The following is a 57,671-nucleotide window of genomic DNA, read 5'->3' as shown; positions in this document are numbered from 1 at the left end:
CCTTTTGCAGATCATTTTCTAATTCAGCTTTTTTTTGTTCTTTTACTTTTTCATTTATTTTTAACATCTTTTGATGTTTCAACACTTGAATTATATAATCTTCAATTTCCTGATTAGATACTTCACTATTCAATGGCATCATTTCGATATCCGCAACAACCCTGCGGAGCTGTTGATCCGGTAAATAAAGCAAAAACGAACTTGTATCCGGTTCATTCCCTTCTTCATAAAAGCCAAGAAGATAGGTGAGAATAGCCTGATGCTCATCTATATTAAAGGTATGATTAGCTAATAAATCTCTGACTTTATATGCTATTTCCACATCCCTTAACATATGACTAAGAAGTCGTCTTTCTGCTGTTTGATGTGCGGGTAATATTTTTTTTTCTTGCTTTACTAATACTTTATGATTAGTGCTTTGCCCCATGAATGAATTTTTTTTCTTATTTGCATAAAATGCTTGAAGTTGTTGCTGCTTTAACGCATCCATTGAAATCGAAAATTCTTCCGCTAATTGGCGTAAATAATGATCTCTTTCAACCGCGTTTTCAAGCTTTGAAATCTCATTTATTATTATTTCTATATACTTGAGCTTTTCTCCTTCATTTTGAAGCTTTTTTCCGATGCGATGATATTGCATTTTAAACGCCATAAACGTCATGCTTGCCCCTATTACATCTTGACGAAATTTTTCCGCACTGTTTTTTTGGATGTAGTCATCAGGGTCTAAACCGTCTGGCATTCTTGCAATACGAATATTAAAATGATGTTCAACGAGCATTTGCCCTGCTTTGTATGCAGCCTCCGTTCCAGCGGAATCGGAATCGTAGCAAATAATAATATTATCTGTTAATCTCCGTATTTGCTGAACATGCTGCTCTGTTAAAGCAGTTCCCATTGTGGCTATCCCATTATAAATAGATGCCCTATCCGCTGAAATGCAATCGGCAAATCCCTCAAATAAAATAGCTTGTTGCTGCTTCTTTATAAAGCTTCTCGCTTGATGAAGATTATATAAAACAGAGCTTTTATTAAAGAGTTCCGTTTCAGGGCTGTTTAAATACTTCGGCTGCTCTTCTTTATCTAAAACCCTGCCTGAAAATGCGATCGTTTGACCTTTAGAATTCATTATCGGAAACATAATTCTGTTTCGAAATCGGTCAAAATAAGTATCGTCACTTTCTTTTTTTATGATCAAACCAGCTTTTTCCATAAGGGGTAATGGGAAACCCCTTTTTTGAAATAGTTTTACGGTGAAATCCCAGCTTGGCAAAGCATAGCCTATTTGAAATTTCTCCATACTTTCCCTTGTAAAGCCTCTTTGAATAAGATATTCAAATGCTTCTTGACCCTCTTTTGTATTTACCAATAAATGATGATAAAATTTTTGTAACAAAGCATGAGCTTCCAGCATTTTCTGATGGTCGCTAGTGTGGTTCCCTTCAGAACGCTGATCAATTTTCGGGTCAATACTTAATTCAATGTTCGCTTTTTGAGCTAATTTAATAACTGCCTCTTGGAAACCTATCCCATCAATATCCATGATAAAAGTGAAAACATTACCACCAGCCCCACACCCAAAACAATGAAATATTTGTTTGTCAGATGAGACAGAGAAAGATGGAGTATTCTCGCCATGAAAAGGACATAAACCGAAGTAGTTTCTCCCTTGCTTTTTCAAATGAACATATTCACCAATCACATCTACTATGTCTATGGACCCGCGAATTTCATTAATTTTTTCCTCAGGAATTATTCCCGTCACGAAAACATCCCCAATTGCCTTTATTTTTTTATCTCTTCATTTACATTTTTCGACAAAATTCGCACAAATGTAGAAGTAAAGAGCAGTCAGTTTAGAGACTTAAACACTTAGGAGTAGACTTTGAACGCTTAAATACCAAATCATCGGATTACTTTCTTCGTTATTAGTATCTATTCTACATCGCTCCACAGAATCCTTCTTTCTTTAACTAATCATTTTTAAGAATTTTACGGACCTTGTCGAATAACTTTAAGAAAATAATCTTGACATATCTCAATAGTTAGTTTATTCCTTATTTCGTGACTCTAAACCTATTTTAAATACATTTTTATCACAATTTTTTATTATAGTATATTTTTATGCATTTGACCATATATTTTTATTTTCATGGTGGTAAAAAAATAAAAAAAATGAAAAACACATCATCCTAAAGATCATGTGTTATTCCGTACCTCGAATGTAATTCATGATGATATTGGCGGTTTCTTCGACCGCTTTATTTGTAACATCAATAACTTTACAACCGATTTTTGAAGCTATTTGATCAAAATAATCAATTTCTGATTTAATTCGATCAATATTTGCATAGCTTGCTTGATCATTGAGACCAAGGGATATTAACCGTTCTTTTCGAATATGATTTAATTTATCCGGACTAATTTTTAAACCGATACATTTTTCCGGTGGCACTTGAAATAATTCCTCAGGCGGATCCACTTCTGGTACCAAAGGAACGTTTGCTACTTTAAACCTTTTATGTGCCAAATACTGAGATAGTGGTGTTTTAGAGGTGCGGGAAACACCAATAAGTACGATGTCAGCGCGAAGAATTCCCCTAGGATCACGGCCATCATCATATTTTACTGCGAACTCGATTGCTTCCACTTTTTTGAAATACTGTTCATCTAATTTTCGTACCAGCCCTGGTTCGCATAATGGTTTTTTTCCGTAAAGGTCTTCTAGTTTATCAAGTAATGGACCAATGATATCTATGGTATAAATCCGATCCTGTTCGGATTTTTCTTTTATATATTGTCGCATTTCCGGTTTAACTAATGTATATACAATAATGCCATGATTCATTTTTGCAAGTGAAAGTACTTCCTCTATATGCTGAAAATCTTCCACGTAAGGAAACCTTTTTATTTCTGCATCATTTCCATTAAATTGACTTATAGCTGCTTTCGTTACTAATTCTGCCGTTTCTCCCACCGAATCAGATATAATATAAATGGTTGGTTTTATCATTTATTTCACCAAACTCCTTTTTAATAATAAAGCTTTTTCCGAATTAATTGTTGTTTTTCGTACAAAAAAAACTTCTTTTCGTACTTACAATTGATAATTATAAATTTTACTTATAGTAAATAACAACAAATTTACGAAAATGCCTTACTTATAAATCTCCATCTACGAGAGCTACAAATGCTTTCGTTATATTGGTTTTGGTTATACGGCCAGTAACTTCTAAGCCTTGGTCGGTTACTTTTACAACCGGCAAAGAATCAATTTGCTTATCTATCAACTTTTTTGCTACATCGATCAGCATATCATCTTTTTCACAGTATGTTATATTTGGCATTCGGGTCATTATAATATTCACTGGCAATGCGGAAAGTTCTTGTTTTCCTATACTCGCTCTAAGCAAATCTTTCCTGGAAAGGACCCCAACTAAATGAGAATTTTCATCTACCACATATAAAGTACCTACATCCTCCAAAAATACGGAAACGATAGCATCGTAAACAGAAATATTTTCATTTACCACTACAGGCAAGGATTGATAATCTCGGACAAAAATTTTATTTAAATTTTCAGTCAAAAGCTGCGCCCCTGTTTTTCCTGTATAAAAATATCCCACTCTGGGACGAGCATCCAAATAGCCAGCCATGGTCAAAATAGCTAAATCAGGTCTTAATGTCGCTCTTGTTAACTTTAGCCGATCTGCTATATGCTCCCCTGTTATCGGGCCATTGTCCTTTACAATTTGTAATATTTGTTGTTGCCTTTTATTAAGTTCTATTGTTTACACCCCCAATTCAAAAAAGCATTTAGATGTGTTATACTTTTATAACAATTATTATATACTAATTTTAAAATATGAAAAGAAAATTGCAAGGGCAAATACGTAAGCAGAAAGACGAACATTTTTTCAAAAATTTATTTATACTGTTAAATGCCCCAGACAAAAATAAAGGCTCTCTATTTCAAAACGAAATAAAGAACCATTATTTTTGCTTGCATCATTAAAGAATGTCTTTAAATTTATCGATTTGATCTAAAAATTTTTTTGATTTTAACTGCAAGCCGGAGTATTCATCGTAATACATCGTTATCGTTCTCCGAAGCTCCTTTTTTGTTTCTGGCTTCACAGAAATGGAACCTAATCTGTTAATATCAATATAATAAAAAAGTCTTAAAAGTCTAATACTGCTTTGTGAAACAGGCAAGAGATATGGATCCTTTTCAAAACATCGATGACAAATGAGACCGTTTTCCCGAATAGAAAAAGCAAAATTACCATTTTTACTGCCGCAAATCGCACACTGATTCATCACAGGATATAATCCTAAGACATTTAGCATTTTCATTTCGAATATATTTGTAATAATATCTATGTCCACATCTTCGTTTATGTAATTTAATGTTTGATATAAAAGCTCAAACAAAAATGGATTTTTCTGTCTTTCTTCAACACTTTTGTCTAAAAGATCGACAATATACGAAGCATATGCGGTTTGAAAAATATCTTCTCGTATTGACCTCATCGAAGAAATCATTTCTCCTTGTTGAAGCGTCCCAAGTCCATTACCTGTTTGAACGAGAAAATATCCATAAGTAAAAAGTTGGGAAACAGCAGAGAGGCGACTGTTCGGCTTTTTTGCGCCTCTTGCCATCATCCCAAGTTTCCCAAATTCACGTGTATATACATTTATAATTTTATTCGATTCACCATAATCATGTGTTCTTATTACTATACCTTCACATTTTTGAAGCATTATATCCACCTTCCAAAGCAATCTTTTTGCTTCATTCAGGTGATAACAGAAAAGAAATATTTTCAGGAGATTGGATTATAATCAATTCCTGAGATTTCATGATCTGTTTTCATAGGTTCATCTTGTCCTTCTTTTTCCAGTTCCTTAAAAAGCAAATAGGTATCAATACTACCAGTTTCGGTAAAAAATTTCCATGTAAACTCTAGCATATAACCCCCGCCTTTCATGTTGTGAAAACTCATGAAATCATTTTTGTAAAGCATATATTTAGCTTCACCGAGATTTCCTGAAATCATGTGACGTAAAAATTGCTAACAAATTTGGATGCATAATTCATCACTCTAACACAACTTAAGGCTAACCTTAATATTCATCTTCCCTAAAGCCAAAATCCCGCAGTTGATTAATTTTATTTCTCCAATCTTTTTGAACCTTTACCCATAGTTCGAGAAAAACCTTCGATCCAAGTAAATGTTCAATATCAACTCGAGCTCGTTTTCCCACTTCTTTCAGCATACTGCCCTGTTTCCCTATAATAATCCCTTTTTGAGAAGATCGTTCTACTACAATGGTAGCCATAATATGAACAACATCGGAATCTGATTTTTTTTCCATTTTATCCATAACAACTGCAATGGAATGCGGAACCTCTTCTCTAGTTAAATGCAATACCTTTTCCCGTATTAACTCAGAAACAATAAATCTTTCTGGGTGGTCTGTAATCTGGTCTGCTGGATAATATTGCGGGCCTGCAGGTAAGTACTTTTTTATTTCCGCCAGTAATTTTTCCGTATTATTACCTTGCAATGCAGAAATCGGTATTACTTCCTTAAAATCAAAAAGGTCCTTATACTGTTCAATAATTGATAATAATTCTTCAGGATGAATCTGGTCAATTTTATTAATGACAAGGAATACCGGTGTCTTAACTTCTTTTAATTTTTCTATGATAAATTCATCACCACGTCCTAAGCCTTCGACTGCATTTATCATAAATAATATAAGGTCGACTTCTCTTAATGTATTGGTCGCAACCTTCATCATAAAATCGCCAAGTTTATGTTTCGGTTTATGAATGCCTGGAGTATCTATAAAGATCATTTGAGAATCATCTGTAGTATAAACACCTTGGACTTTATTTCTAGTTGTTTGAGGCTTATCACTCATAATGGCAATTTTCTGCCCAATTACCCTATTTAAAAACGTAGACTTTCCAACATTAGGGCGTCCAATTATGGAGATAAAACCTGATTTGAATTCGTTTTCTGCAATTTGTTTATTACTCATTTAAATCCTCCGGAGAAAATGCACCAGGCAATAATTCTTCTACTGTCAACTCTTTCCTATCACCTTTTAAATTGGTAAGGATAACCTTCATGTCTTTAGGACAAAGCTCTGAGATAACTTGGCGACAAGCTCCACATGGTGGTACTGGCCGGTTAGTATCTGCTGTTACAACTAATGCAGCAAAGGATGTATCGCCTTCTGAATAGGCTTTAAACAGGGCTGTTCTTTCAGCACAATTGGCAACACTATACGCTGCATTCTCAATATTGCATCCTTGATAAACCTTTCCGTCGTTCGTGAGCAACGCTGCACCCACAGCAAACTTTGAATATGGCACATATGCTTTATCCCTTGCTTGCTTTGCTTCCTCAATTAAATGCTCTAAATTCATATTACTTCCCCTTCAAATCTTATTTTACCACAAAAATGTCATGAATTATAGAATATTTTTGATTTGATTGAAAATATCAAAAAATCTGACTAAAATAAGTTTACCCACCAAAATGTTGGATAAACTTATTTTAACTCAAATAAAAATCGGATTCAAATTCTGCTATGGTAAAAACTGTTACATTCACCTGTTATTATTACTGTATGAGCATTTTATATAAATGTGCAAGTTTCGGTATGAAAATGATACACGCAATAATAACAGACATAATGGAATAGACTAAAACTGCTCCTGCCGCTAAATCCTTTGCCTGTTTTGCCAAAGGGTGATATTCCGATGTTGTTAAATCCACTACCCTTTCTATTGCCGAATTAATTAACTCTAATGTAAAAACACCGAAAATAGAAAGAATAACAAATAGCCATTCCACCGAGGAAATTCGCATTAGGATACTTAATACTGTTACTAAAATCGCCGCTACCGTATGTATCCTAAAGTTTCTTTCTTGTCCCAAACCATGGACAATTCCACTGAAAGCATAGGAAAATGTTTTTGACAAAGGAGACTTATTTTTATCGTTTAAGTCCATATTCATCTAATATGTCCTTTTGAAGTCCAAACATTTCTTTCTCATCTTCTGGTGTCATATGATCATATCCAAGCAGATGCAAAAATCCATGAAGGGCCAAAAATCCTAATTCACGCGTAAAAGCATGACCATAGTCATTTGCTTGTTCATGTGCTTTAGAAACAGAAATAATAATATCCCCAAGTACCCTAGGCATTTCGACACCACTAATTTCTATTTCCCCTTCTCCCAACTCTTCCATCGCAAAAGAAATAACATCAGTGGGCAGATCCTTTTCCCGATACTCCCTATTTATTTCTTGGATTCTCTCGTTCGATACAAAAGTAATCGAAACTTCACTTTCATTTTCAATTTCTAATTTATTTGCTGCAAAGTTTAAAAGGCTTTCTACTAAATCAAAATCTTCTTTTTTTAATTCATTTGTTTCATCCATAAAGTCAATGGATAAAGACATAATATCCACCTCTAAATATTCAATTTTATTAATTAAAAATACCACCCAAAAAGGGCTCCCTTTTATTTATTATGTAAAAAAATTAACAAATAAGTTATTTTACAAGTTTAAACTTTATATAGTACAAGGCACTTTCAGCTAATGGATTTCTACCGCTGCTCCTTGCGAAAGTATCGACTCGTCTCTCGCCGTGTTTCATTTATCTCGCCTGTGAATTCTCTATATCCTACACTGCCTAAGCAAGAGTTTTCAGCTTTTCTTATTCGGGATACTCAATTCGGGAGTGAAATATACCATTTAATGTTTCACAAAATGTTTTCTTTATAACTTCAAGCTCTTTTAAGGTAATATCACATTCATTAAGCTGACCATCTTGTAAGCGGTCCTGAACAATGTTATGAATTAACTCTTTTATTTGTTCTGGTGATGGGTGTGCCATGGAACGAACGGCAGCTTCTACACTATCCGCTATGCTGATGATAGCAATTTCTTTCGTCTGAGGCTTCGGCCCAGGATATCGAAACGATTCTTTATCCACATTTTGATTTTCTTCTTTTGCCTTTACATAAAAATATTTCAGCAAAGTTGTACCATGATGTTGTTCCGCAATATCAATAATTTCCTTAGGAAATTTATGTTTTCTTAGCATTTTTCCTCCGTCAATTGCGTGCGCAATAATGATATCCCTGCTCACTTCCGGAGACAAGTGATTGTGGGGATTTTCCATGTTAATTTGATTTTCAATAAAAAATTGCGGGCGTTTGGTTTTGCCAATATCATGATAATAGCATCCGACTCTTGCCAGCAAGCCATTTGCCCCGACAGCTTCACATGCTGCTTCCGCTAAATTCGCCACCATCACACTATGATGATATGTACCAGGTGCCTCCGTTAAAATTTTCTTTAATAAAGGGTGGTTCGGATTTGATAGTTCAATTAATTTAATCGTCGACAGTATGCCAAAACCTGCCTCGAAAAATGGCACGAGCCCAATGGTAAATACTGCAGACAGTAATCCTGAAGCAATAGAAAACACCACAAAATAAATGTATTCCATTTTTGAATACTGTCCATTTCCTAATAGGATTAATGCAAATATCATCATCAGGTTGATAACGGAAACAAATAATCCAGCTTGTAAAATATTGGAGCGGCGGTTTCGATTGGATAAAAATAAAATACCTGCAGTACCACTAAACAAAATATAAACAGCTATTTCAATATTAATCGTCCCTGCCAGTTCGTCTCTAAATATAATACTTCCACATGCAGCTAACAAAATCGTTACAATAAATGCAAACCGTTCATTTAACATGATTCGAATTAACATTGGTGCCAAGGCTGCCGGATAAATATAACCTAAATTAGGTAAATCTGTACTATCAATAAACCCCACAATTCTCATTAATAATAGGGATATAAAAAAAACGAAACTTACAAGGATTAAATATATCTGTTTCTTATCTTCAGGATACGAAGTATTGTGTATATAAAGATAAATTGGCGCAATCATTAATAAGACAAACAGTGCTAATCCGTAAAAGGGCTTAACTGTTGGATTACTTTTCAATAAACCAAGTATTTGTAGCTGATGGTAGATATCCCTGTCGATAAGATGTCCTTCTTGAACAATAATTTGCCCCTGTAAAATTTTTACTGGCTCAACATTTTCCATCGCCTGTTTTTGTCTTGCCTCGGTTAACTGAGGATCATAAATATCATTCGGAACAATAGCATATTTGCCAAGCTCCACTGCTGCTTCACGCAAATCTCTGTTTAAATTAGATTGGTTAATTTTATCTGCTATTTTTAATCTTACTTGGGATACCTGATCATCTCTTATTTTTTCATCCATCATTGTTTCTACTTGTTGGATAACAATATCTCTAGCCTGCTCCAAATCAAAGTGATTGGTTTTAAGTAAAGTGTAAAAAATATCATCTGGAATTCTCTTTGTTACGTCTTCATTCACATTTTTCGATAAATCCGATTTTAATATTTGTAATTTTTCTGCATCGGATTTTTTTGCGGGTTTATCCTTTGATTTGTCTTGTAGTTCCGGTTGATAATTTACATCATTAACAAAGTCAAAAATGGAGTTTATCAGTGATACCCTGTTTTGTAAAGTTTCTTTTTTAAATGTATAAACCCTTCCAACCTCGTCTGCAGCCTTTTGCCGTTCTTCATTGGTTTTCGCTTCATCTTCTATCGTTTTAGGAGAACGAACTGTTTTATCGGCAATGGAAAATAACTCCATATTATACGTTTGAGGCTTCACATTGTAGTAAAGGACTCCATAAATCAATATAGATAAAATCAGTAAAGTAATGATTGTAAATACTTTATAACTTAGTAGAGTACGAATTTTTCCAATGTAGTCTTGAATATTCACCTAGTTCTCCCACCACCTTCAAATAGCATAAAACATGACAATAACGACAGATTAAAGTCTTCCTAAAGAAATATCTTTTTTAAAGAGATAACTTCCCTAATTATGTAAAATGATATCAGTTTTTGTACGGAAATGCACTTTATTTTATAAAAAAACCTGAACAGATTGTTCAGGTTAAGAAGAATGTTGATCATATGCTTCAATGATCTTTGCCACAAGCGGGTGGCGAACAATATCACTTTGTTCAAGATAAACAAACGAGATTTTTGGAATGCTTTTTAAAATTTTTTCCGCCTCCACTAATCCTGATTGTGCACCTTTCGGTAAATCAACTTGAGTTCTATCGCCGGTTATGACCATTTTAGAATTAAATCCGAGTCTGGTTAAGAACATTTTCATTTGAGCGTGTGTCGTATTTTGCGCTTCGTCTAATATAACAAATGCATCATCTAAGGTTCTGCCTCTCATGTACGCAAGAGGGGCAATTTCAATTGTTTCCCTTTCTATTAGACGTCCCGTATGCTCACTCCCTAAAACGTCGTGTAAAGCATCGTATAAGGGGCGTAAATAAGGGTCTACTTTTTCTTTTAAATCACCTGGTAAAAAACCTAGGCTTTCCCCAGCTTCAACTGCAGGTCTAGTTAAAATAATTTTTTTCACCATTCCATTCTTCAATGCATGAACAGCCATTACAACTGCTAAGTATGTTTTTCCTGTTCCTGCTGGTCCAATCCCGAAAACTAAATCATGTTTTTTAATTGCAGTAATATATTGTTTTTGTCCTAAGGTTTTAATACGGATTGATTTACCCCTAGCATTTTTCGTTATTTCTTCATCATATATTTCTTCAAAAAATTCTAATGTTCCCTGGTTTTCCATTTGAATAGCATATAAAACATCTCTGGAACTAATATTTATCCCTTTTCTAATGATATATAGTAAACGTTCTAATATTTTATTTACTCGTTCAACATCCTCTGTATTACCAGAGATATGGACAGATTCACCTCTTGTAATAATAGATACCTTATAGGAATCCTCCAATAATTTTAAATGTTTATCAGATATTCCAAATAAAGAAATGGCTTCATTTGGGTTTTGTAATTGTATCTTCGCTGTAATGATTTCTATTGACATTCTCAGTCTCCTTGAACGATTGGTTTTGCCTCCGCTATGTCTTCAATAACTTGGAAATAGATTGATAATTTTACTTTACCATTCTCCACTTGTTCATGCAAAACATATTCATCCACGATTTTTGCATCATTTGGAATTTTTGTTTTTAAATCATTTACCGCAAGTTCCTTTGCTGCACTTATTGCTTGCGCTTTTGTATAATCTCTTTGTGCCAATTCCTTTTCACGTACTGTTTTTTGTACATAATCAATAGGAAGCCGCCATTTCAAAAACTTAATAGGATGTACATTCTTTTCTGTTTCATATGCTTTATATTTTATCTTGCCAAATCCCCAAAAAGGAATACTAAAAGAGCCAATTTTTAAAGAATATTTTTTTTGCTCAAGACCTGTAAATACTTGAAATTCCGATTGTAACGGAAGCTCGACATCCGTCTTGTACCATGTTTTTCCATAAACCTTACCTATAGCTGCTACAGGTTTCTGATCTTCCTCTCTCCCGATTAAGCCAGATACAAGCAATTGCCCTTTATTGACAAACTGATTTACTTTCACAACGGGAATACCTGCTTCAACAAACATATCTACAATAACAGCTTTTTGATTAGCTACCAAATGTCTTGGACTCAAAGTTTTTTTGGTCTTAGGTGTGTTTTTTTCCACTACTTGCAGATGGAAGGTTGTCCCATGTAAATCCACGCCAACCCATGTAATGTTTGGAACTTTATTCGTCAACTCATGTTGGATGGATTCAAGGCTATCCATATTAAATTGTAATTTCCCAACCTGAATTCCCATTTTATTTAACTCTTTTTTGATTTGGTGCTCGGTTTGCGGGCTAGCGCCTTTTATTTGTATTCCCCAGACGACATTCGAAAGCAGCGTGATAACGATAAAAAACAAAATAAGTCCTATTAAGAAACCAGCATTTTTTAATGTTCGTTTCCAGAGAAAAGGCATACCTTGTCCACTTAAAAAAGATATACGGCAATCATTTTTTCTTGCCTGATGTCTGAGCTTATGAAGATCCTGCAGCCGAATATAAAAAGTAATCGCATTTGTTCCTTGTCGCTTTACATTCCATATCATTAGACGGGCACGGGTGAGCTGATTAATAAACCGCTCTACCCCTTTCCCCTCCACCTTTACATGAATTGTCCCACCTAGAAATGTAACCCAATGATTTTTCAACTTTGTCACTCCTATTCTTTCAAATAACTGACAGCATCTATTTTTCCTTCCAGCAAAATTTCTTCCGGTAAAATGGTCTTAATAACAAACGATTTTCCCTTAATAAGCAATTGACCTTGTTTGAGAAGCAGCCTTACTTCCTGATCAGAGAAGGTAAGAAGTCCGCGGTGATTTTCTATGTAAATATGAATTTGGCCAATCATGGTAATTCGCGGCAGGTCCATCATGACATCTTGCGGAAGCTGCATGGTGTTAGTCATCAGATTTTGCAGAAGTCGGCTCCATTTTTTTGCCATAGAAAAGAACCCCCTTTCATATCATATTTATGAAAATAAATAAGGATTCAGCACCTTTTTTCGTATTTATTTAGAAAAGCGGAGGCACCGCAGTACTTGGATACAGATTTAGTAGTCAGAGGTGAGAAAAAGGGAATACAGCGAGGTAATTTACGAGCTATTGCACTTATCCGCAATGTACTTTCTTTGCAAAAAAAATCCGTACCATCATACAATGGCACGGATTTTTTTCAGTTTCTTTTATATGGTTTTTTTGCACGCGGTGGACCGAGTATCTCTGCTAAAATGATTCCTTTTACTAAATCATCACCGTCACTTATCAATGACAGGTGCTCCCTTTTTTTAATATTGTCGACTTGATGATTTATTTGTTCAAGCTTTTTTTCATAATACTCTTCCTGAATCTTCAAACGGTCGGCTTGAATTTCAGCATCCAGTTCTTCATCCCGATATACGAAATCATCGTTATTCATTTTTGGAGCAGGATCAGACACCATTTCGGGTGAAAGTTTTTTTATATTTTCTTCAATTGTTTTTTGCATCTCTCCAAAAAGAGATCTCGGGTTCGGAATTGGTTTATTGCTTTTAGATTTTTCAAGCTTCTTTTTATTGGCCATTGCTCCAATAATACCAACGATTATGGCTATAATAATCGCTTCCAAAGGAAATACCACCTTCCTGCGATCCTTTATTCAGGCTTATTTGGATCTTTCTTTTCACCAGTCATTTTTCCAATGGATCCTCTCATATCTGTATCTGACTCGATATTTTTAAAGTTCATATAGTCCATTACACCAATATTCCCTGATCTTAATGCCTCGGCCATCGCTAATGGAACCTCGGCTTCCGCTTCTACCACTTTAGCCCGCATTTCTTGCACTTTAGCTTTCATTTCTTGTTCGGATGCGACAGCCATTGCACGGCGTTCTTCCGCTTTTGCTTGTGCGATCTTTTTATCAGCCTCTGCTTGTTCTGTTTGAAGCTCAGCACCGATGTTTTTACCGATATCCACATCCGCTATATCAATGGAAAGAATTTCAAATGCTGTCCCAGCATCAAGCCCCTTAGTTAAGACAGTTTGTGAAATTAAGTCCGGATTTTCGAGTACCTTTTTATGATCTTCAGAAGAACCAATTGTACTTACAATACCTTCTCCAACACGGGCGATAACCGTTTCTTCTCCCGCTCCCCCGACTAGCCTTTCAATATTTGCACGAACCGTTATTCTGGCTTTCGCTTTCACTTCAATACCATTCATAGCAACACCAGCAATAAATGGAGTTTCAATAACTTTGGGATTAACACTCATTTGTACTGCTTCTAATACATTACGTCCAGCTAAATCAATAGCGGCACAACGTTCAAAAGATAATTCTATATTTGCCCTATGAGCTGCAATTAAAGCGTTTACGACCCTATCAACATTACCTCCAGCAAGATAATGGCTTTCTAATTGATTTATGCCAACTTCAATACCTGCTTTTCTTGCTTTGATAAGCGGATTAATAACCCTGCTGGGAATAACTCTTCGCAGCCTCATTCCAACTAAGGTGAAGATACCAATTCGAACTCCTGCTGCAAGTGCCGAAATCCAAAGCATTACAGGCACAAATGTTAATAAAATTCCGATAATAATTACCGCTGCAATAATTCCAACTATTAATAAAACTGTTCCAGCTTCTAATACCAATCTAATTCCTCCTCTTCTATTCTATCATTTCATTCTGATTTAATCTGACAATAATTCTAACACCCTCAACCTTTATTACCTTGACATCAGTGCCTGAGGAAATAAAGCCTCCTTCTGTCACCACATCTAATCGCTCTCCATTAATTTCAATAGTCCCAGCAGGTCTTAGTGGAGTGATCGTTTTACCAATTTTACCGAGTAAATCGGTTCTATTAATATTGGATACATATCCTTTCTCTGTGCTGACAGCATCTGACAAAACAATTTTTTTAAATAATTTCATTCTTCGTCCAAACACCTTTATCATAATTATCATGGCAATAATGGTGATAAGCAGTGCAATCATAATCGAAATCCCTGTATAAAGAAGATTTCCACCTGCCATTAACAAGGAACCTATAATTGCTAAAACTCCTAAAAATCCGGCAATTGCCCCTGGTAAAAATAGTTCTGCAATAATTAATACAACTCCCAAGACAAATAAAATGAGAGAATTAAAACTAGCATCACCTGTTACAATATGGCTAAAATAAAATAGAACAAGTGCTATAATTCCAACAATTCCATACAATCCAAATTTAGGTGTATACAATTCCATTACGAATCCTAAACTTGCCAAGCATAATAAAATAGTTACCACAATTGGATTGGTTAAGAAGTTGGCGAAATTTTCTATTGGACTATTTGGAGCAGCAATTATTCCTTGATTCATTGCAGCATGAACAGGAAAATTCAAAATCAACATTATGCTCCAAAAACCGATAAACACCAAAAATTTTTTTCCCAAGTAATCACCCCCCCATTTTATTTAATTTACGAATAAATGACTAAGAAGGTTTCAAGAAAAATTAAATTTTTGTTACTGCAGAACTATGAAGAAAAGCGCAAGCAGCTTATCCGCTAGCCGGTAATCCGCATGCGCTTCCTAGAGACTACATTAGTTAAATCCATTATTTAATAACATTTTTATACCTTCTTTTTATCCCTAAATAAAAAAGGCCGAAAAGTATCCTTCTCGACCTTTTTTATCATTTAAGATAATTGCTGCTGTACTTTTTTGTTTACGGCTGATCCATCTGCCTTACCTTTTACTTTAGGCATAATGGCACTCATGACTTTACCAATGTCAGCTTTTGAAGTTGCATTTACTTCTCGAATTGTTTCTTCCACAATGGAAGTTAATTCCTCATCCGTTAGCTGTTTTGGCATATATATATTCACAAAAGTCAATTCCGTTTGAATTTTTTCAACTAGATCTTCACGACCTGCATCTTTAAATTCCTGGAGGGAGTCTTTACGTTGTTTTACTTCGCGAGAAAGGATTGTCAACTCTTCTTCTTCGGTTAAATTTTCCTTTTTAAGCTTAATTGCTTCGTTTTGTAATGAAGCTTTAAGCATACGAATGACAGAGAGTTTTTCTTTTTCTTTGTTTTTCATAGCTTGTTTCATATCTTCATTTAAACGCTCGAGAAGACCCATATTTTCACCCTCTATTAGAACTTACGTTTTCTAGCAGCTTCAGACTTTTTCTTACGTCTTACGCTTGGTTTTTCATAAAATTCGCGCTTTCTATATTCTTGCAAAGTTCCCGTTTTAGAAACTGAGCGTTTGAAGCGGCGAAGAGCATCTTCAAGCGATTCGTTTTTACGAACAACTGTTTTTGACATCTCTCTTTCCCTCCCTCCGAACACACTACGGTTACATGTTAACGCATGTAAAAAACCATGTACCTTGCAATTATAATATAACCTTCCTATTAGGTCAACATTCTTCATGCAAACTATAAGAGATACCATGGAAAAATTAAAAAGTTTTTCTATTCTTTTCAACTTGTAATCATCTCTTTTTTTTGCCTGCATATCATTATTTAGAGGTGAGTGGACATGTTATATCTTATCTTATTTATATGTCTGGTTGGTGTCTTCATCCTTGGCATTACTTGGCTACGGATAGGGTTATTTAACTTATCAGGCAAAGCGATGGAGCAATGGCTGAAAAAAGTAACAAATACTCCTTTTAAAGGTATGCTTGTTGGAATCATTATGACACCAATTCTTCAAAGCAGCGGGGCTGTGATGGTTATTACAGTAGGATTAGTTTCTGCCCGAGTACTGGCATTTCCACAAACGATTGGAATTATTTTAGGGACAAACATTGGTACCACCTTTACATTAGAATTTCTATCATTTAATCTATCCGTTCTAGTTATTCCATTTTTCATTCTTGGAATTATGTGTTTGTTTTTCAGGAGAACAAAATGGAAAAGCTTAAGTTATGTATTCATTGGTTTCGCGTTCATATTTTCCGCAATGAGGGCTTTTGAACGATTGGCTATCCCATTTACTCAATTACCTTCTACACAAAAATTATTGATGTTATTAAGCGATCATTTCCTTTATGCCTTTATAGTAGGAATAATCCTGACAGCATGTATCCAATCCAGCACTGTTATGACGGGGATTGCGATGAGCTTTTTAAGTGCCCATATTTTCACACTCGAAACGGGAATTGCGATTATGCTTGGAGCAAATATTGGCACGTGTATTACCGGTCTTCTAGCAAGTGTCGGAGCTGGTGAAGAAGCTAGATTGACGGCTTACGCACATATTTGGCTTAATGTTGGCGGTGCATTTCTCTGCTTGCCATTTTTAAGTCAACTATCGTTTATTTGTAAAGAACTTTCTTCCAATCCGGAAACACAACTTGCCCATGCGAGTGTTATTTTTAATTTATTTTCATCGATTCTTGTATTGCCAATTGCTACTAAATTCGGACAATTTATCGTGAAAGTACACGGAAAAAAAACGATATGGAATTAAAAATCGAGGCGAAAAGCCTCGTTTTTTAATTAATAGTCAGATTCACTCGATAAACCTTTTACAATTTTCACTCCCGAACTAGCACCTATTCTAGTCGCTCCCGCTTTAATCAATGCTTCCGCATCTTGTGCACTTCTTACGCCGCCTGAAGCCTTTACTCCGATATCTGGTCCAACTGTTTTTCTCATTAATGCAATATCTTCAGGAGTCGCTCCTCCCGTAGAAAATCCGGTTGAGGTTTTTACAAAATCTGCTCCCGCTTTAACGGCAATTTCGCAAGCATGAACTTTTTCATCATTTGTTAATAAGCATGTTTCGATAATTACCTTTGTTAAGGCTTTTCCTTTTGCAGCATCTGTCACCGCTTTAATATCCTTTTCTACTAACTCATAATCACCGCTTTTTAACGCACTAATATTAATGACCATGTCTACTTCACCTGCGCCATTTTCAATGGCATTCTTTGTTTCAAATGCTTTAGTCTCAGGTGTATTGGAACCCAGCGGAAAGCCAATTACGGTACAAACCAACACATTCGAGTCTTTCAGTATTTCCGCACAATACTTTACCCATGTCGGGTTAACACAAACGGAAGCAAAGGAATATTCTTTTGCTTCAAGACATAGAGTATGTATTTGTTCTTTTGTTGCATCTGCCTTTAATAATGTATGATCAATCATTTTTGCAATATTATTCATTAAAGTTTCCTCCAAACCGTTTTGTTCATTACAAATTTTACTATACCATTATCTTTTCATGTATTCGAGCACTATAAGTTTTGCCCAAAAAGCAAATAAATTCATATCTAAAAAATTTCCAAAAAAAAAAAACCGCAGAAATCTGCAGTTTATATTGCTTTGAGTTCTTCCTTTTCAACTGTATCCTCTAATACACGAACAAATTGTCCTTCATTATATGGATATCCTGCTTTCGTTATTTTTACTCTTACAAGCTTTCCAACCATATCTTCTGTTGCAGGAAATACTACTTTCAAATAATTGTCCGTATATCCTTCATACAATCCGCTATCTGGGTCTTCCTTATATTTTTCTTCAGGAATTACTTCTAATACTTCGTTTTCAAATTTTGATGAATATTCTTTTGCAAGTTGGTCAGAAAGTGCGATTAATCGATGTACGCGTTCATTTTTTATCTCTTCATCAATTTGATCCGTCATCCTAGCCGCAGGTGTACCAGTGCGTTTGGAATATGGGAATACATGAAGTTCTGAAAACTGATGATCTTTTATGAAGTTGTATGTTTCCATGAATTCTTCTTCCGTTTCGCCTGGAAAACCAACAATAACATCAGATGTAACTGCAAGACCTGGTAAAGCTTTCTTTAATTTTACAAGTCTTTCGGCATACTCAGCCATCGTATATTTACGTCTCATTCTCTTTAATACTGTATCCGATCCGGACTGCAAAGGAATATGCATATGTCGAACGATAATTTTAGACTTCTCAATTACTTCAATAACCTCATCTGTTAATTGGCTAGCCTCGATAGATGAGATTCGAATTCGTTTTAAACCATTTACTTCCGCTTCTAAATCACGAAGAAGCATTGCTAAGTTATAATCTTTCAAATCTTGACCGTATCCGCCAGTATGAATACCTGTTAAAACGATTTCTTTATATCCGGCATCGACTAATTGCTGAGCTTGGCGAATAACTTCTTTTGGATCTCTTGACCGCATTAAGCCTCTTGCCCAAGGAATAATACAGAAAGTACAGAAGTTATTACATCCTTCTTGAATTTTTAAAGACGCACGTGTACGGTCAGTAAAGGCAGGTACGTCTAATTCTTCATAAACACGATTTTTCATGATATTTTTAACACCATTAATCGGTTGGCGTTCATTTTTAAATTGTTCAATATACTCAAGCATTTTCGTACGATCTTGTGTACCTACAACAATATCCACACCAGGGATTGCCATGATTTCCGCTGGGGATGTTTGCGCATAACATCCAGTTACACAGATAACTGCGTCAGGATTTTTGCGCACAGCTCGTCTAATCACTTGACGGCTTTTTTTATCACCAGTATTAGTTACTGTACAAGTATTAATGACATATACATCGGATGTTGATTCAAAATCAACTCGTTCATAGCCTTCGCTTTTAAATAATTGCCATATCGCTTCTGTTTCATAGTGGTTTACTTTACAACCTAATGTATGAAATGCTACAGAGGACATGTTGATCACCTCATTAATTCTAAATGATAGGAAATTGCTGATAATGCGTATAATGGAGCAGTTTCTGTCCGAAGAATTCTCGGTCCGAAACCACATGGTACAAACCCATTATTCTCTAGCTGTTCAATTTCCGTATTGGATATTCCGCCTTCAGGTCCAAATACAATTAATACCGTATCATCCTGCTTAAAGTTTTTCAACATTTTAGGAAAATTCGTGCTCTCACCTTGTTTGGCGTTTTCTTCATAAGCGACAATTTTATGTGTATAATTGGAGCTTATATGAAGTAATTCTTTAAAAGTAATTGGAGGTAAAATGTTCGGTTTATGTTGACGATGTGATTGCTCTGCAGCCTCCTCTGCAATTTTCAACCACCTTGTATGCTTTTTCTGTTCCTTTTTTACATCCCATTTCACAATCGAGCGATCCGCAATAAAAGGGATAAATTCATATGCACCTAATTCTGTTCCCTTTTGGATAATCCATTCCAACTTATCCCCTTTAGGCAGTCCGCTCGCAATGGTAATAGGAACAGGCATTTCTTTATTCATTTCTTCCCATTTTACAATAGAAGCCATAACTGCTTCATTGGTAATATCCGTTATTTTGGCAATACATGCCTTTTTATCTTGAAAAACAACATAAAACTCATCTTCCGGAGACATTCTCATCACTCGCGCAATATGATGAAAATGATCATCTTTTAATATTACCTCTTTTTCTCCGGAAAAAGGCTTATCTAGAAAATAACGTTGCAATTCCTTCACCTGCGCTTCGCAATAAATGCTATCCAATCTTCCATTACTATGGTTTCTTCAATGATAAATCCTGATTGAATAATCGCTTCTTTTACCTCATTCTTCTTTGGTTGAATAATACCAGAAGCAATAAAGTATCCGTCTTTTTTAACAGCTGTTGCTACATCATCCGTAAAACGCATGATTACTTCTGCTAAAATGTTAGCAACCACTACATCAGCCTGACTGTCAACACCATTTAAAAGATCATTCTTTGAAACAGAAACAATATCCTGAACTTTGTTTAATTTTATATTTAGCTTGGCAGATTGAACGGCAACTTCATCAAGATCTAATGCCGTCACTTTACCGGCACCGAGTAATGCAGCAGCAATACTCAAAACTCCAGAACCCGTACCTACATCGATGACATGATCATTTTGTTGTACTGTACGTTCCAATGCTTGAATACACATTACAGTTGTTGGATGTGTACCTGTTCCAAATGCCATACCTGGGTCTAATTCAATAATTAACTCATCACTATTAACGGGTTCATATTGTTCCCACGTAGGTACTATCGTAAACTTTGATGATATTTTAACTGGATTATAATATTTCTTCCAAGCAGTTGCCCATTCTTCTTCGTTGACTTCACTAATGGAGACATCATTCTTACCAATATCAATATTAAATAAGGTTAAGTTTGTTATGGATTGCTTTATTTCTTCCACCGTTTCTCCTAAAAAACTATTAACAGGCAAATAAGCCTTTACAATAACACCTTCTTCAGGATAATCCTCTGGATCTAGCTGATAGATCTCTCCAAATTGATCTTCCCGATCTTTAATAAGCTCAAAAGGATCCTCGATGACAACACCACTCGCACCCGCTTCATGCAAAATATTGGAGATTGGTTCAACAGCTTCGTTTGTTGTGTGAATCATAATCTCAGACCATTTCAATACCTGACAACTCCATTCATCCATTATTCCCCTTTAAAAGCTTTCTTCATCTTATCGAAAAAAGACTCGTTGTGCTCGTCAGGAATACTTCCGCTAATTTCACCGAATTCCCGAAGTAATTGCTTTTGTTTATCCGTTAATTTTGTTGGAGTAACTACTTTCACGTGAATATTTTGATCACCGACCCCATAGCCTCTAACATTTGGCACACCTTTTCCTCGTAAGCGGAATTTCGTACCTGTTTGAGTTCCAGCCGGTACTTTTAGTTTCACTTTTCCATGTAAAGTTGGAACTTCTATTTCATCTCCAAGAGCTGCCTGTGTAAACGTAATCGGAACTTCACAGTAAATATCATCTCCGTCACGTTCGAAAAACTCATGATCTCTTACATGGAAAACTACGTATAGATCCCCTGAAGGACCTCCATTTATACCTGGTTCTCCTTGACCAGATACACGTAATTGCTGTCCATCATCAATCCCTGCAGGTATTTTAACATTGATTTTTCTGCGTTTTTTAACCTTTCCGCTTCCTCCACAGGTTCTACATTTATCCTTTATCAATTGCCCAGTACCATTACAATAATTACATACACGTCTATTCACTATTTTACCAAATGGTGTATTTTGTTCTGTATTTAATTGACCGCTTCCATGGCAATGCGGACAAGTTTCCGGTTTTGTTCCGGGTTTGGCTCCAGATCCATGACAAGTATCACATTCTTCTTCTCTTGGTATTTCAATTTCTGTTTCTTTTCCAAAAACGGCATCTTCAAAAGATAATGTCATTGTATATTGAAGATCTGCCCCTTGTCTTGGCGCATTAGGGTCACGTCGTCTGCCTCCGCCGCCAAAAAAGGTACTAAAAATATCCTCAAAACCACCAAAGCCACCAAAATCACTTGCACCACCGAAGCCACCAAAACCTTGATTCGGATCCGTATGTCCAAATTGGTCATAATGTGCACGTTTATTATCATCACTTAAAACTTCATATGCTTCTTTAACTTCTTTGAATTTATCAGCTGCATCTGGGGCTTTATTTATATCAGGATGATATTGCTTTGATAGTTTTCTATAGGCCTTCTTAATTTCATCTTTAGAAGCATTTTTCTCTAGTCCTAAAACTTCATAATAATCCCTTTTACTCATAACAAACACACTCCCGAAACAATCAGCATAAAGGTAATTTTAACATTGACAGTTATAACAATCAATAAAAGAATAAGTTGGTGGTTATATCATAAGAAAAGTCAAAGCCAAGATGGACCTGACTTTGACTTTTATTCTTTCTAACCGTGATATACTTCCATTTTATTGTCTAGCTACGGCTCCTATCGACTAGCAAACTTTCGGCCTCCTCCTACGATAAGATAACATCAGGTGGAAATGGTAGTTCAATTTTCAATAGCTCCTGAAAAACCTCACTGTGTTTCCTTTATCTCAGTCGAAGCCCGAAAGGAGTACGTCGATGAACAGTCGCCTTCGCTTTTCTATTTATCGTCTTTTACTTCTTCAAATTCAGCATCTACAACATTATCGTCTTTTTTAGCCCCATCTTGGCCGCCGGCATCTTGAGAAGCCTGTGCTTGTTTAGCTGCTTCTTCATATAGCTTCACAGATAGGTTTTGAACAATTTCTTGAAGAGCATCTTTAGCAGAACGAATTTCATCTAAATCATTTTTCTCAATTGCTGCTTTTAAAGCATCTTTTGCTTCTTCCGCTTTTTTCACTTCTGCTTGATCTACTTTGCCTTCCAGCTCTTTTAATGTTTTTTCAGTTGTAAAGACGAGCTGGTCAGCCTCATTACGTAATTCAACTTCCTCTTTACGTTTTTTATCTGCTTCAGCATTTTCTTCTGCTTCCTTAACCATACGTTCAATTTCATCATCAGAAAGTCCTGTAGATGATTTAATCGTGATGTTTTGTTGTTTACCAGTTCCTAAATCTTTCGCACTTACATTTACTATACCGTTTTTATCGATATCAAATGTAACTTCGATTTGCGGGATACCTCTTGGTGCTGGCGGAATATCAGATAATTGGAAGCGACCAAGTGTTTTGTTATCAGCTGCCATCGGACGCTCACCTTGCAATACGTGAATGTCCACAGCTGTTTGGTTATCCGCAGCTGTTGAGAATACTTGTGATTTAGAAGTTGGGATTGTAGTATTTCGATCAATTAGTTTCGTAAATACTCCACCCATTGTTTCAATTCCTAAAGAAAGTGGTGTTACATCTAGTAGAACAACATCCTTAACATCACCTGTTAAGACACCACCTTGAATCGCAGCACCCATTGCCACAACTTCATCTGGATTTACCCCTTTATGAGGATCTTTTCCAATTTCTTTACGGATGGCTTCTTGTACCGCTGGAATACGTGTAGATCCACCTACAAGAATAACTTTATCAATATCAGATGGTGTTAAGCCAGCATCCTTAAGTGCTTGACGAGTTGGTCCCATTGTGCGCTCTACTAATCCAGCAGATATTTCATCGAATTTTGCACGAGTTAATGTAAGCTCTAAATGCAATGGACCAGCTTCCCCAGCTGTAATGAACGGTAATGAGATTTGTGTTGATGCAACTCCGGATAAGTCTTTTTTCGCTTTTTCAGCCGCATCTTTTAAACGTTGTAATGCCATTTTATCTTTAGAAAGATCAATTCCATTCTCTTTCTTAAATTCAGCTACTAAATAATCGATAATTACTTGGTCAAAATCGTCTCCACCAAGTCTATTATCACCAGCTGTAGCACGAACCTCGAAAACGCCATCTCCTAATTCAAGGATGGAAACGTCAAATGTACCACCGCCTAGGTCATAGACTAAAATAGTTTGGTCTTCATCCATTTTGTCCAATCCATATGCTAATGCCGCTGCAGTAGGCTCGTTTATAATACGCTCTACTTCTAAGCCGGCAATTTTTCCAGCATCTTTAGTTGCTTGACGTTCTGCATCATTGAAGTATGCAGGAACTGTAATAACCGCCTTGTCTACTTTTTCACCTAAATACTCTTCAGCATAGGATTTCAAATATTGTAAAATCATTGCTGAGATTTCTTGCGGAGAGTATTCTTTTCCTTCGATTGTTTCTTTATGGCTTGTTCCCATGTGTCGTTTAATCGAAATAATCGTATTAGGATTCGTTATAGCTTGACGTTTAGCTACCTCACCTACTTGACGTTCACCATTTTTGAATGCAACAACTGAAGGTGTTGTACGATTGCCTTCTGGATTTGGAATTACTTTTGGTTCCCCGCCCTCAAGGACTGAAACACATGAGTTTGTAGTTCCTAAGTCAATACCAATAATTTTGCTCATGTTAATTCCTCCTACTCTTTTTATATGTATCGATTACTGATTTACTTTCACCATAGATGGGCGAATGACGCGATCATTTAAGATATAGCCTTTTTGAAATTCTTCGACTACGATATTTGATCCGTAGTTTTCATCTTCTGCTTGCATAATTGCTTGATGATATTGCGGATCAAATTCCTTTCCTACGGATTCGATTGGCACTGCACCCTCTTGTTTTAATGCTTCTAAAATGCTTCTATATACCATTTCCATGCCTTGCATAAGCTGAGCAGCTTGCTCATTATCAGGCGTCATTTGCATTGCACGTTCGAAATTATCGATTGCTGGCAATAAATTAGTGATAATGTTTTGCGCTCTATATTTTTCACTTGACTCACGGTCAAGTTGAACACGTCTGCGAAAATTATCAAAATCTGCACGCAACCTCAGGTAACGGTTTTCTGATTCCGCTAATTTTTCTTCCAGTTCTTGAATTTTATCCTGAAGCAATGCTGCTTCATCATTCACATTATTATTATCAGAAGAAGGATCTGCTGCTGACTCTTCATCAAAAACAGCTTCAACATTTTCATTTTGTTCTACTTCTGATTGTTCGATTTCTTCTGCAATCTTTTTTTCATCTGCCACCTGCATTCACCTCCCTCAAAAAATAAACAGAAATATGTCTTTTAGGTTCAATAAACAATGAAAATAACTAGAAATTAGCGTAATATGCTAATCTCCAGCTATACTCAATATATCCAGCTACTTTATGATTGATACAATTTTGTAAGTGCCCTAGACATATCGTTGCTTAAAAAATCTAACAAACTAATGACTCTTGAATATTCCATTCTTGTCGGACCTAAAATAGCAATGGTTCCAACTGGTTCATTTCCAACAGAATAGGTTGCAGTTATCAGGCTGCAATTCTCCATTTCCGTTAACTTATTTTCTTTCCCGATTTTCACATGAATACCCTCTGGAATATGCCTAAATAAATCATAAAATCCTTGCTCACGTTCAATCATATCCATTAAAGAACGGATCTTTTGAATATCATGAAACTCAGGCTGGTTAAGCATATTTGCTTTCCCGCCAAAGAAGATTTTCTCGTGATCAGGTATTTTCAATGTTTCGGAAATGGTATATAACATGGAATCATAATTATGAATATGCTGCTTTAAAATATTGGCAACTTCCTTGTAAATCTTATCTGTTAGATGATGTATAGGAACATTAACCAATCGCTCATTAAGTATATTCACCATTCGTTCCAGTTCACCGACATTAAATCCTTTCGGAAACGTAAACAATCTGTTTTCTACATGACCTGTATCCGTAATAATAATCGCAACTGCAGTATCATTATTTAAAGGAACAATTTGCAGATGTTTCAATTTTGTTTCCTTTACAGCCGGTCCCAAGAGGATGGCCGTATAGTTCGTTAATTCAGATAGGATTTTAGCCGATTTTTGTACAATATTTTCAAGCTCGTAGATTCTTTCGGCAAATATTGAATGTATCAATGAAATATCCTTTGAATTAAGCTTTTGCGGTGACAGAATATGATCTACATAATAGCGATACCCTTTTTCGGAAGGAATTCTCCCTGAAGAGGTATGGGTTTTTTCAATAAAACCCAATTCTTCCAGATCAGCCATCTCATTACGAATCGTCGCCGAACTAAATGAAATCTCTTCTTTTTTTGAAAGAGTTCTTGAGCCAACTGGTTGTGCAGACCGAATAAAATCATCAATAATAACTTGTAATATAAGGAGTTGACGATCTGTTAACAACTTCTATCACCTCTGTTAGCACTCTTAAAGGATGAGTGCTAATTCTAATAATAAATTATCAAAACAGGTGGATAATGTCAACATATTTGCGTACCGAGAACCCTTCTTACATAAGAAAAGCCTGAAATACTTCATTCCCGATGAATCTACCTTCCTTGGTCAATTGAATCCTATTATCAGTAACCTCCAGAAGCTTTCTCTCCACCATTTCAGAAATAGCATTTCCAAAAACATTTAAAACATTTTCATTATATTTTTCCTTAAAACGCACTAAACTTACCCCTTCATTTTTTCGTAACCCTAAAAACATTTCCTCTTCCATCATTTCTTGCTTGGTTAGTTTATGCTGGTCGAAAATAGGCAACTCACCTTTTTCTAATCGTGTAAGATATTTTTTCACGGGTCCACTATTGGATCTTCTAACTTGTTCGACATAGCTATGCGCCCCTGCGCCGAAGCCAAAATATTCTTCATTATTCCAATAAACAAGATTGTGCTTACTTTCAAAGCCTGGTTTGGCAAAATTACTAATTTCGTACTGATGTAATCCATGCTTTTCCATTTCCGTCATGAGGATTTCATACATCCTTGCTTCAGCATCTTCTGATGGAAGATGCAACTTGCCTTTTCTCATTAAGTTATAAAAAACGGTCTTTGGTTCAACAATTAAGGAATAGCTTGAATAATGTGGAAGATTAAGTTCCAATGCCGTCCTTAAACTCGAACGATAGTCATCCTCTGTTTGCCCAGGAAGTGCATACATTAAATCAATGCTGATATTTTCAAATCCTGCTTTTTTCGCTTTCGTTAATGTTTCAAATACATCATCAGAAGTATGAGTTCTGCCTATCTTTTTTAATAATTCATTATTAAAGGATTGAACCCCGAAGCTTAACCGATTTACTCCATATTCATGCAGAATTCTTAATTTTTCTTCCGATAAGTCTCCCGGATTTGCTTCAAATGTAAACTCCCCATTATGAAACGGAAGAATAGCGCGTACTCCATTACAAAGCCTATCTAATTGGGTTTCATTTAAGACTGTTGGAGTTCCTCCGCCGACAAAGATAGTTTCCAATTGGTTAACAGGAGTCATTTCCAATTGCAGTCTCATTTCTTTTAATAATGCATCAATATATTCGTCCACTGGCTGACCCTTTAAAAACACTTTATTAAAGTCACAGTAATAACATATATGCTCACAAAAAGGAATATGAATATATGCTGCTTTCATTTCATCACAACCTAATTAGTAAAATAGAAAAGAGGGAGCACTAGTTGCTGCTAGATTTCTCCCCCATAAATTTTTATTTCGGATTATTATCATCCATCTTAAGAATAGCCATAAATGCTTCTTGAGGTACCTCAACAGAACCTACTTGCTTCATGCGCTTTTTCCCTTCTTTTTGTTTTTCAAGAAGTTTTCTTTTACGTGAAATGTCCCCACCGTAGCATTTTGCAAGTACGTTTTTACGCATTGCTTTAATGGTAGAGCGAGCAATGATTTTTTGACCCACTGCCGCTTGAACTGGCACCTCAAACTGCTGGCGCGGAATAATTTCTTTTAGCTTTTCCACTATTACCTTTCCACGTTCATAAGCAAAATCCTTGTGAACTATGAAGCTTAGAGCATCCACTTTTTCCGCGTTCAAAAGAATATCCATTTTCACGAGCTTCGAAGGTTTATATCCGATTAATTCATAATCAAAGGAAGCATATCCTTTTGTACTTGATTTTAATTGATCAAAGAAATCATATACTATTTCCGAAAGCGGAATTTCATAGATGACGTTAACACGTACATCATCCAAATACTTCATATCGATAAAATTACCACGCTTAGCCTGAGAAAGTTCCATTACCGCTCCCACATAATCATTTGGAACCATAATAGACGCTTTTACATAAGGCTCTTCTACTCTGTCAATTTTTTGAGGGTCCGGCATATTCGATGGGTTATCCACATTTATTTCCGTTCCATCTGTTAAATGAACTGTATAAATAACACTTGGAGCTGTTGTAATTAAATCAATTTTAAATTCCCGTTCAATACGTTCCTGAATAATTTCCATGTGCAATAGTCCAAGGAAGCCGCATCGGAACCCAAAGCCAAGTGCTTGGGATGTTTCTGGTTCAAATTGAAGGGAGGAGTCGTTTAATTCGAGTTTTTCTAAAGCCTCTCGCAAATCATTAAACTTTGCAGAGTCGATAGGATAAAGTCCGCAGTATACCATCGGATTTAATTTTCTGTAACCAGGCAGCGGCTCCGTTGCGGGATTTTTCGCACTGGTTATCGTATCCCCAACTCGTGTATCTCCAACATTTTTAATGGCAGCAGTTAAAAACCCTACATCCCCAACCGTAAGTTCATCACATAGTACCTGTTTCGGAGTATGCACTCCAACTTCTGTGACCTCAAATTCCTTGCCGGTTGCCATCATTTTAATTTTATCTCCTACTTTTACAGATCCTTCGACAACTCTAATATAAGCGATGACACCACGGTAAGCATCATATAAAGAGTCAAAAATCAGCGCTTTTAACGGTGCTTCAGGATCACCTGTAGGGGCTGGTACTTTTTCAACGATTTCTTCTAGAATTTCTTCAATACCGATTCCAGCCTTTGCTGAAGCAAGGACCGCTTCTGATGCATCCAAACCGATAACATCCTCGATTTCTTGTCTAACTCTCTCTGGATCAGCAGCCGGCAAATCAATTTTATTAATAACTGGTAATATTTCCAAATTATTATCAAGTGCTAAATAGACATTTGCTAATGTTTGAGCTTCAATACCTTGTGCGGCATCCACAACTAGGATTGCTCCTTCACATGCAGCCAAGCTTCTTGATACTTCATAAGTAAAATCGACATGCCCAGGAGTATCGATTAAATGTAGAATGTAATCTTCTCCGTCTTTTGCCTTATATTTTAATTGGACAGCGTTCAATTTTATTGTAATCCCGCGTTCGCGTTCAAGGTCCATCGAGTCTAGCAACTGAGCCTTCATTTCGCGAGACGATAACGCATTCGTTTTTTCTAATATTCGATCTGCCAAAGTCGATTTTCCGTGATCGATATGTGCAATAATAGAAAAGTTTCGAATTTTTGCTTGTCGTTGTAGTTTTTCTTCAAGGTTCATCATGTTTCACTCCTGTTAATCGACACATATACACTATTTCTGATTATATCAGCAGGCTTTTTAAGATTCAATAAGAAAAGCGCGGGCGCATGTAGCTTCTAGCGCACGAATCTGTAAAATTGAAGTGCCAATTTCACCATCGCGTCTTGTGCGAGTTAAAGGAAACATAGCGAGGTCGTTCAAGAAGCTGATGTTTCATCCACAGCGAAAAAGACGCAGAAATCCGCTTGCCGCTGGCTGATTGCCCTAGACATAAAGAAAAGCATCCATCTCAAGATTGGATGCTTTAATAGATTATATAAAGGAAGAAGCAAAATCAATGATTTTTTCCGTGAGGGAAGAAACAATGTTTGATAGGACTTTTCCTAAAGAAGAAAATAGATTAAAGGCTTTAATATTTTGTAAATGTTCTTTTTTTTCATCCAAATTATGGGACGTAATATTTTCCCCTGAAACGGAGCTTTCTATATTTCCATCGCTTTTTCCATGAATTTTAACGGGGGATTGTAATGTTGAATCATTATATCCTTTCATGTCAACCATTCCCTCATTAGCTTTTTCCATTCCTATTAAAACACCTACAAATAATAAGGCGATAAGAAAAGAACATTTAATGAAAAACCTTGTCATTTTAATCAATCCTTTATTAGAAATGCCTAGTCGATAGTTATTTACGCTATACAGAATCAAACTTGTTAAATAAAATACCTTGTATTCTTAATTTTTTGCAGGTGGCTGTTTCCCATCTACTTTTTCTGCCTGCCAATAATAATCACTGAATACATCAGCAAGGGCAGTGACAGTTCGATACATTTCTTCAAACGTATTATCGACCCCACCAACCTCTATTAAAAAAGAATTAGACGATAGGTCTTGATTAAATTTACCATTCGTAGAGGCTCCTGCTTTTTGAATAATTCCTTTGCTTAAACCTTTATATTTTCTTTCAAGACGCGAATGTAATTCTTTAGCAAGCTGGACATTCTTTTCGTGATTAGGGTTTTCTCCGCCAATAATAAAGGAAATTTTGGCGTACGATTGACCATTGATGATTGCGGTAGTTTTTTTCTTTCGCTCGGAATCACGATGAATATCGATAAAATAATTAAGATCTCTATCTTGTGCCATTGCCGTTTGAACAAGTTCTCTTGATTCAAGATAAGATTGGCCATATTTCCAGCCCTTTTTTAACAGAAGGTTTTGAACATCCGTTTTATCAATCGTTGTTCCGATACCACGATCTTCTAATTCTTCTTTAAGCTTTTCTCCAACCATTGTGACATTAATTTTCGAATGACTTGCAGCATTCGGGTCTTTTATTCCTTTTAAATATGGCAAGTATGATTCACGTGTATGGGTAAAATATAGGAATACAACCTTCCTGTTACCTGTAGTTAACGCTGTATCTTGTTTTTTTTCCTTACTATCTCTTTTTTGTGTACCTGTAATGTTTTCTGTATTCTTTAAATCCGGATCTTTATTCGACTTAAATATTTTCTCCGGCGGAACAGATTCTATCGGAAGGTTTGTATAATCTGTACCTTCACCGGCTACGAGAATTTTGCTGTCAAACATATAAAATCCGGGAAGTTCACGTCCAATAAAGCTCCTAGGGTCCTTGAAACTAATGTTTGTCACCAGATTAAAAAGTATATTTCCGATAGGGATGGAATTCGAACTGTCCTCTAGGCTGGAACCCAAAACATGATTTTCCGATGCGATAAGATGATAAAGAACTTTTCCGGAAATATGTTGACTTGCATCCGTTACTAGGTTTGAATTCATTCTATATTCAGACTTAACCGTGGTTAAAATTCCTGTTAATGAAAAAATAAGTATTAGGGTTAGAACAATCCCTCCAGAGAATTTTAGAATACTGGACAATTGTAATGAAATAACAATGCTTTGATTTTTATATGGTTTCATTTGTTCCACCCTCTCTTTCTAATCTAGTACAATGTATGAAATTACTAGAGAAAGTAGAACAAATTAAACTAGATTTCACTTATGTTCTTTTCTTAAACTATGTTGCTTTTATTAGGGTAAACCTTTTAAGTATCCTTATTTGAATACGAATGAAGATTTTTTAAGAAATAAAGTTTAAATTTTACAAAATAACTACGATCTATACGAAAAAGGCCATCACTTATCTAGTTTTAAAACCACTGTCTGTTTGATCAACTGATTCATGCAGAGCTGCATTTAACCCACTTGCTATTAAATTGGACATATCTTCTATAAACAAATCTACTTCCTTTGGCGTAACCATTAAATTATGTCCTAACGGTGCTAACACTTCATGGATAAGTCGGCGTTTTTCGTCTTCTTCAAGTGCTCCAATCATCCCCATAAACATCTTTCTGTGCTCCTCACCAGGTAAATCCTCTTCTGTTAACACTCGTTTTTCTCCAAATGTCATTCCCGATGGAGCCAGTGAACTGGATGGCCGTTTTTCTTCCCGCATTTCTCTTCCAAAATGTTTTAAAAGATAATCGATAGTGTCGCTGGTTATAGAAACAGCATCAACAACTGTTGGCACTCCAATGGCGATAACAGGCACACCAAGAGTTTCTTTGCTTAGTTCCTTTCTTTTGTTCCCTACTCCAGATCCCGGATGAATACCTGTATCGGATATTTGAATAGTAGCATTAACTCTTTCAATAGAGCGGGAAGCTAAAGCATCAATTGCAATAATAAAATCAGGCTTTGATTTTTCCGCAACTCCAAAAATAATATCGCTTGTTTCAATTCCGGTTAATCCCATGACACCCGGTGCTATGGCACTTACAGGTCGGTAGCCTTCCTCAACATTTTCAGGCTGAAGCTGAAATAAATGACGTGTTACAATGATATTTTCGCAAACCATTGGACCAAGAGCATCTGGCGTTACATTCCAGTTCCCCAGACCAACAATTAAGCAGCTTGCATCTTTTGGGATATTTAATTGCTTAAGAAATTCACTAAATTCGTTTGCAAAAACCTCTCCCACTTTTTGTTGTAAGACGGTATCATGTTGCCGAATACCTTGAACTTCAAGTGTTAAATAATAACCGGCTTTTTTTCCAATCACCTTTTCTCCCTCTTTTGTTATTTCCACTGAGGATATTTTAATATCATCAACTTTTCGATCTTTGACAATTACTCCTTCAATCTCTGTAACATCTTCATTTGATTTATTTTTCCGTTCCTCAACTGCCATATCGTGCGCTTCGAGGGCTAAATCGGTTCTTACTGAATAAACACTTAAGTCAAGCTGGTTTTCTCTTTTCAATCTTATTCCTCCTTATACTTTTAGAAGAATTTTATACATAATTTACATGATTTCCTTTCCAGAAAAAAATCATTCATCATAGAAAGAATTCACCATTTCAAAAAAAAGGTTGAAGAAAATCCTACGTGCAGATTAATTCTGTTTTTGTCTAATAGTATTGCATTATCACCGCTCGTTTGATAAAATATCACTTGTTCTTACTGTGATAGTCGAGTAGTGAATGTTTATTACTCGTAGGAGGTGAAATAAATGCCAAATATTAAATCTGCAATTAAACGCGTTAAAACAAGTGAAGAGCGCAACGCTAAAAACTCAGCTCAAAAATCAACAATGCGTACGGCTGTAAAGAAATTCGAAGCTGCAGTTGTAAATAACGATGATAACGCTAAAACATTATTAGCTACTGCTGTTAAGCAACTTGATAAAGCTGCATCTAACGGTCTTATTCATAAAAACGCTGCAAATCGCCAAAAAGCACGCTTAATGAAAAAATTAAATGCTGCTAATGCATAATAAAAACGATCCAATTATGGATCGTTTTTTCTTTATTCATTATTTATTAACTGCCATGAATCTTAAATAGCAACATTTCAATAATCATGGATTTTGTTAAAGCGCTTGTCTTCATTTGATAATCCGCATCAGCAAGCCACATCATAATCTTATTTAGTTCTTCTTCCGAAAACATTTTTGCTTGTCCCGCAGCAAGTTTTATTCTAAAAGGATGGATTTTAAGAAAATTAGCAATCTGTTGCTGACCGTATCCTCGTCTCATTAATTCATTTGTTTGATATAATAACCGGAATTGACCTGCCAAAATGGAAAGAATTTTTATCGGTTCTTCATTTTGCTTTAAAAGGTCATAATAGATTCGTAATGCTTCTTCCATATTTCGATTAATTACTTTATCGACAAGTGAAAAAATATTTTGTTCCAATGATTTGGAAGCTAATATCTCAACTGTATGCTTATCTATTACATCCTCGGAATATAGCGACAATTTATCTATTTCACTTGCCAGCATCATTAAATTTGTGCCGGAAAGAGTTAATAACATTTCCATAGCATCGTCGTTAATTTCGACTTGGTTTGCACCTGCCCGATGGCGAATCCAAGTTTTTATTTCCTGTTCACTTAATTTTTTTGCCTCAAAAACTTCTGCAGATCGCTTTAGCAGTTTTGTAATTTTTTTTCGTTCGTCTAATTTTTCATAAGGTGCAACAAAGACAATGGTACTGTACGGAACAGGTTCTTGCAGATAAGCCTCTAATTTTGAAATATCATGCTCTACCTTTGACTTTGATTTTTCAGAGGTTAAAAAAAATGGATTATGTAAGAATATCAATCTTTTCTCACCCATAAAAGGAAGTGTTTCTGCATCCTCGATTGCTACTTCTATAGGAACTTCTTCCAAGTCATAAGAAGCAAAATTAAAGTCTAATTCCTCTTCCGTTAACATATTTTTCAATAATTTTTGCTTTGTCTCATTGATTAAAAAGCTTTCCATTCCATATAATAGATATATCGGCGAAAATTGCTTGCGTTCTATATTTTTCCAAATGTCAATCATCAGTAGCCTTCTCTCCATTTTTTAAAATCTTATCTCTATCGTAAAAAAGGATGATGAATTTGACAAGTGGAGATTAACTCCCGAAGAAGAGTCAATCTCCATTATCTATTATAAACGCTAATGAAAAAGGCCTAGGATACTTTTTCATTAACGGAATAACTCGGGTGTACTAATATTTTCACCTACAGGTTAAAAAGTATTTGTGTTAACTCTTGTCAACGAAGGAAATTGGACGGTTACTATAGCTTTTTCAAAACGAATCGTCTATACTAAAGTGGAAATAGGAGGGGTTGAGAGTGAACCAATTTGAAAAGGATGTACAGTATAAGGGAAATGACGCAATTGATTCAGGTATTGGATTTGGAGTGTCTTTTGCTTTCTTTGCAATTATGTTCATTATCGCAACTGTCATTAAGCTCGTTGGTTAATAACAATGAGTTTGCGAAGGAGTTTGCTGCATGCAAACTCCTTTTTTCCCAACAAATAAATCATACATTATTTTATGGAAGTACCGTATGAATCGTTCCATTATTTTCTTTAAATTTATATATCACTTCACCTTCTAAATCCGTTCTAAATATGGTTATATTATTTTCTTCTAAACGTTCCAGCACTTCCTTATTCGGGTGACCATAACGATTGTTCTTTCCTACTGATATAATCGCAACCTTAGGATGAATGCTTTCCAGAAAAGGCAGAGAAGTAGATGTTTTGCTGCCATGATGACCAACCTTTAGAACATCAGCATGAAAATGATGAGATTTGATTAGCTCCTGTTCTCCTTCTTGTTCCAAATCTCCAGTAAATAACCAGCTTTTCCCGCCAAATATTGCAAACATCACTAATGAATCGTTATTCCCTTCATAATGGAGATCAAATGGAGAAACAATCCGAAAACTACCATCCTTCATTTTCCAGCCAAATCCATCTTTCACCTCCGTAATTGGTGTGTTTTCCTTTTGAAAGGCTTTTAATATTTCATACATTAATGGTTTCTTCCAAGAATTTGGAGATATATAAATGTGATTTACTTTAATATTTCCCGCCAGTTCTTTCGCAGCACCTATATGATCCGCATCACTATGCGTTAAAATTAATTTATCAATTTTGCTTATCCCCTTTCCTTTTAAAAAAGGAACTAAAATATCTTTTCCTACTGAAAATGGATGCTTTTTCTGTGTCCAATCAGGTACATCAAACTGAATAGTCCCTCCAGTATCGATTAAATATGTTCCTCGATTGTATGGAAGCCGAATCATAATGCTGTCGCCCTGACCAATATCAATAAAATTAACTTCACCATATGGATTCAAACATTTTGCCGCCATATAAAAAGGAATAAAAATACAAAGTGGCATTGCTGCAACATAAATTTTTTTTCCTTTTTCCCACTTATAAAACAAATATAAAATTGCCATGATAATGAAAATCAATACCCATATACCCGGTCTTCCGATAATTAAAACCGCCCATTTAAAATCAAGAAATTGTGCGATCTTTTCTGCAAAATAAAGAATGACCAGCAGGCATTTATTTATTAGATTAAAAGCAAACGGCAATAAAAATAACATTAAAAAGGAAAAAATTAACATCGGTAAAATAACAAAGCTGTAGAGGGGAACATAGAAAAGATTACTAAAAATACTGATGATGGAAATTTGATAAAATTGGTAAATCATAACAGGAAGAGCAGAAATTTGAGAGATAAAGGAGATTGCCATCAATTGCAAAATACTATTTTTATACTTCACCATGATATTTGGAGTTGATAAAAGAATGGATAGACTAACAATGAAGGAAAGCTGGAACCCAACGTTAAAAATGATAAAAGGATCTTTCATTAAGAAGAGTAAAAAACTAATAGATAGTCCATCAACTGAAGTCAAGGACAATTTGGAATGAGAAGATAAGAGGATGATGATTAACATGATGGAAGCACGGATCACAGGTGGATTTGCCCCACATAAAATAGTATAAAGGGGCAAGAACAAAATAATAACCCAAGAACTAGTTTCTCTTGTCAAACCTATCCGGATAAGAAAATAATAAAATCCTACGTATATTAAAGATACATGAAGCCCAGATATAGCTAATAAATGGACTATTCCTAAGCGTTGATAACGGGAATATTCATCATCCTCAAAATCCATTCGGTCTCCAAAAAGAAGAGCTTTTGCATATGGAATAATTTCTGGAGGATATTGTTGTTCAATTTTCCTCAACGAAGCTTCACGCATCCGTTTTATTTTATACAATATTCCCTTTCCATCATCCGTGCATTTTTTGAATTCATTTACTTTTAAGACCCAATGAATATTTTGCCTAAATAAATATTGTTTATAATTAAATAAATTTTCATTTCTATTTTTTTCAGGAATGGATAAATTACCAAGTACATGGCACGAAACACCTGATTTAACATTTTGCTCTAAAGATTCTTTTTCTGTTTCACTTACTATTGTATAACCAAGTACCAGATTCTCTTTTCTATCTGTTTGGACAGTCGAACTTAATTTGTTTCCATCTATAGACGGTTTATTTGGAAAGGTAATATAAAATTCACTTTGATTTAAATGAAAATGGGTCTTTTTATGGGCCGCATTATGAATAAAACTTATTGTAAAAAAGAGAAAATAGGTTAATACGGTCATTATGATGAGATTTCTTTTTTTAGTGAGGATACTCCGAAGACAAAATAAATGAAAAATAATGATTAAACCCCAATGAACATGTAATGCAAACGATGTCGCACTTAAGGCAGCAATCGCCAAATAAAACCAATACCCTTGCATATTCTCTCCTTTGCATACCAGGTGGAGACACTTAGCCCCACCTGCAATTTATTTAAACAATTTTTCCGCTTGATTTTGCAGAGAAGCCAGTTCCCTTCCCTCCACTCCATTTTCCTCTAGCAATTTTAATATAGAATGTACAAAATCCGCTTTTTCGTTGGCAGCTAGATCTAATGAATTTTGATCAAATGGGACTTGCTCTACGTGTACTCCCGCCTTTTGGAAGAGTTCAATTGCATATGGATGATTTTTGTAATCCTCCGCATAATAAACCGCCTTAATACCAGCCTGAATGACTGCTTTACAGCATTGTAAGCATGGGAAATGAGTAACATATATTTCAGCACCATTTGTCGGGACCCCAAATTTCGCACATTGAAGAATCGCGTTCATCTCTGCATGAATTGTTCGAACACAATGATGATCAATGACGTAGCAACCTTCATCAATGCAATGCTCTCCGCCTGCAATGGAACCATTATATCCACCTGCAATAATTCTTTTATCACGAACAATCGTAGCGCCAACTGTTAACCGTGTACACGTACTGCGTGAAGACAATAAAAAGCTCTGCGCCATAAAGTACTGATTCCATGAAATTCTCTCCATTTACTTTTCTTCCTTTCCGTAATCAAAGCTTGTCTCTATTAGTGTAACATTATTGTACTGTAATAGAATCCTTTAATTTCTCAAATGTTTTATCTCCAATCCCAGTCACATTTGTAAGCTCCTCCACTTTTTTAAAACCTCCATTCTTTTCTCGATACTCTACAATTGCTGCTGCTTTTGATGGCCCAATACCCGTTAAGGTTTGTAATTGCTCTAAGCTTGCGGTATTTAAATTGACTTTGCCATTATCTTGATTTGGAGACATTGTCGTAATATTTATATCAGGGTCAGGGGATTCACCTTTCTTCGGTACATATATTACCATTTCATCATGAACCTTCTCTGCCAAATTTACTTTCCTTTGATCTGCCTTCTTCAGAAATCCTCCAGCCTTTTGAATTATATCTAAGACCCTGTCATCTTCCTCTGCATCATAAACTCCCGGATGCAATACAGCTCCTTTCACATCAATAAACATTTTTCCATTTGCAGCCTTTTCCTGTTGATTATTTTCATCCTTTTTCACTTCATCAATTGGAGAGAATGAAAAATTGGTATCCCCCTCTTCATTTGATTTTTGTTGATAAAAATAAACGCTTATTGCTATTCCAATGACAGCAATTCCTAAAATAATGATTTTCTTTTTTAATAATAGTTCTTTCATATGAACCACCTTTTCACAGAGTAGTATAATGTTGTGATGAATATTCACATTGAAAATGACATAGAGTTTTATGAAGGATTACTAACGACAAAATAAAGGTTAATATCAACTATAATTTTCTCGCAAGGTGTGTTTTCACAATATTTTCAAAATCCAAAATTAAACTTATTAAAAAGAATATCCATTCTACACCAAACGAGAAAGTTAATAAGATTTTCTTTTTGTAAAAGCAAAAAGTATAAGAAAAGAGCCTTTCGTAAAGGAGGAGAGAAAAAATGAAAATAGGTATCATTGGAACTGGAAATATGGGGACTATCTTGGTGGAATCCTTCGTAGACAGTAAGGCAATTTCTCCTTCCAATCTTTATATTATAAATAGAACGTCAGCAAAAGCTAAAAAACTGCAGAACAAATATCCCTTAATCCATATTTGCAACGATATTCCTGAGATAATTCATACATGCGACTTAATCTTCTTGTGTGTAAAACCATTAGAAATGCATCCGTTATTAACAAAATACAAAGATTTATTTTCGAAAGATAAATGTTTAGTTTCCATTACAAGTTCCGTTTCTGTTGAACAACTCTCATCCGTCACTCAGTGTTCATGTGCAAGAGCTATCCCAAGCATAACAAATAGGGCACTAGCAGGGGTTTCCTTATTAACGTTTTCACCGACTTGTGACGAATACTGGAAAAGAACCATTAAAGAATTACTAGCATATATTTCTATTCCCCTTGAAATAGATCAGAATATTACACGTGTTTCCTCAGATATCGTTAGCTGCGGCCCTGCTTTTTTTAGTTATTTAACACAGGCATTCATCGATGCAGCGGTAAAAAAGACAAATATTGATACATCTACTGCAACTATTTTAGCAGGAGAAATGCTCGTAGGGTTAGGTGACTTATTGAAAAAAGGATTCTATACTCTTCCTACATTACAGGAAAAGGTTTGTGTAAAAGGTGGTATTACGGGAGAAGGAATAAAAGTCTTGGAAAACGAGCTTGGTGATGTTTTCGAAAACATTTTTATCGCTACTCATGAGAAGTTTAACGAGGATGTTGAAGCTGTAAAAAAACAATTTGGGGTTTAGCTATTACAAATTATTCTACATTTTTTCTAAATTCCCTTCAAAACATATGAAAATTTTTAAATAAATGAATGGGGGCTGATATCATCCCCCACTATTTTTTACATGTAAAAAAGATTCTTTCTGAGGCATTATCCGGACTGTGATGTTGAAAATCAGCATTTATATCCAATATTTGAAAGCCTGCTGATTTTAACCACTGCGAATAATCGTTTTCCGTAAATGTACGTTGTACATGCAATTCATCAATACGGCTATATTTTTCTGTTTCCTCATCATATAGAAAAAAAGTGAGCTCGTGTTCAACAGAATACGGATATTCTCCTTCAAAACAGTTCCATATAAATGAGACATTATCATCATTATCCGCAAAGGTTTGGTTAATGAATATATTTTCTATTTTATGAATGGAATGAACATCAAACATAAATAGTCCATCTTTTTTTAAATGGGAATACACTCTGCGAAATGTTTCTTGAACTTCTTTAGGGCTGTGTAAATAGTTTAAAGAATCGCAGAAAATAGTTGCAATATCAAAACTACCAAGACCATCAAGCTCGCACATATTTTGCTGGAACAAAGAAATATTTACCTGATTCTGCACCGCCTTTTGATTTGCAACGGTAAGCATATCTTCTGATAAATCAACACCTGTTAGCTTAAATCCTGCTTTAGCAAGCCTTACTGACAATTCCCCTGTACCACAGGCTATTTCAAGTATTTGATTCCCGGGAGCAGGATTTTGTTGAAGTTTTGTTTTTAAAAAATTCACCCATTCATCATACGGTACATCCTGCATCAGATAATCATAAACGTAAGCAAATCCCTCATATGCCACATTCATCACTCACTATAAACATTAACTGTCGGAGCATCTCCCCACAGTCTTTCTAGATTATAATAGGTTCTTTCATCTCGATGAAAAACATGGGCAATAACATCTCCTAAATCGATTAATACCCATTTCCCTTCATCAAATCCTTCCATTTTTCTAACAAGATAACCCAATTCTTCCGCTTTTTCTTTTATTTCTCTCGCAATTGCTTGTACCTGTTTATCAGAATTTCCATGGCAAATTAAAAAATAATCGGCAATAAGGGAAATTCCATTCATATCTAGGACAACAATGTCCTCCGCTCTTTTATCATCCGCTGCCTTAACCGTTAGATTTAATAACTCCTGATTTCTCATTACCCAACATCCTCGCCTTTCATTACAAGATCATTGTAAAAGTCAACCGTATCTGGATACACAGTCTGATTTCGATTTAATAAATATTGAATTGTATTCCGAACAGAATAAATTAATGCCTTGTTCAGATTTACATGAGCTAATTCCCTAGCTTCCTCTACACCCGGAAAATTACGGCCGGGCTCAATATAATCGGCAAGATATATTATTTTGTCTAATAATGTCATGCCAATTCTGCCAGAAGTATGATAATGTATTGCATTTAGTATTTCTGCATCTTTTATTCCGACTTCTTTTTCAACTAAATATGCGCCAACAGGGGCATGCCATAGCTCAGGATTAAATTGTAAAAGCCGCGCATCAAATTTTTGTTCTACAATGATCCTTTTCATTTCATCAAGCGGACGAAACTTTGCATAGTCATGAAAAATAGCGGACGTTTCCGCTTTCTTTTGATCAGCACCATATTCCTTCGCTAACTGGATGGCTGTTTCCATAACACCTATAGTATGAATATAGCGTTTTTCTGTAATCTGTTCTTTTACAATACTTAATGCCTTAGTTCGATCCATATAATTGATGCTCCTTAATATAATTCCAAACATTATCCGAAATTAAATATTTTACGGATTTATTTTCAGATATTCTTGTCCTTATCAAAGTGGAAGAAATATTTATATCCGGAATAGTAACATGCAGGATAGGGTACTCCGTTTTTTGCGAATGATTGGGGCGATTTACACCAACGAATTGAATCAGTTTGAGTAATTGATCAATTTTATACCATTTCGGCAGGTATTCAATCATATCAGCACCAATAATAAAATAAAATTCAATTTCCGGCTCTCTTTCACGCAGCAACAAAACGGTATCATATGTATAAGATCGACCTTTTCTTTCCAATTCAATTTTTTCAATCGCAAAACACGGATGGTCTGCAATCGATAATGTTAGCATATTAATACGATCTTCATTCGAAACCCATTTATCCTTTTGTTTATGCGGCGGCTCCTGATTTGGCATAAATCGAATTTCATCAAGTTGAAGCGCCTGCAAAACTTCATTCGCAATAATTAAATGACCGAGATGCGGAGGGTCAAAGGTCCCTCCTAAAATGCCTACTCGTCTCTTCATATTTTCCACCTTCTATGGAGAATGTTTTCGTATAGGGTTGCTTTTCGTAAAAGGCTATAAATCCTAATACGGACTTAGTTTCGTGGCATCTTTGCTTATAAGGGCCATTCATTCATAACCTTATTAACGATGTTTACAAGACTTGCGACTTTAAAAGTAACAAATTTTACGAAAAGAGCCTCTATGGAAGCTGAATTTGTTTATTTTCTTTTGATTCCTTGTATAGGACAATAGTATTTCCAATTATTTGCACAACTTCCGCTTTCGCTCCTTTAGCAAGTTGTTCTGCCACTGTATCCCTGTCCACATCACAGTTTTGCAGAACACTGACTTTAAAAAGCTCACGTGCTTCAAGTGCATCGCTTATTTGTTTTATCATATTTTCATTTACTCCTCCTTTTCCAACTTGGAAAATAGGATTTAAATGATGAGCTTGTGAACGTAAAAAACGTTTTTGTTTTCCAGTTAACATATTCCTTAACCTCCTAAATGTTGCATAACGATGTTTTCCATACGAATAATATCAGGTTTAATACCTGTCCATTTTTCAAAAGCAATTGCACCTTGATGAACAAACATTCCTATTCCATTTTGAGTCGTGGCACCTTTTTGCCTTGCCTCTGTTAAAAATTTTGTTTCTAATGGGTTATAAATTATATCTACTGCATGTGTGTTTGGCAGCATATTTTCTAAACTGAAAGGAATTTCATTAATATTAGGACTCATTCCAATCGATGTCGTTTGAATCACTAAAGTATATGCGCCTAAATTTTGTCTAGCTTGGGGAAAGTCCAAAATATTTGTTTCACATTTGAAAGGACAATGATCCACTAGTCCTTGAGCTCTTGCTGTTGTGCGATTACATATATCTATTTTCTTCACGCCAACGGAAGCAAGAGAATAATAAATTGCCTTTGCAGCTCCACCAGCACCAATAATAAGCGTTTTCTCATTTTTAAAATCCTTTTTCCATCTTTCCTGCAAGGAACGAATAAAACCTAATCCATCTGAATTATAGCCCACATAGTCGTTTCCGTCACGAACCACTGTATTAACAGCTCCAATTGCCTTTGCAAGCGGGTCTAATCGATCCACCAATGGTAGAATGGATGTTTTATGGGGAATCGTAACATTAAATCCCTCAATCCCTATCACTTTCATTCCCTTTATAGCAGTCGCCAGATCCTCAGGAGTAATTCTAAATGGTTGATAATATCCGTCTATTTTTAGATTTTTAAATGCATCATTATGCATCATCGGGGACATGGAATGTGAAATTGGATCTCCGATAACTCCAAATAGCCTTTTCATAAAAATTCCCCCTAAAATAGAAATGCGCAAGCGCCTTGCCCAGCGGCGTATGGATTTCGTAGTCTTCGTCTGAGATAAAGAAAACCGAGCTGATGTTGACTTATCATAGGGAGACGAAGAAATCCACTAGCCAATAGGCGCTTTAGCTAGACAAAAACTATATGCCTTATATTAAAGATGGACGAGTTAACACACTAACCCCTTTTGGAACATACGCTGCGACAACAGCTCCAGGATCATTAATGGTTACCCAGCCAAGTCCTGAAAAGACAATATCTGTTTTTCCCTGTTTTAGAGAAAATTCATGACGAACTAAAGGTGGAAATTCTTCCAAATCATTTTTCCTTGGCGGTTGGAGAAGCTCTCCGACATGTTTTTTATATAGTGATTCAGCATTTTCCATCTTCGTTCGATGAATCTTCAGCTCATTTGAAACATAGCAAATAAGGGAGCGTCTTCCGCCACTCATATAATCAAGGCGAGCTAAGCCTCCGAAAAATAACGTTTGTCCCTCATTAAGCTGAAAAACCATTGGCTTTATTTCTTTTTTCGGTGTTATGAGTTTTAAATCCTTTTTATCAACGAAATGGGCCATTTGATGATGATTGATGATTCCAGGAGTGTCTACTAAGGCACTTCCATCATCTAAAGGAATTTCAATCATATCAAGGGTTGTCCCTGGAAAATGGGAAGTAGTGATAACATCATCTTCCCCAGCTACATTTTTGATAATCCGATTAATAAATGTAGACTTTCCTACATTCGTACATCCAACAACATAAACATCCTTACCATTTCGATAATGTTCGATTGTGTCAATCGCTTCGTCTATGGAGCTTCCTTTTGTAGCACTTACTAATAAGACATCAATTGGCTGCAACCCTAATTGTTTTGCCTCATGCTTCATCCACTGAATAAGCTTTGATCTTTTCACTGATTTAGGAAGTAAATCTTCTTTATTACCAATCAGTAATATAGGATTTTTCCCTACAAAGCGGTGTAATCCCGGCAGCCAGCTGCCATTAAAGTCAAAAATGTCTACTATTTTTACAATTAGACCATCGACTTCTGATAACCCATTTAATATTTTTAAAAAGTCATCATCAGTTAATGAAACATCTTGCACTTCATTATAATGCTTAAGTCGAAAACAACGCTGACAAATAACAGATTCCTTCCCCAACGAGGAAGGTGGAGCGTATCCTATTTGTTTTGGGTCATCGGTTTGAATCGTAACCCCGCAGCCGATGCATGTTATTTCTGATCTATTCACATTTTATCCTCCCATTGTAATAATCCTTTTCTCTTAAACCAAGCCATAATTCTTCGTTCAATCATCCGATTGAAACGGGTCGCGAATCCGTCCGATTGTGCAACAGGAACAACTAAAATAGTATAAAAGCCACTCCTATTCCCGCCAAGGACATCTGTTAGTAATTGATCACCAATCACTACTGTTTCTTCTTTTTTTACTCCCATCATTGCTACTGCTTTGTTAAATGCCTTAACGAGCGGTTTTCTTGCTTCGTAAATAAACGGGATACCAAGTGGGTCAGCAAACGCTTTTACCCTTTTTTCTTGATTATTAGAAACGATGGTAACAAGGATATTATGTTCTTTCATATTGGCAAACCATTTTATTAAATTTGGTGTTGCATTCGGACGATCCCACTCTACTAATGTATTATCCAAATCTGTAATGATAGCTTTCACCCCTCTAGCCTTTAAGCTTTGCGGGTCTATTTGAAAAACATCCTTAACATGTTCGTTAGGCAAAAAATTATTTAATAGCAAAATCATGTACACTCCATTCTATTTTTACCGTTTAATCATATCAATTATTTTTTCATAATCAAAGAAGAAAAACTATTTGTGTGCCCATTGTTCAGTAGCTAAAAATAAAAACATGATGGAAATATAAGAAATTTCTAAAGAAAATTCGACAAAATCCACCTTTTCCCTACACTTGTGGATAATTTTATACACATTTTACACACTGATTTATACACTCTTCTTCCAATTATAAACAAGTTAATAACAGGTTATCCACGGTTCTTTGTGGATAGTTGGAACGCTTGTTCTATCACTTATTGTTTGATAGAGTTAAATTACAACATGACAACCTACATTATATTCAGCAAATCTTTTTGTAGAACGTCAAAGTGGAGGTGATGGCTTATGAGAAAATTATCAAATGAATTACTAATTGAATCCTACTTTAAAGCGAAGGAATTACATTTAAGCCAGGATTTTATACGCCTCATTGAGTTAGAAATTCACCGTCGTTCATTAACACATAAAATAAAAATTTCATCTTGATATTTATATCCCTGCGGTTTTAGCAGGGATATTTCTTTGCTAATTATTAATTTGCCCTAATGGTTCGCCAACTTTAATATCAAATGGCACCTGTATATATTCGTGAATCTCGAAGGAATCCTTTTCGAACAAAAGAACAACGGTGGAGCCAAATGAAAAATAAGCAACTTCTTCTCCTTTACGCCAATTATGATGTTTTGCAATGCATTCAATGGAATTAATGAACATTGCACCAACTTTGACAAATAATAAATGACTGCTCCCTGTTTTTAATTCAGTTATTACCCGATAGTTTTTAGATAAAGGGGATTTCCCGTATTTTAAACCATACCGATTTACAGGATAAGACTTTGTTCCTAAAGCATATTGTGTAATGACCTCTCCATCAATAGGGCTATGTATTCGATGATAATGACTCGGGCTTAAATATAAGATAAGGAATTTCCCTCCAATATATTTTTTTATTCGGTCATCATCCCCAATCATTTCTTTTATTGAATACTGTTTCCCTTTTACAGTAATCATCTTATCAGCTTCAATCATTCCACTATCTTCTAATACACCGTCAACTGGGCTCGTAATGATATTACGATCATTTATAAACTGACGTGCACCCGGCTTTAACTTTCTTGTAAAAAATTCATGAAGATTATCATATGAATGAATATCATGTTGCATTTCAGTTTGATTAATATGATAAATTTTTGCATAAGATGGTATTAATACTTTACTCCATTTGGACTCCGCAAAATTTTTCAATAATTGGGATGTGAATTTATGATTTGTTAATTCGATCAACAATCGGTAAAACCAGGTCTTCAATGTAAAACCTCCATATTCAAAAAAATTCTTCTTAACTTTAATGTCATTTAGGCATATAATAATATAATATAGATAAATATGTGAATTTAAATCCTTCTTACAGGAGGTGATCTTATTTGTTTTGGTCTGGCGTTTTTGATCAAACTGTTAAAAAACTTAGAGCACAAACGGCTAATTTAATGACTTTAACGAATTTAAGTTTAGGAGGATTTGCCATTTTGATAGCAGTCCGTGGACAGCTAAGCTTAAGTTTATTGTTAATTTTTCTGGCCGCCCTCGCGGACCGATTTGATGGTTTAATTGCAAGAAAGCTAAATATCGAATCGGATCTTGGGAAACAGCTTGATTCTATGAGTGATATTATATCATTTGGTGTCGCTCCAGCTTTATTATTATACCAAGGAATATTAAATTTGTTTGGATTTCCGGGATTATTTTTTACCATTTTGTACATTGGATGTGGAGCTTACCGCCTTGCACGTTTTAACATTACAGAAAGTAACGGATATTTTACGGGTATGCCAATTACTGCAGCAGGTTGTTTACTCACTTTAAGTTATTTAGGCATTCCGTATCTCCCACCGCATTCATATTTATTTATTATTATCATTTTGTCCATCTTAATGATTTCTTCGTTTAAACTCAAAAAGATATAAAAAAAAATCCGGCATCTGCCGGATTTTTTACATTCTGCGACTCCGAAATCCATCCGCTAGAGCTGCGGTGCTTTCGCATATGTTTTTATTTTGTCATTTCCAAAAATTCTTCTACATCTTTTACACAAAGCTTTACTCCAGCTTCCCAGAAATCTCTTTGTGTAAGATCAACATTCAAATGTTTTAATGCTAATTCTTCCACATTCATAGAACCAGTATCTCTTAAAAGGGCCATATATTTTTCCTCATAACCCTTGCCTTCTTTCAGAGCTTGAGCATAAATACCTAGTGAAAATAAATATCCGAAGGTATATGGGAAGTTATAAAAAGGAACTCCTGTAATAAAGAAGTGCAATTTTGAAGCCCAGAATAAAGGATGGTATTCCTCAAGTCCGTTGCCATAGGCTTCTTTTTGTGCTTCCATCATGAGCTCATTTAATCGATTTTTACTAACTAATCCATTTTTGCGTTCTTCATAAAATCTTGTTTCAAATAAGAAACGTGCATGAATGTTCATTAGAAGAGCTACGGACCTTTGAACCTTATCCTCAAGTAAAGTTAATCTTTCTTTATCGTCTTTAGCATTTTTTACTGACGCGTCAGCTACAATCATTTCCGCGAAGGTAGAGGCTGTTTCTGCAACATTCATGGCATATCCCCGTTTTAAAGGGTGAACATCCCTTAATGCATAGGAATGGAAAGCATGCCCTAATTCATGTGCAAGTGTTGAAACATTGGACGGAGTACCTGAATAGGTCATAAATATTCTTGATTGACTGCTTAATGGAAATCCTGTACAAAAACCTCCAGGACGTTTTCCTGCACGGTCCTCTGCTTCAATCCAGCTATCCTCAAATGCCTTTTTGGTAAAGTTAGCAAGATTTTCTCCAAATTCTCCGAAATGGTTAATGATAAATTCAGCGCCCTCATCAAAACTAAAAAGGCTGTTTACATCCCCTACTGGTGCATCCAAATCATACCAGCTTAATTTTTCAACTCCTAACATTTCTGCCTTGCGATTTAAATACTCCACAAACGGTTGTTTGTAATCGCTAATTACCTGCCACATCATATCAAGGGTTTCTTTTTTCATTCTATTGTAGCTTAATGGTTCTTTTAAAACTTTATCCCAACCTCTTTGTTCGTAAATGGTTAAGCGGAATCCTGCTAAATGGTTTAAAGTAGCAGCAAATAAATCTGCCTTATCATCCCATGCTTCCTCCCATTTACGGAAAACATCTTTTCTAGTTTCTCTATCTGGGTCTGAAAATTTGTTATGGGCCTGTCCGACAGACAGTTTCTTTATCTCTCCGTTTTCTTCAAAGGGGATCTTTACCTTGCTTACTAAAGAATCATACATTTCTCCCCAGCCATGATATCCATCAACACTTAATGCATTTAAAAGCGCCTCTTGATCCTTGGAAAGCTTCTCTTTCGCTTTTTGGCGGCGCTCATTTAAAACAAATTCTAATTCGTTTATTCCATCCGCCTTTAAAAGATTGTTCCAATCCTCATCCTTAATATTGGTTAACTTATCATCAAAGTTCGTCAAAATTGTATTCAATTGTGCTCTTAAAGTAGCAACCGCACCTCTTAATTCATTTGCTTTTGCATCCTCCGTGTTTTGCGCTTGAAGACAGCTTACAAAAGCACCAGCTTGTCCAAGCTTTTGAGTACTATTTTGCAAACTTTCAAGGATAGATACAAAACTGGAAGTGTCATCTAATATGTTTTCAACACTCCAAGTACTTACTTGTTGATCGAAGCTCTTTAACGTTTCTTTCAACTCCCCTAAAAAGGTTTGAAATTCAGTTGAATTACTGCCGCCTTGAAAAAAAACATCCAAATCCCATGTTAACGAATATGTACTAGTTGTCATGATAATCCCCCTTCTTGGTTTGGTACGGACTAATTATATACTAGTTTCATTAATTTTTCTAATATTTAAAACACTAATAAATCCGAAATAAATATACAAATGCGCAAGCGCCTTGCACATCGGCGTACGGATTTCGGAGTTACAGGCTCGAGATAAAGGGAACACAGTGAGGTAGTTCACGAACTGATGTGTTATCGTAGGAAGGAGACGGAGAAATCCGCTAGCCGATAGGCGCTGGAGCTAGACGTAGACACTTGTTTAAAAAATTATCCAAATGGTAAAATTTTAATATTTCCAATACCATAAAAAAATTCGGACAGACATAGGCCCGAATTTTTATTCTTGTTGGTTTCTTTTCAGCTTTTCTTTTTCTGCACGATAAAATTCATGAAACATCTTCATTAATGCACGCTTTTCAATTCGTGACACATAGCTTCTGGAAATACCCAGCTCTTTGGCGATTTCTCTTTGCGTTTTCTCTTTTTGAAGATCTAAACCAAACCTTCCGATGATTACTTCTTTTTCACGGTCATCCAGGACCCGGATATATTCTTTTACTTTTTCTAATTCCATGCTTAGCTGTATAGTGTCAAAAACATCTTCGGCATCGGATTTTAATACATCTATTAACGATATTTCATTTCCTTCTTTATCTTGGCCAATAGGATCATGTAATGAAATATCTTTTTTTGTTTTCTTTAAAGCGCGCAGATGCATCAGAATTTCGTTCTCTATACATCTCGCAGCATATGTGGCCAGCTTCGTGCCTTTTCCTTCCGAATAACTTTCAATGGCTTTAATTAATCCTATCGTCCCAATCGAGATTAGATCTTCAACATCCTCGCCGGTATTTTCGAATTTTTTTACTATATGGGCCACTAATCGTAAATTATGCTCGATTAAAATGTTCCGGGCTTCTTCATCGCCTTCCGCCATTTTTCGTAAAAATTTCCGTTCCTCACCGGCTGAAAGCGGCTGTGGAAAAGCATTATTCTTTACATATGAAACCAAAAAAACAAGTTCTTTAAATAAATAACCTATAGCAGTTAAGATACCGGACATTTTTTCACCTCCGTTAGGCTTTTGCCTATAGTAATGCTTATGTTAAACGAAGGTTATTTGTGTCTGTCCGGAAGATAAATTTATATGGAAAATTACCCCTTTTCCTTTCACTCTTGCGCTTTCAACAAATCTGCACTAAAAACTGTCCGTGTGAAGTGGACAAAATCCCAAAATGTCCATAAGAAGTGCCTGACACCTTATATGGTGGAGATTTTTTTTATTTGTTTTTCTTTTGTTAAATATGCCATGCTCATAGCTGCGATTAGAAGTATGCCTGTTACAAGAAATACGGTTTGAATCGGAAAGATTCCCCCTATAAATCCACCAATCATTGGACCAATCATGCCACCAATTTGGTTAGCAGTTTGATTTAACCCAAATGCACGTCCTCTGAAATCTTCCCGAGTTGAACGGACAACAAGCCCATTGATTGCAGGAAATACAGCACAAAAGAAAATTCCAAACATAAAACGGACAATGGAAAATCCCCAAATATGACCAAATATCATCTGAGCGAATGTACCTATTCCTCCACCAAGAAGGCCAATCATCAAAACCTTGCGGAAGCCTACTTTATCGGCAAATTTCCCCCAAAATGGACCAAAAATGACACTAGCAATACCTGGCAAGGAAAATACGATTCCCGCTATAAAGGACGCATTTTTCGTCGCTCCGCCAAGTTTCACAATATATAATGGAAGTACTGGTTCAATAGTCATTAAAGAACACGATGTTATCACTGTCAATACCATTACAATCATAAAAGTACGATTGGCTGCCGCCTCCTTTATATCCATGAAAACAGAGCCTTTTGATTTGCTTGGTGTAAAATTTTTCTCTTTAACCCAAAAAATCACTAATAATGTAGATAGAAAGACAAGAATTCCAGCACTTGCGAAAGAAAAACGATTGCCTGCTAATTCCGCAATACCTCCGCCTAATAATGGACCGACAACACCTCCAGAGGCAGTAGCGGTTGAAATCATAGCAAGCGCATATCCAACCCTGTCATTTGGAGTATTGGTTCCAATCAATGCTATTGCTCCGGGAATGTATCCTGATAAAAGACCTTGCAATATTCTTAAAATAAGTAATTCGTAGGGATTCGTTACAAAGGCTGTAAGTGTATAGATTACAAATAATGCTATTCCCGCCCTTATAATCATTGGCTTTCGACCATATCGGTCAGACAACATTCCCCAATACGGTGATGCAATAGCACCTGCAAAGAAAGCAGCACTAAATAATATACCTGACCACATTTCCGTATGTTGATTTACTCCAATTTGAAGTAGAAATAATGGCAAAAAAGGAATTACCATTGAGTAGCTTGCTGAGGTAAAAAACGCGCCAATCCAAAGTATCCATAAATTACGCTTCCAATACAACATGATGACTTCTCTCCTTAAGTTCCCCCGATTAATTGTTTAGTGTATCGAAATATTTCCAAGTGCAATCATAACATACTTTTTCACTTCATACATGGACTATTTTAAATAATTTTTATTTTTCAAGAATATAAAATTCCAATTATGATAGCGGACATTTTAATGGAATAACAACCACATGAAAAAACAGAAGGGATTTCCCTTCTGTCTAATTTAATATCATATTAGTAGAATAATAAGTTGTAAGAGCACTCAATAGTTTCTTTCCATCTATACTCCCTAGGCCAGTACATGCATCCCAACCAACTCCTGCTGCGTAAGATCCATTTCCAACCGTATCATTGTTACCGTCTGTAATATCTCGAAAGCTATTATCCTCTGAAGAGAACTGATACAAAATGGGATTTATAAAGCCAATGGATCTGCCTAGCTGCTGATTTAGGATTGCAACTAAACCAGCATATAATGGTGCCACTGCACTAGTACCCCCAAATATATATTCCTGTCCGCCAACTAAGATTTGATATCCTGTTAATGGATCCGCATTACCTGCAACATCAGGAACACCTCTTCCATCCTGGATACTTCCATTAGGAAAGTCAATATTTTTTTGCCATTCGGGAGTCTTGAAAAAGGAACTAATTCCGCCGCCTGTAGCCCCATTATTTACTTCATTCCATACGATTTCACGAGTAATAGATCCATTTGTACCTTCCAATTGAGTTCCGCCGCATCCCATTACAAATGGGCTAGACGCTGGGAAATCAACATGGACCGAACCATCCTCTACCCCATCGGAGGAGCCATTATCACCAGATGCACAACAAACTGTAATTCCGAGTGATGCTGCATCTTTAAATGCTTTATTCATAGCTTTCATCGCTTGTTTCGTCCAGTTGCTTTCAGGAGCACCCCAGCTTATAGAAATAACCGATGGTTTATTTACATTATCATGGATGGCGGTAGTAATTGCTTTTAAAAAACCTGAGTCTGAATTTGGCGCAAAATATACGGCAATTTTAGCATTAGGTGCTACAGCCGCAGCAATTTCAATATCTAATGCAACCTCCCCATCAGGGCCATTTGGATCACCAGTTGGCGAATTTGTTGCACCATCTATTTCAATATCAACAATTTCAGGAGCAGGAACCCCAAGCTTTGAAAAATATTGTTCCATATCTTCAGGGCGGTATCCCCCGCCTAACTCAATAATACCAATGCATTGATTACTGCAATCTATATTCTCTGGAAAGTTATACAGCCTTGCCACTTCTATAGGTGTAAAAGAAGCCGGCTTTCTATTATTTCTCATAAACATTTTTCCACTTTGCAATAGCCGAAAGTGTGCTTTCGATTGCGGGCGGTTGTCCAATCCAAGTACTGCTTGTACAATTTCAGATAGCCTTTCAGGTATGTGAACATATCCATTTCTTCCGCGATATCGGAAATGGGGGTGTTCATATTCCGCTATTTCTACAGAAAAAGCCTTGTTTAGATTTTCAATTGTACCGGTAAGAGTAACCATGCCTGCAAATGAGATGGTCTCCTTTATAGTAAGCTCATAATCATCAGCAAAATCTTGAAGAATTTTCATATCATCGGGATGAATAAAATAATTATTGGCAAATGACTGCCGAGTATAATGTGCTTTGGAGAATTGACGTTCATTCATTTCTGCGAAAGTATCCTGCTCAACACTATGGCGACGCATAATAACCATCACTGAAATCTTTTCATTAGGATTTGCTTGGTCCACTTTTCGTGCATTAGGAAGAATCTCTCGTTCACTGCCTGAAATTTGAATATGCTTGTCCATTTGTCACATCTCCTTTCATATATTAAATTCTATTTTACTCCATTTAGCAATCAGTTATCTATGATATTTCTGACTTATATTAATATTCAGTATTTTATACCTATATAAGAAAAGTGCTATCGTACAGAATTCAAATCCTTCGACGCAAGAATTTGGAAACATGGCGAGCTACTTCAGGACTCGATGGAGATTAGGAGGGCTGGGTTAGATTACCAAACTCGAAATAAATTATGCAATGTATAACTAACATACAAAAATAATAAAAAAACAGCTGACAGAAAAATTGTCAGCTGTTTTTTGATCTTTTCTTTAACATCACCGTTAATACTAAAATGTGTAAAAACATTCATTTTCCCCCTAGCTCAAGGTAGTTAGGCGGAATCTTTCTCCACCCATAAGAAATTTAGTCTTTTGATTTGAAATACACAAAACATCTTTAACCTCTCCTTTCCATTTAATTTTTTTAATAATAATTTCTTAATAGAATTTCACTATGCTTTAATTTATTTTCTTCGAAAATCCTTGAGATATTTTCTTCGTGTAAATATTCCTCGGTTGTTTTCTTACGTTTTTTAATTGTAATCGTAACAAAAATTAAATTCAGTGTCATATGATCACCTCCCTATGTTCATCAATTAAAAAGACTGTTTACTGTTAATACAACTGTCTCATTACTACTTCCACATACTTACGTTTGGTTTGTTCAAAAATATCTGCACTTATTTGTTCTTTTTGATATTGTTCCGCAGTTTTTACTCGTTTCTTTAAATTTAATTTTGTAAAGATTAGATTGAGTACCATATTTTATCACCTCCTATTATTTGATCTTTGCCAATTAATAATAATGTCTTAACATCATCTCATTATGCTTTAATTTGTTTTGCTCCATAATTTCTGCGATATTTTGTTCACGTTTGTATTTGCTTATTGTTTTATTTCTCTTTTTCACATTCATTTTTGTTAAGATAAGACCGAGTGTCATAATTATCACCACCTAAACATAAAAAAGCCGCAGGAAGATACTGTATCTTCTTGCGGCTTAAAAAGCGCATACCTGTAAAAGGCGCAAAAAAGCCGCAGGAAGACAGACATTCTTCCAACGGCTGGATTTACTTATATAAATTTAAAGCAAATTCAATCCATCCAAGGTCGAATGTGAATAATATGAAATTAAGGAAGAAACATTAGCGTATAACTTTTTCATTTTTCAAACGACCTCCTTAAGATTATTTTGCTTACAGAGGTAATTATAACCAACTACTATACAAAAGTAAACATAAATTTTAAAAATGTTTTTAATAAATATATATGTCCTATTAAAGGTCTGATTGCCTGGGGATCTATCTCCAAAAAAAGCCGACCCTCTACTATATGCAAAAAGCCAAAGAAAGTTTCCTCTCTTTGGCTAAAAAAATTTATTTTTTTATTTCTGCAGGTCTAGATCGTTTAATAAAGAAGGATAGAATCAAGGCAACTGCCGCTATACCGGTTGCAACTACAAATGCATCATTAATTCCATCCACTGTTGATTGCTGTACAACTTTTCCATATATAGTGGATGTCGCTAAAGTTTGACCAGCCTGCGCAGGCAATCCAGCCATTTGCGCAATCCCCTGACCAAGCTGTGAAAGCTTATCAGAAATATAAGGGTTTGAACTTGTGATTACATTTGAGTAATTTGCAGTATGAAAACTGGATCTTGTTGACATTACAGTAACAAGAAAGGCAGTTCCGATACTCCCTGCGACCGTTCTTGCCGTATTGGATGCGGCTGTCCCATGACTAGTAAGACGAAGCGGCAATTGATTCATACCTTCTGTCATAACTGTCATCATGATAAAGGACATTCCGAACATACGGAAAATATAGAGAATCATTATATGTGTCAACGTTGTTTGCATTGTTAAACGCGTAAATTCCCATGTAGTAACTACCGTAATAATTAGCCCAATGATGGCCAGTGGCCTTGCACCCATCTTATCAAATAGCTTACCTGAAATCGGAGACATAATCCCCATTATAATCGCACCAGGCAACATCATTAAACCTGATTGTAATGCAGTAAAACCGCGTAAGTTTTGCAGATAAACCGGAAGTAATATCATCGCGGCAAACATCGCCATATTAACGACCATACTAACAACGGTTGTTAATGCAAAAATATCATATTTAAATACATGTAAATCGAGCATTGGAGAATCTGTTGAAAATTCACGTATTACAAATGCAATTAGCGAAATGATTCCAACGATCAAGGAAATCATTACGGTTGCACTCGTCCAACCGTCATTACCTGCTTCACTAAATCCATAGAGCAAAAATCCAAAACCAATGGTTGAAAAAATGAATCCCCATGTATCAAATTTTGGTTTTGTAATTTTTGTTACATCCTTCATCCAGATAATAGCTAAAATCAAGTCCAAGATACCAAATGGAATAACGATATCAAATAATAATCTCCAAGAAAAATGACCGATTAACCATCCGGATAGTGTTGGTCCGATGGCAGGAGCAAATATCATTGCAACCCCCATTAATCCCATTGCACCACCACGTTTTTCAGGTGGGAAGATTGTCATAAACACGGTCATTAATAACGGCATTATTACCCCTGCACCCGCCGCTTGAACAACCCTTCCGACCATCAGCATCGAAAAGTTTGCTGAAACGGAACAAATGACAGATCCAATCGTAAATGCAAAGATTGCGGAAATGAACAATTTTCTTGTCCCCAGTCTTGCAATTAAGAAAGCAGTAATCGGAATAAAGATACCATTTGTTAACATGTATCCTGTTGACAGCCATTGCACTGTACTCGTTGTAATCCCTAAATCATTCATTATATGAGGCAATGCCACATTTAACAAAGTTTGGTTTAATATCGCAACGAAGGCTCCGAGCATCATCGCAGCAATGATTTTTCCACGATGTTTTGAAATATCAGGTGAAATATTAGGACCTGTTGCTTTCTTTGTTTTTTCCTTTGGCTCCTCTGTTTTGCCTGCTTCTTCATTCACATATTCTAAGGCAGGCTCCGTAATAGCAGAGTCCTTTAGAGTTTCACGGATTAAATTATCAGCAACAGTCGCGTCATCTTCGACTGTTTCATCCTTTTCCAAATCAGGTGTAGGATGTTCTTCAATTGAATCTGTCTTTTCCTCATGATGAACGATTAAAGGCTCTTCTGCCGCTTCTTTTTTTATTTCTTGTTTTATTTCCTGATCATCTGTTTCTACTGACCTTACATGTACATCTTCTTTTCCAGTCTCCAGATTCGAAGGTACCGTATCTTTTAAATTTTTACGGTTATTTTTCCCTCTCCTTAATGCAAAATTGATTATAAGAAGAAGTATAACCGATATAAGAACATAACTAGCGATATATATTGTCATGATATCACCTACTTATGAATTCGCACAGTCACATTCATACCAGGAACTAAATCAAGACCACCATAATTTTCAATAGAGACTTTTACAGGAATGACTTGCACCTCTTTTGTATAGTTACCTGTCGCATTATTGCTTGGTAGTAAAGAAAAAGTGCCTGCTGTTGCTAAACCGATGCTTTGAACTTTACCGCTTAAAGTCGTATTTGGATATGCATCTACATAGATGTCGACATCTTGGCCAATTTTCACATCATTTATATTTGTTTCCTTAATATTTGCTGTTACCCATAAATTGGATAAGTCATAGCTTTGGGCAATTGGAACTCCTGCACCAACATAAGTATTTTTCACAGCTGTAGATTGAACAACGGTTCCGTCTGCAGGAGCAGTAATATCTACTTTTGTAACACCTTTATCACTTACAACATCAACGGAACCCATTTTATCGCCTTTATTAAAGGTGTCTCCAACTTTTCCACCCCAACTTACTAATTTACCTGCTGCAGGTGATGCAATAGATACTTGCTGACCAGCAATTTGTGCATTATCTGTCGATAAATAGGTAACAGATTTATTATAGAAGTAGTAACCTGTAAATCCTCCTCCGACAAGGATAATGAGTAAGATCACATTAATTAAAATCATACGTCTTGCATTCATAGATGAATTATTCCTCCTTAATAGTCAATGTTTCTAAAATCCGCTCATGTAATTGAAGTAATTTTTGAATCTCATCCTGCGGAAATTGCTGAATTTGATTTAACTTTTCAATCAAAATAGAATCAGATTCAAACAACTTAGTAATTTTCTCTTCACCTTCTGGGGTAAGTTGCAAAGTTACAGCTCTACGGTCATGTGAAGATGTTACCCTATCGACCAGTTTTTGATTCACCAGTCGGTCAATTACACCACTTACAGTACTATTCGTGAGCCGCATATTTTCAGCTAATTCTCTCAATCCAATGTTGGGATGATTTTGGATTTTATATAATGTCTTTAACTGAACATCTGTGACCCCTATCGATTCAGCATCTTTTTTTAAAAGTCTATAAATAGCTTTATTTATTTTTGTAAATGATTCGATGACTTCATTATTAAGAAGCTTCATTTCCCCCCTCCTCACCCAGTTCGTTCTTATCCAAATATTTCGCATGCGAATTAAGTTAACGAAATATATAATAACATACTCTTCTATTAGTATGTCAAGAAGAAACTATTATATGAAAAAAATAAAAGCGTCTTCATGTTTCAAGCATTTTAGACAAAAAAAATAACGTTTTGACAACGTTATTTCAGATTGTAGACAAAAGGGGTTCGGAATGGTCACATTCCGAACCCCTTTTGATTTTGTTCTTACTTTTTTACCTTTTTGGGTGTATGCTGACCTCTCTCATCCTCATCTACTAGGCCATTTCCGGACCTTTCCATATCCAGTTGGCCATTTTCTTCAAATTCATGGCAGCGAAAGTAAGCATCGCCTGCATCGACAATTTTTTAAGTCCCCTTAACGTTGTCCAACGCATACCATGCTTTTCTTTTGCGTCT

61 protein-coding genes (1 of these 61 running past the window's edge) are annotated in these 57,671 nt (G+C 35.7%); 6 read left to right on the top strand and 55 right to left on the bottom strand.

The genetic code is table 11. From position 1 onward, the window contains the following. The 18 genes from dnaG to rpsU form a co-directional block, all read right to left on the bottom strand. Nucleotides 1-1,765, bottom strand: the 5' portion of a protein-coding gene (dnaG, locus tag AN964_RS08405; RefSeq protein ID WP_055739246.1) for a DNA primase. Its footprint begins 47 nt before the window's first position; 1,765 of the gene's 1,812 nt are visible here — the first part of the coding sequence; the start codon lies at nt 1,763-1,765; the stop codon falls past the left edge of the window. Nucleotides 1,766-2,206: 441 nt separating this feature from the next. After that, nucleotides 2,207-3,013, bottom strand: coding sequence for a pyruvate, water dikinase regulatory protein (locus tag AN964_RS08400; protein ID WP_055739245.1), 807 nt, complete (start codon nt 3,011-3,013; stop codon nt 2,207-2,209). 148 nt (nt 3,014-3,161) lie between these two features. Then, on the bottom strand, nt 3,162-3,788 hold the full coding sequence (gene ccpN, locus AN964_RS08395) for a transcriptional regulator CcpN (RefSeq protein WP_055739244.1): 627 nt from the start codon (nt 3,786-3,788) through the stop codon (nt 3,162-3,164). Between the two features lie 223 nt (nt 3,789-4,011). After that, a complete protein-coding gene (gene recO, locus AN964_RS08390) occupies nt 4,012-4,764 on the bottom strand; it encodes a DNA repair protein RecO (protein WP_055739243.1) in 753 nt (250 codons plus the stop codon). A gap of 62 nt (nt 4,765-4,826) precedes the next feature. Beyond that, nucleotides 4,827-4,973, bottom strand: a complete 147-nt coding sequence (locus tag AN964_RS25405) for a YqzL family protein (protein ID WP_083489429.1) — start codon at nt 4,971-4,973, stop codon at nt 4,827-4,829. Between the two features lie 154 nt (nt 4,974-5,127). Next, nucleotides 5,128-6,051 (bottom strand): GTPase Era, encoded by a 924-nt coding sequence (gene era, locus AN964_RS08385; RefSeq protein WP_055739242.1) that lies wholly within the window; start codon nt 6,049-6,051, stop codon nt 5,128-5,130. Next, nucleotides 6,044-6,442: a cytidine deaminase gene (locus tag AN964_RS08380; protein WP_055739241.1), complete on the bottom strand. Its 399-nt coding sequence runs from the start codon at nt 6,440-6,442 to the stop codon at nt 6,044-6,046. The genes era and AN964_RS08380 overlap by 8 nt, the downstream gene beginning before the upstream one ends. 196 nt (nt 6,443-6,638) lie before the next feature. Continuing rightward, nucleotides 6,639-7,037 (bottom strand): diacylglycerol kinase family protein, encoded by a 399-nt coding sequence (locus tag AN964_RS08375; protein WP_055739240.1) that lies wholly within the window; start codon nt 7,035-7,037, stop codon nt 6,639-6,641. Further along, a complete protein-coding gene (gene ybeY, locus AN964_RS08370; protein ID WP_055741184.1) occupies nt 7,015-7,485 on the bottom strand; it encodes an rRNA maturation RNase YbeY in 471 nt (156 codons plus the stop codon). The genes AN964_RS08375 and ybeY overlap by 23 nt, the downstream gene beginning before the upstream one ends. A 259-nt stretch (nt 7,486-7,744) precedes the next feature. Further along, nucleotides 7,745-9,877: an HD family phosphohydrolase gene (locus AN964_RS08365; protein ID WP_055739239.1), complete on the bottom strand. Its 2,133-nt coding sequence runs from the start codon at nt 9,875-9,877 to the stop codon at nt 7,745-7,747. Between the two features lie 174 nt (nt 9,878-10,051). Next, a complete protein-coding gene (locus AN964_RS08360) occupies nt 10,052-11,014 on the bottom strand; it encodes a PhoH family protein (protein WP_055739238.1) in 963 nt (320 codons plus the stop codon). Between the two features lie 2 nt (nt 11,015-11,016). Then, on the bottom strand, nt 11,017-12,204 hold the full coding sequence (gene yqfD, locus AN964_RS08355) for a sporulation protein YqfD (RefSeq protein ID WP_055739237.1): 1,188 nt from the start codon (nt 12,202-12,204) through the stop codon (nt 11,017-11,019). Between the two features lie 11 nt (nt 12,205-12,215). After that, the gene (gene yqfC, locus AN964_RS08350; protein WP_055739236.1) at nt 12,216-12,500 is read right to left on the bottom strand and encodes a sporulation protein YqfC; all 285 of its coding nucleotides are present in this window, start codon (nt 12,498-12,500) and stop codon (nt 12,216-12,218) included. A gap of 230 nt (nt 12,501-12,730) precedes the next feature. Further along, on the bottom strand, nt 12,731-13,162 hold the full coding sequence (locus AN964_RS08345; RefSeq protein ID WP_055739235.1) for a YqfB family membrane protein: 432 nt from the start codon (nt 13,160-13,162) through the stop codon (nt 12,731-12,733). A gap of 26 nt (nt 13,163-13,188) precedes the next feature. Then, nucleotides 13,189-14,190, bottom strand: a complete 1,002-nt coding sequence (floA, locus tag AN964_RS08340) for a flotillin-like protein FloA (protein ID WP_055739234.1) — start codon at nt 14,188-14,190, stop codon at nt 13,189-13,191. Nucleotides 14,191-14,206: 16 nt separating this feature from the next. Further along, nucleotides 14,207-14,977 carry an NfeD family protein gene (locus AN964_RS08335; protein WP_083489261.1) on the bottom strand — a complete coding sequence of 257 codons (771 nt, stop codon included), beginning with the start codon at nt 14,975-14,977 and terminating at the stop codon, nt 14,207-14,209. A gap of 245 nt (nt 14,978-15,222) precedes the next feature. After that, entirely contained in the window at nt 15,223-15,669 is a 447-nt protein-coding gene (locus tag AN964_RS08330) for a GatB/YqeY domain-containing protein (protein ID WP_055739233.1), read from the bottom strand. A 14-nt stretch (nt 15,670-15,683) separates the two neighbouring features. Beyond that, nucleotides 15,684-15,857, bottom strand: coding sequence for a 30S ribosomal protein S21 (gene rpsU / locus AN964_RS08325; RefSeq protein ID WP_055739232.1), 174 nt, complete (start codon nt 15,855-15,857; stop codon nt 15,684-15,686). 216 nt (nt 15,858-16,073) lie between these two features. On the opposite strand from rpsU, the gene AN964_RS08320 reads away from it, so the two are divergent. Further along, nucleotides 16,074-17,009, top strand: a complete 936-nt coding sequence (locus tag AN964_RS08320) for a Na/Pi symporter (RefSeq protein WP_055739231.1) — start codon at nt 16,074-16,076, stop codon at nt 17,007-17,009. A 29-nt stretch (nt 17,010-17,038) separates the two neighbouring features. On the opposite strand, the gene deoC is transcribed toward AN964_RS08320, so the two are convergent. From deoC to gpr, 13 genes are all read right to left on the bottom strand, one after another. Continuing rightward, entirely contained in the window at nt 17,039-17,707 is a 669-nt protein-coding gene (deoC, locus tag AN964_RS08315) for a deoxyribose-phosphate aldolase (RefSeq protein ID WP_055739230.1), read from the bottom strand. A 149-nt stretch (nt 17,708-17,856) separates the two neighbouring features. Beyond that, nucleotides 17,857-19,212, bottom strand: a complete 1,356-nt coding sequence (gene mtaB / locus AN964_RS08310) for a tRNA (N(6)-L-threonylcarbamoyladenosine(37)-C(2))-methylthiotransferase MtaB (protein ID WP_055739229.1) — start codon at nt 19,210-19,212, stop codon at nt 17,857-17,859. A gap of 5 nt (nt 19,213-19,217) precedes the next feature. Continuing rightward, the gene (locus tag AN964_RS08305; RefSeq protein WP_055739228.1) at nt 19,218-19,970 is read right to left on the bottom strand and encodes a 16S rRNA (uracil(1498)-N(3))-methyltransferase; all 753 of its coding nucleotides are present in this window, start codon (nt 19,968-19,970) and stop codon (nt 19,218-19,220) included. Nucleotides 19,971-19,975: 5 nt separating this feature from the next. Next, nucleotides 19,976-20,914: a 50S ribosomal protein L11 methyltransferase gene (prmA, locus tag AN964_RS08300; protein ID WP_055741182.1), complete on the bottom strand. Its 939-nt coding sequence runs from the start codon at nt 20,912-20,914 to the stop codon at nt 19,976-19,978. A 23-nt stretch (nt 20,915-20,937) separates the two neighbouring features. After that, entirely contained in the window at nt 20,938-22,065 is a 1,128-nt protein-coding gene (dnaJ, locus tag AN964_RS08295) for a molecular chaperone DnaJ (protein WP_055739227.1), read from the bottom strand. 341 nt (nt 22,066-22,406) lie between these two features. After that, nucleotides 22,407-24,239 (bottom strand): molecular chaperone DnaK, encoded by a 1,833-nt coding sequence (dnaK, locus tag AN964_RS08290; protein ID WP_055739226.1) that lies wholly within the window; start codon nt 24,237-24,239, stop codon nt 22,407-22,409. Between the two features lie 33 nt (nt 24,240-24,272). Next, nucleotides 24,273-24,866, bottom strand: coding sequence for a nucleotide exchange factor GrpE (gene grpE / locus AN964_RS08285; RefSeq protein WP_280513050.1), 594 nt, complete (start codon nt 24,864-24,866; stop codon nt 24,273-24,275). A gap of 122 nt (nt 24,867-24,988) precedes the next feature. Then, nucleotides 24,989-26,017 carry a heat-inducible transcriptional repressor HrcA gene (gene hrcA, locus AN964_RS08280; RefSeq protein ID WP_055739224.1) on the bottom strand — a complete coding sequence of 343 codons (1,029 nt, stop codon included), beginning with the start codon at nt 26,015-26,017 and terminating at the stop codon, nt 24,989-24,991. A 106-nt stretch (nt 26,018-26,123) separates the two neighbouring features. After that, nucleotides 26,124-27,251 carry a radical SAM family heme chaperone HemW gene (hemW, locus tag AN964_RS08275; protein WP_055739223.1) on the bottom strand — a complete coding sequence of 376 codons (1,128 nt, stop codon included), beginning with the start codon at nt 27,249-27,251 and terminating at the stop codon, nt 26,124-26,126. 73 nt (nt 27,252-27,324) lie between these two features. Next, nucleotides 27,325-29,157, bottom strand: a complete 1,833-nt coding sequence (gene lepA / locus AN964_RS08270; RefSeq protein WP_055739222.1) for a translation elongation factor 4 — start codon at nt 29,155-29,157, stop codon at nt 27,325-27,327. Between the two features lie 294 nt (nt 29,158-29,451). Beyond that, a complete protein-coding gene (locus AN964_RS08265; RefSeq protein WP_055739221.1) occupies nt 29,452-29,787 on the bottom strand; it encodes a DUF3679 domain-containing protein in 336 nt (111 codons plus the stop codon). An 87-nt stretch (nt 29,788-29,874) separates the two neighbouring features. Next, the gene (spoIIP, locus tag AN964_RS08260) at nt 29,875-31,083 is read right to left on the bottom strand and encodes a stage II sporulation protein P (protein WP_055739220.1); all 1,209 of its coding nucleotides are present in this window, start codon (nt 31,081-31,083) and stop codon (nt 29,875-29,877) included. Nucleotides 31,084-31,303: 220 nt separating this feature from the next. Then, a complete protein-coding gene (gene gpr / locus AN964_RS08255; RefSeq protein WP_055739219.1) occupies nt 31,304-32,428 on the bottom strand; it encodes a GPR endopeptidase in 1,125 nt (374 codons plus the stop codon). 249 nt (nt 32,429-32,677) lie between these two features. Between gpr and rpsT the strand changes: the two genes are divergently transcribed. Next, nucleotides 32,678-32,941 (top strand): 30S ribosomal protein S20, encoded by a 264-nt coding sequence (rpsT, locus tag AN964_RS08250; RefSeq protein ID WP_055739218.1) that lies wholly within the window; start codon nt 32,678-32,680, stop codon nt 32,939-32,941. Between the two features lie 46 nt (nt 32,942-32,987). Here the strand turns inward: rpsT and holA are convergent, their stop codons facing one another. Further along, nucleotides 32,988-34,001 (bottom strand): DNA polymerase III subunit delta, encoded by a 1,014-nt coding sequence (gene holA, locus AN964_RS08245; RefSeq protein ID WP_055741181.1) that lies wholly within the window; start codon nt 33,999-34,001, stop codon nt 32,988-32,990. Between the two features lie 293 nt (nt 34,002-34,294). Here holA and AN964_RS25400 point away from each other — a divergent pair, with 293 nt between their 5' ends. Beyond that, the gene (locus AN964_RS25400; RefSeq protein WP_083489260.1) at nt 34,295-34,426 is read left to right on the top strand and encodes a YqzM family protein; all 132 of its coding nucleotides are present in this window, start codon (nt 34,295-34,297) and stop codon (nt 34,424-34,426) included. Nucleotides 34,427-34,498: 72 nt separating this feature from the next. On the opposite strand, the gene AN964_RS08240 is transcribed toward AN964_RS25400, so the two are convergent. From AN964_RS08240 to AN964_RS08230, 3 genes are read right to left on the bottom strand one after another with little or no spacing between them, the layout of a single operon-like run. After that, nucleotides 34,499-36,790, bottom strand: a complete 2,292-nt coding sequence (locus tag AN964_RS08240) for a DNA internalization-related competence protein ComEC/Rec2 (protein WP_055739217.1) — start codon at nt 36,788-36,790, stop codon at nt 34,499-34,501. Nucleotides 36,791-36,838: 48 nt separating this feature from the next. Then, nucleotides 36,839-37,399: a ComE operon protein 2 gene (locus tag AN964_RS08235; RefSeq protein WP_055739216.1), complete on the bottom strand. Its 561-nt coding sequence runs from the start codon at nt 37,397-37,399 to the stop codon at nt 36,839-36,841. A 49-nt stretch (nt 37,400-37,448) separates the two neighbouring features. After that, the gene (locus AN964_RS08230; RefSeq protein WP_055739215.1) at nt 37,449-38,063 is read right to left on the bottom strand and encodes a helix-hairpin-helix domain-containing protein; all 615 of its coding nucleotides are present in this window, start codon (nt 38,061-38,063) and stop codon (nt 37,449-37,451) included. 275 nt (nt 38,064-38,338) lie between these two features. Here AN964_RS08230 and comER point away from each other — a divergent pair, with 275 nt between their 5' ends. Beyond that, entirely contained in the window at nt 38,339-39,160 is an 822-nt protein-coding gene (gene comER / locus AN964_RS08225; protein ID WP_055739214.1) for a late competence protein ComER, read from the top strand. A gap of 91 nt (nt 39,161-39,251) precedes the next feature. Here the strand turns inward: comER and AN964_RS08220 are convergent, their stop codons facing one another. The 8 genes from AN964_RS08220 to AN964_RS08185 form a co-directional block, all read right to left on the bottom strand. Continuing rightward, nucleotides 39,252-39,995 carry a class I SAM-dependent DNA methyltransferase gene (locus AN964_RS08220; protein ID WP_055741180.1) on the bottom strand — a complete coding sequence of 248 codons (744 nt, stop codon included), beginning with the start codon at nt 39,993-39,995 and terminating at the stop codon, nt 39,252-39,254. 5 nt (nt 39,996-40,000) lie between these two features. Continuing rightward, the gene (gene rsfS, locus AN964_RS08215; protein ID WP_055739213.1) at nt 40,001-40,348 is read right to left on the bottom strand and encodes a ribosome silencing factor; all 348 of its coding nucleotides are present in this window, start codon (nt 40,346-40,348) and stop codon (nt 40,001-40,003) included. Continuing rightward, on the bottom strand, nt 40,348-40,920 hold the full coding sequence (yqeK, locus tag AN964_RS08210) for a bis(5'-nucleosyl)-tetraphosphatase (symmetrical) YqeK (RefSeq protein ID WP_055739212.1): 573 nt from the start codon (nt 40,918-40,920) through the stop codon (nt 40,348-40,350). Before yqeK ends, rsfS begins: the two co-directional genes overlap by 1 nt. Next, nucleotides 40,907-41,482, bottom strand: a complete 576-nt coding sequence (locus AN964_RS08205; protein ID WP_055739211.1) for a nicotinate-nucleotide adenylyltransferase — start codon at nt 41,480-41,482, stop codon at nt 40,907-40,909. The genes yqeK and AN964_RS08205 overlap by 14 nt, the downstream gene beginning before the upstream one ends. Nucleotides 41,483-41,663: 181 nt before the next feature. Next, complete coding sequence (gene yhbY / locus AN964_RS08200; RefSeq protein WP_055739210.1) at nt 41,664-41,954, bottom strand: ribosome assembly RNA-binding protein YhbY; 291 nt, start codon at nt 41,952-41,954, stop codon at nt 41,664-41,666. 5 nt (nt 41,955-41,959) lie between these two features. Then, a complete protein-coding gene (gene aroE, locus AN964_RS08195; protein ID WP_055739209.1) occupies nt 41,960-42,793 on the bottom strand; it encodes a shikimate dehydrogenase in 834 nt (277 codons plus the stop codon). Between the two features lie 166 nt (nt 42,794-42,959). Further along, nucleotides 42,960-44,066: a ribosome biogenesis GTPase YqeH gene (yqeH, locus tag AN964_RS08190; protein WP_055739208.1), complete on the bottom strand. Its 1,107-nt coding sequence runs from the start codon at nt 44,064-44,066 to the stop codon at nt 42,960-42,962. Beyond that, complete coding sequence (locus AN964_RS08185) at nt 44,063-44,587, bottom strand: YqeG family HAD IIIA-type phosphatase (RefSeq protein WP_183101947.1); 525 nt, start codon at nt 44,585-44,587, stop codon at nt 44,063-44,065. The genes yqeH and AN964_RS08185 overlap by 4 nt, the downstream gene beginning before the upstream one ends. Before the next feature lie 384 nt (nt 44,588-44,971). Between AN964_RS08185 and AN964_RS08180 the strand changes: the two genes are divergently transcribed. Next, nucleotides 44,972-45,112 carry a sporulation histidine kinase inhibitor Sda gene (locus tag AN964_RS08180; protein ID WP_055739206.1) on the top strand — a complete coding sequence of 47 codons (141 nt, stop codon included), beginning with the start codon at nt 44,972-44,974 and terminating at the stop codon, nt 45,110-45,112. A gap of 39 nt (nt 45,113-45,151) precedes the next feature. Here AN964_RS08180 and AN964_RS08175 read toward each other — a convergent pair whose 3' ends face one another. Then, entirely contained in the window at nt 45,152-45,934 is a 783-nt protein-coding gene (locus AN964_RS08175; RefSeq protein WP_055739205.1) for a phosphatidylserine decarboxylase, read from the bottom strand. 116 nt (nt 45,935-46,050) lie between these two features. On the opposite strand from AN964_RS08175, the gene pssA reads away from it, so the two are divergent. Next, nucleotides 46,051-46,590 carry a CDP-diacylglycerol--serine O-phosphatidyltransferase gene (gene pssA, locus AN964_RS08170; protein ID WP_055739204.1) on the top strand — a complete coding sequence of 180 codons (540 nt, stop codon included), beginning with the start codon at nt 46,051-46,053 and terminating at the stop codon, nt 46,588-46,590. 85 nt (nt 46,591-46,675) lie between these two features. Here the strand turns inward: pssA and AN964_RS08165 are convergent, their stop codons facing one another. The 11 genes from AN964_RS08165 to AN964_RS25390 form a co-directional block, all read right to left on the bottom strand. After that, on the bottom strand, nt 46,676-48,469 hold the full coding sequence (locus tag AN964_RS08165) for a M3 family oligoendopeptidase (protein ID WP_055739203.1): 1,794 nt from the start codon (nt 48,467-48,469) through the stop codon (nt 46,676-46,678). A 336-nt stretch (nt 48,470-48,805) separates the two neighbouring features. Then, a complete protein-coding gene (gene sigK / locus AN964_RS08160) occupies nt 48,806-49,531 on the bottom strand; it encodes an RNA polymerase sporulation sigma factor SigK (RefSeq protein WP_055739202.1) in 726 nt (241 codons plus the stop codon). A gap of 197 nt (nt 49,532-49,728) precedes the next feature. Continuing rightward, nucleotides 49,729-50,922: an MFS transporter gene (locus AN964_RS08155; protein WP_055739201.1), complete on the bottom strand. Its 1,194-nt coding sequence runs from the start codon at nt 50,920-50,922 to the stop codon at nt 49,729-49,731. A 205-nt stretch (nt 50,923-51,127) separates the two neighbouring features. Beyond that, the gene (locus tag AN964_RS08150) at nt 51,128-52,735 is read right to left on the bottom strand and encodes a S53 family peptidase (protein ID WP_055739200.1); all 1,608 of its coding nucleotides are present in this window, start codon (nt 52,733-52,735) and stop codon (nt 51,128-51,130) included. Between the two features lie 463 nt (nt 52,736-53,198). Continuing rightward, nucleotides 53,199-53,345 (bottom strand): YrzI family small protein, encoded by a 147-nt coding sequence (locus AN964_RS25395; protein ID WP_083489259.1) that lies wholly within the window; start codon nt 53,343-53,345, stop codon nt 53,199-53,201. Between the two features lie 44 nt (nt 53,346-53,389). Beyond that, a complete protein-coding gene (locus tag AN964_RS26295; RefSeq protein WP_161809222.1) occupies nt 53,390-53,536 on the bottom strand; it encodes a hypothetical protein in 147 nt (48 codons plus the stop codon). A gap of 34 nt (nt 53,537-53,570) precedes the next feature. Beyond that, on the bottom strand, nt 53,571-53,717 hold the full coding sequence (locus tag AN964_RS25995) for a YrzI family small protein (RefSeq protein WP_126648672.1): 147 nt from the start codon (nt 53,715-53,717) through the stop codon (nt 53,571-53,573). A gap of 433 nt (nt 53,718-54,150) precedes the next feature. Continuing rightward, a complete protein-coding gene (locus tag AN964_RS08145) occupies nt 54,151-56,127 on the bottom strand; it encodes a DHA2 family efflux MFS transporter permease subunit (protein WP_055739199.1) in 1,977 nt (658 codons plus the stop codon). A gap of 8 nt (nt 56,128-56,135) precedes the next feature. Then, entirely contained in the window at nt 56,136-56,786 is a 651-nt protein-coding gene (locus AN964_RS08140; RefSeq protein WP_055739198.1) for a beta-barrel domain-containing protein, read from the bottom strand. A 7-nt stretch (nt 56,787-56,793) separates the two neighbouring features. Then, on the bottom strand, nt 56,794-57,234 hold the full coding sequence (locus AN964_RS08135; protein ID WP_055739197.1) for a MarR family winged helix-turn-helix transcriptional regulator: 441 nt from the start codon (nt 57,232-57,234) through the stop codon (nt 56,794-56,796). 295 nt (nt 57,235-57,529) lie between these two features. Beyond that, nucleotides 57,530-57,671 (bottom strand): transposase (locus tag AN964_RS25390; RefSeq protein WP_200915575.1); only part of this gene is annotated, 142 nt, incomplete at its 5' end.

This window comes from Heyndrickxia shackletonii, assembly GCF_001420715.1.
GTDB classification, from domain to species: domain Bacteria; phylum Bacillota; class Bacilli; order Bacillales; family Bacillaceae_C; genus Margalitia; species Margalitia shackletonii.
Note: the sequence above shows the minus strand (reverse complement) of the source record. Positions and strands in the feature narration are given on the sequence as shown.

Excerpts from the sequence above, each read along its gene's own strand:
- AN964_RS08400 (WP_055739245.1), bottom strand. The coding sequence starts at position 3,013 with ATGATAAAACCAACCATTTATATTATATCTGATTCGGTGGGAGAAACG.
- recO (WP_055739243.1), bottom strand. The coding sequence starts at position 4,764 with ATGCTTCAAAAATGTGAAGGTATAGTAATAAGAACACATGATTATGGT.
- AN964_RS25405 (WP_083489429.1), bottom strand. The coding sequence starts at position 4,973 with ATGCTAGAGTTTACATGGAAATTTTTTACCGAAACTGGTAGTATTGAT.
- era (WP_055739242.1), bottom strand. The coding sequence starts at position 6,051 with ATGAGTAATAAACAAATTGCAGAAAACGAATTCAAATCAGGTTTTATC.
- AN964_RS08380 (WP_055739241.1), bottom strand. The coding sequence starts at position 6,442 with ATGAATTTAGAGCATTTAATTGAGGAAGCAAAGCAAGCAAGGGATAAA.
- AN964_RS08375 (WP_055739240.1), bottom strand. The coding sequence starts at position 7,037 with ATGAATATGGACTTAAACGATAAAAATAAGTCTCCTTTGTCAAAAACA.
- ybeY (WP_055741184.1), bottom strand. The coding sequence starts at position 7,485 with ATGTCTTTATCCATTGACTTTATGGATGAAACAAATGAATTAAAAAAA.
- AN964_RS08360 (WP_055739238.1), bottom strand. The coding sequence starts at position 11,014 with ATGTCAATAGAAATCATTACAGCGAAGATACAATTACAAAACCCAAAT.
- yqfC (WP_055739236.1), bottom strand. The coding sequence starts at position 12,500 with ATGGCAAAAAAATGGAGCCGACTTCTGCAAAATCTGATGACTAACACC.
- AN964_RS08330 (WP_055739233.1), bottom strand. The coding sequence starts at position 15,669 with ATGGGTCTTCTCGAGCGTTTAAATGAAGATATGAAACAAGCTATGAAA.
- rpsU (WP_055739232.1), bottom strand. The coding sequence starts at position 15,857 with ATGTCAAAAACAGTTGTTCGTAAAAACGAATCGCTTGAAGATGCTCTT.
- AN964_RS08320 (WP_055739231.1), top strand. The coding sequence starts at position 16,074 with ATGTTATATCTTATCTTATTTATATGTCTGGTTGGTGTCTTCATCCTT.
- deoC (WP_055739230.1), bottom strand. The coding sequence starts at position 17,707 with ATGAATAATATTGCAAAAATGATTGATCATACATTATTAAAGGCAGAT.
- mtaB (WP_055739229.1), bottom strand. The coding sequence starts at position 19,212 with ATGTCCTCTGTAGCATTTCATACATTAGGTTGTAAAGTAAACCACTAT.
- dnaJ (WP_055739227.1), bottom strand. The coding sequence starts at position 22,065 with ATGAGTAAAAGGGATTATTATGAAGTTTTAGGACTAGAGAAAAATGCT.
- dnaK (WP_055739226.1), bottom strand. The coding sequence starts at position 24,239 with ATGAGCAAAATTATTGGTATTGACTTAGGAACTACAAACTCATGTGTT.
- hemW (WP_055739223.1), bottom strand. The coding sequence starts at position 27,251 with ATGAAAGCAGCATATATTCATATTCCTTTTTGTGAGCATATATGTTAT.
- lepA (WP_055739222.1), bottom strand. The coding sequence starts at position 29,157 with ATGAACCTTGAAGAAAAACTACAACGACAAGCAAAAATTCGAAACTTT.
- AN964_RS08265 (WP_055739221.1), bottom strand. The coding sequence starts at position 29,787 with ATGACAAGGTTTTTCATTAAATGTTCTTTTCTTATCGCCTTATTATTT.
- spoIIP (WP_055739220.1), bottom strand. The coding sequence starts at position 31,083 with ATGAAACCATATAAAAATCAAAGCATTGTTATTTCATTACAATTGTCC.
- rpsT (WP_055739218.1), top strand. The coding sequence starts at position 32,678 with ATGCCAAATATTAAATCTGCAATTAAACGCGTTAAAACAAGTGAAGAG.
- AN964_RS08240 (WP_055739217.1), bottom strand. The coding sequence starts at position 36,790 with ATGCAAGGGTATTGGTTTTATTTGGCGATTGCTGCCTTAAGTGCGACA.
- AN964_RS08235 (WP_055739216.1), bottom strand. The coding sequence starts at position 37,399 with ATGGAGAGAATTTCATGGAATCAGTACTTTATGGCGCAGAGCTTTTTA.
- AN964_RS08230 (WP_055739215.1), bottom strand. The coding sequence starts at position 38,063 with ATGAAAGAACTATTATTAAAAAAGAAAATCATTATTTTAGGAATTGCT.
- comER (WP_055739214.1), top strand. The coding sequence starts at position 38,339 with ATGAAAATAGGTATCATTGGAACTGGAAATATGGGGACTATCTTGGTG.
- rsfS (WP_055739213.1), bottom strand. The coding sequence starts at position 40,348 with ATGAGAAATCAGGAGTTATTAAATCTAACGGTTAAGGCAGCGGATGAT.
- yqeK (WP_055739212.1), bottom strand. The coding sequence starts at position 40,920 with ATGGATCGAACTAAGGCATTAAGTATTGTAAAAGAACAGATTACAGAA.
- AN964_RS08205 (WP_055739211.1), bottom strand. The coding sequence starts at position 41,482 with ATGAAGAGACGAGTAGGCATTTTAGGAGGGACCTTTGACCCTCCGCAT.
- yhbY (WP_055739210.1), bottom strand. The coding sequence starts at position 41,954 with ATGTTAACTGGAAAACAAAAACGTTTTTTACGTTCACAAGCTCATCAT.
- aroE (WP_055739209.1), bottom strand. The coding sequence starts at position 42,793 with ATGAAAAGGCTATTTGGAGTTATCGGAGATCCAATTTCACATTCCATG.
- AN964_RS08180 (WP_055739206.1), top strand. The coding sequence starts at position 44,972 with ATGAGAAAATTATCAAATGAATTACTAATTGAATCCTACTTTAAAGCG.
- AN964_RS08165 (WP_055739203.1), bottom strand. The coding sequence starts at position 48,469 with ATGACAACTAGTACATATTCGTTAACATGGGATTTGGATGTTTTTTTT.
- sigK (WP_055739202.1), bottom strand. The coding sequence starts at position 49,531 with ATGTCCGGTATCTTAACTGCTATAGGTTATTTATTTAAAGAACTTGTT.
- AN964_RS08155 (WP_055739201.1), bottom strand. The coding sequence starts at position 50,922 with ATGTTGTATTGGAAGCGTAATTTATGGATACTTTGGATTGGCGCGTTT.
- AN964_RS08150 (WP_055739200.1), bottom strand. The coding sequence starts at position 52,735 with ATGGACAAGCATATTCAAATTTCAGGCAGTGAACGAGAGATTCTTCCT.
- AN964_RS25395 (WP_083489259.1), bottom strand. The coding sequence starts at position 53,345 with ATGACACTGAATTTAATTTTTGTTACGATTACAATTAAAAAACGTAAG.
- AN964_RS26295 (WP_161809222.1), bottom strand. The coding sequence starts at position 53,536 with ATGGTACTCAATCTAATCTTTACAAAATTAAATTTAAAGAAACGAGTA.
- AN964_RS25995 (WP_126648672.1), bottom strand. The coding sequence starts at position 53,717 with ATGACACTCGGTCTTATCTTAACAAAAATGAATGTGAAAAAGAGAAAT.
- AN964_RS08145 (WP_055739199.1), bottom strand. The coding sequence starts at position 56,127 with ATGACAATATATATCGCTAGTTATGTTCTTATATCGGTTATACTTCTT.
- AN964_RS08140 (WP_055739198.1), bottom strand. The coding sequence starts at position 56,786 with ATGAATGCAAGACGTATGATTTTAATTAATGTGATCTTACTCATTATC.
- AN964_RS08135 (WP_055739197.1), bottom strand. The coding sequence starts at position 57,234 with ATGAAGCTTCTTAATAATGAAGTCATCGAATCATTTACAAAAATAAAT.